Source organism: Dinoroseobacter sp. S375 (assembly GCF_049800775.1).
Lineage (GTDB): Bacteria > Pseudomonadota > Alphaproteobacteria > Rhodobacterales > Rhodobacteraceae > Dinoroseobacter.
The window spans coordinates 1-56384 of the sequence record NZ_JBNAFR010000002.1 but is presented as its reverse complement, the minus strand read 5'-3'; the positions used below and the strand labels follow the sequence as shown (position 1 = coordinate 56384).

The 56384-nt window shown below is 65.6% G+C and carries 52 protein-coding genes and 1 other RNA gene (1 of these 53 running past the window's edge); 20 read left to right on the top strand and 33 right to left on the bottom strand.

What is annotated here, in order from left to right; translation table 11 throughout:
* On the top strand, positions 1 to 114 hold the end of the coding sequence (locus ACP150_RS05140) for an FAD:protein FMN transferase (protein WP_424965478.1). Its footprint begins 798 nt before the window's first position; the window shows 114 of its 912 coding nt (coding positions 799–912); its start codon lies beyond the left edge, outside the window; it ends in the stop codon at positions 112 to 114.
* Between the two features lie 21 nt (positions 115 to 135).
* Here the strand turns inward: ACP150_RS05140 and ACP150_RS05135 are convergent, their stop codons facing one another.
* Together ACP150_RS05135 and ACP150_RS05130 are read right to left on the bottom strand one after the other, a co-directional pair.
* Positions 136 to 363 (bottom strand): DUF1150 family protein, encoded by a 228-nt coding sequence (locus ACP150_RS05135; RefSeq protein WP_424965477.1) that lies wholly within the window; start codon positions 361 to 363, stop codon positions 136 to 138.
* Complete coding sequence (locus ACP150_RS05130) at positions 360 to 803, bottom strand: Hsp20 family protein (protein WP_424965476.1); 444 nt, start codon at positions 801 to 803, stop codon at positions 360 to 362. The genes ACP150_RS05135 and ACP150_RS05130 overlap by 4 nt, the downstream gene beginning before the upstream one ends.
* Positions 804 to 982: 179 nt before the next feature.
* Here ACP150_RS05130 and ACP150_RS05125 point away from each other — a divergent pair, with 179 nt between their 5' ends.
* The 3 genes from ACP150_RS05125 (at position 983) to ACP150_RS05115 (ending at position 2834) form a co-directional block, all read left to right on the top strand.
* The gene (locus ACP150_RS05125) at positions 983 to 1201 is read left to right on the top strand and encodes a YdcH family protein (protein WP_424965475.1); all 219 of its coding nucleotides are present in this window, start codon (positions 983 to 985) and stop codon (positions 1199 to 1201) included.
* A gap of 81 nt (positions 1202 to 1282) precedes the next feature.
* A complete protein-coding gene (gene purE, locus ACP150_RS05120) occupies positions 1283 to 1768 on the top strand; it encodes a 5-(carboxyamino)imidazole ribonucleotide mutase (protein ID WP_424965474.1) in 486 nt (161 codons plus the stop codon).
* Positions 1761 to 2834 carry a 5-(carboxyamino)imidazole ribonucleotide synthase gene (locus ACP150_RS05115; RefSeq protein WP_424965473.1) on the top strand — a complete coding sequence of 358 codons (1074 nt, stop codon included), beginning with the start codon at positions 1761 to 1763 and terminating at the stop codon, positions 2832 to 2834. Before purE ends, ACP150_RS05115 begins: the two co-directional genes overlap by 8 nt.
* A 270-nt stretch (positions 2835 to 3104) precedes the next feature.
* On the opposite strand, the gene ACP150_RS05110 is transcribed toward ACP150_RS05115, so the two are convergent.
* Entirely contained in the window at positions 3105 to 3476 is a 372-nt protein-coding gene (locus tag ACP150_RS05110) for an HIT domain-containing protein (RefSeq protein ID WP_424965472.1), read from the bottom strand.
* Between the two features lie 8 nt (positions 3477 to 3484).
* Positions 3485 to 5062 carry a DUF5928 domain-containing protein gene (locus tag ACP150_RS05105; protein WP_424965471.1) on the bottom strand — a complete coding sequence of 526 codons (1578 nt, stop codon included), beginning with the start codon at positions 5060 to 5062 and terminating at the stop codon, positions 3485 to 3487.
* 115 nt (positions 5063 to 5177) lie between these two features.
* On the opposite strand from ACP150_RS05105, the gene ACP150_RS05100 reads away from it, so the two are divergent.
* The gene (locus ACP150_RS05100) at positions 5178 to 5993 is read left to right on the top strand and encodes a sulfotransferase family protein (protein WP_424965470.1); all 816 of its coding nucleotides are present in this window, start codon (positions 5178 to 5180) and stop codon (positions 5991 to 5993) included.
* Positions 5994 to 6071: 78 nt separating this feature from the next.
* Here ACP150_RS05100 and ggt read toward each other — a convergent pair whose 3' ends face one another.
* Together ggt and hemF are read right to left on the bottom strand one after the other, a co-directional pair.
* Positions 6072 to 7862, bottom strand: coding sequence for a gamma-glutamyltransferase (gene ggt, locus ACP150_RS05095; RefSeq protein WP_424965469.1), 1791 nt, complete (start codon positions 7860 to 7862; stop codon positions 6072 to 6074).
* Between the two features lie 178 nt (positions 7863 to 8040).
* Positions 8041 to 8934 (bottom strand): oxygen-dependent coproporphyrinogen oxidase, encoded by an 894-nt coding sequence (gene hemF / locus ACP150_RS05090; RefSeq protein ID WP_424965468.1) that lies wholly within the window; start codon positions 8932 to 8934, stop codon positions 8041 to 8043.
* 59 nt (positions 8935 to 8993) lie between these two features.
* Here hemF and ACP150_RS05085 point away from each other — a divergent pair, with 59 nt between their 5' ends.
* Positions 8994 to 9374 (top strand): hypothetical protein, encoded by a 381-nt coding sequence (locus ACP150_RS05085; RefSeq protein ID WP_424965467.1) that lies wholly within the window; start codon positions 8994 to 8996, stop codon positions 9372 to 9374.
* Here ACP150_RS05085 and ACP150_RS05080 read toward each other — a convergent pair.
* The 3 genes from ACP150_RS05080 to clpS are packed head-to-tail and all read right to left on the bottom strand — an operon-like array spanning position 9355 to position 11534.
* Positions 9355 to 10164: an SDR family NAD(P)-dependent oxidoreductase gene (locus ACP150_RS05080; protein ID WP_424965466.1), complete on the bottom strand. Its 810-nt coding sequence runs from the start codon at positions 10162 to 10164 to the stop codon at positions 9355 to 9357. The genes ACP150_RS05085 and ACP150_RS05080 overlap by 20 nt on opposite strands.
* Before the next feature lie 29 nt (positions 10165 to 10193).
* Positions 10194 to 11195 carry a methyltransferase gene (locus tag ACP150_RS05075; RefSeq protein WP_424965465.1) on the bottom strand — a complete coding sequence of 334 codons (1002 nt, stop codon included), beginning with the start codon at positions 11193 to 11195 and terminating at the stop codon, positions 10194 to 10196.
* A gap of 18 nt (positions 11196 to 11213) precedes the next feature.
* Entirely contained in the window at positions 11214 to 11534 is a 321-nt protein-coding gene (gene clpS, locus ACP150_RS05070; protein ID WP_424966018.1) for an ATP-dependent Clp protease adapter ClpS, read from the bottom strand.
* A gap of 158 nt (positions 11535 to 11692) precedes the next feature.
* Here clpS and ACP150_RS05065 point away from each other — a divergent pair, with 158 nt between their 5' ends.
* Complete coding sequence (locus ACP150_RS05065) at positions 11693 to 12394, top strand: HAD family hydrolase (RefSeq protein WP_424965464.1); 702 nt, start codon at positions 11693 to 11695, stop codon at positions 12392 to 12394.
* 179 nt (positions 12395 to 12573) lie between these two features.
* Complete coding sequence (locus ACP150_RS05060; protein WP_424965463.1) at positions 12574 to 14082, top strand: D-alanyl-D-alanine carboxypeptidase family protein; 1509 nt, start codon at positions 12574 to 12576, stop codon at positions 14080 to 14082.
* On the opposite strand, the gene ccoS is transcribed toward ACP150_RS05060, so the two are convergent.
* The 9 genes from ccoS to fnrL all read right to left on the bottom strand — a co-directional run bounded on the left by ccoS (position 14079) and on the right by fnrL (position 23246).
* Positions 14079 to 14237: a cbb3-type cytochrome oxidase assembly protein CcoS gene (gene ccoS, locus ACP150_RS05055; RefSeq protein ID WP_424965462.1), complete on the bottom strand. Its 159-nt coding sequence runs from the start codon at positions 14235 to 14237 to the stop codon at positions 14079 to 14081. The two genes, ACP150_RS05060 and ccoS, sit on opposite strands and share 4 nt — an antisense overlap.
* 3 nt (positions 14238 to 14240) lie before the next feature.
* The gene (locus tag ACP150_RS05050; RefSeq protein ID WP_424965461.1) at positions 14241 to 16433 is read right to left on the bottom strand and encodes a heavy metal translocating P-type ATPase; all 2193 of its coding nucleotides are present in this window, start codon (positions 16431 to 16433) and stop codon (positions 14241 to 14243) included.
* A 1-nt stretch (position 16434) separates the two neighbouring features.
* Positions 16435 to 16902 carry a FixH family protein gene (locus ACP150_RS05045; RefSeq protein ID WP_424965460.1) on the bottom strand — a complete coding sequence of 156 codons (468 nt, stop codon included), beginning with the start codon at positions 16900 to 16902 and terminating at the stop codon, positions 16435 to 16437.
* The gene (ccoG, locus tag ACP150_RS05040) at positions 16899 to 18341 is read right to left on the bottom strand and encodes a cytochrome c oxidase accessory protein CcoG (protein WP_424965459.1); all 1443 of its coding nucleotides are present in this window, start codon (positions 18339 to 18341) and stop codon (positions 16899 to 16901) included. The genes ACP150_RS05045 and ccoG overlap by 4 nt, the downstream gene beginning before the upstream one ends.
* Before the next feature lie 337 nt (positions 18342 to 18678).
* Positions 18679 to 19539 carry a cytochrome-c oxidase, cbb3-type subunit III gene (gene ccoP, locus ACP150_RS05035; protein WP_424965458.1) on the bottom strand — a complete coding sequence of 287 codons (861 nt, stop codon included), beginning with the start codon at positions 19537 to 19539 and terminating at the stop codon, positions 18679 to 18681.
* On the bottom strand, positions 19536 to 19769 hold the full coding sequence (locus tag ACP150_RS05030) for a cbb3-type cytochrome oxidase subunit 3 (RefSeq protein ID WP_424965457.1): 234 nt from the start codon (positions 19767 to 19769) through the stop codon (positions 19536 to 19538). The genes ccoP and ACP150_RS05030 overlap by 4 nt, the downstream gene beginning before the upstream one ends.
* Before the next feature lie 11 nt (positions 19770 to 19780).
* Complete coding sequence (gene ccoO / locus ACP150_RS05025) at positions 19781 to 20506, bottom strand: cytochrome-c oxidase, cbb3-type subunit II (RefSeq protein WP_424965456.1); 726 nt, start codon at positions 20504 to 20506, stop codon at positions 19781 to 19783.
* 14 nt (positions 20507 to 20520) lie between these two features.
* A complete protein-coding gene (gene ccoN / locus ACP150_RS05020; protein ID WP_424965455.1) occupies positions 20521 to 22122 on the bottom strand; it encodes a cytochrome-c oxidase, cbb3-type subunit I in 1602 nt (533 codons plus the stop codon).
* A gap of 374 nt (positions 22123 to 22496) precedes the next feature.
* Positions 22497 to 23246: a transcriptional regulator FnrL gene (gene fnrL / locus ACP150_RS05015; protein ID WP_424965454.1), complete on the bottom strand. Its 750-nt coding sequence runs from the start codon at positions 23244 to 23246 to the stop codon at positions 22497 to 22499.
* Between the two features lie 51 nt (positions 23247 to 23297).
* On the opposite strand from fnrL, the gene hemN reads away from it, so the two are divergent.
* Positions 23298 to 24659 (top strand): oxygen-independent coproporphyrinogen III oxidase, encoded by a 1362-nt coding sequence (gene hemN / locus ACP150_RS05010; RefSeq protein WP_424965453.1) that lies wholly within the window; start codon positions 23298 to 23300, stop codon positions 24657 to 24659.
* A 58-nt stretch (positions 24660 to 24717) separates the two neighbouring features.
* Here the strand turns inward: hemN and ACP150_RS05005 are convergent, their stop codons facing one another.
* From ACP150_RS05005 to ACP150_RS04985, 5 genes are all read right to left on the bottom strand, one after another.
* Positions 24718 to 26319: an ABC transporter ATP-binding protein gene (locus tag ACP150_RS05005; protein ID WP_424965452.1), complete on the bottom strand. Its 1602-nt coding sequence runs from the start codon at positions 26317 to 26319 to the stop codon at positions 24718 to 24720.
* Positions 26316 to 27500: an ABC transporter permease gene (locus tag ACP150_RS05000; protein WP_424965451.1), complete on the bottom strand. Its 1185-nt coding sequence runs from the start codon at positions 27498 to 27500 to the stop codon at positions 26316 to 26318. Before ACP150_RS05000 ends, ACP150_RS05005 begins: the two co-directional genes overlap by 4 nt.
* Position 27501: 1 nt before the next feature.
* Positions 27502 to 28599 carry a microcin C ABC transporter permease YejB gene (locus tag ACP150_RS04995; protein WP_424965450.1) on the bottom strand — a complete coding sequence of 366 codons (1098 nt, stop codon included), beginning with the start codon at positions 28597 to 28599 and terminating at the stop codon, positions 27502 to 27504.
* Between the two features lie 4 nt (positions 28600 to 28603).
* The gene (locus ACP150_RS04990; protein ID WP_424965449.1) at positions 28604 to 30505 is read right to left on the bottom strand and encodes an extracellular solute-binding protein; all 1902 of its coding nucleotides are present in this window, start codon (positions 30503 to 30505) and stop codon (positions 28604 to 28606) included.
* A 206-nt stretch (positions 30506 to 30711) separates the two neighbouring features.
* Complete coding sequence (locus ACP150_RS04985) at positions 30712 to 31230, bottom strand: c-type cytochrome (protein ID WP_424965448.1); 519 nt, start codon at positions 31228 to 31230, stop codon at positions 30712 to 30714.
* A 123-nt stretch (positions 31231 to 31353) separates the two neighbouring features.
* Here ACP150_RS04985 and ACP150_RS04980 point away from each other — a divergent pair, with 123 nt between their 5' ends.
* On the top strand, positions 31354 to 32187 hold the full coding sequence (locus ACP150_RS04980; protein ID WP_424965447.1) for a prephenate dehydratase: 834 nt from the start codon (positions 31354 to 31356) through the stop codon (positions 32185 to 32187).
* Positions 32188 to 32217: 30 nt separating this feature from the next.
* Here ACP150_RS04980 and ACP150_RS04975 read toward each other — a convergent pair whose 3' ends face one another.
* Both ACP150_RS04975 and nudC read right to left on the bottom strand, forming a co-directional pair.
* Entirely contained in the window at positions 32218 to 32685 is a 468-nt protein-coding gene (locus tag ACP150_RS04975) for an SRPBCC family protein (protein ID WP_424965446.1), read from the bottom strand.
* Positions 32686 to 32708: 23 nt separating this feature from the next.
* Positions 32709 to 33668, bottom strand: a complete 960-nt coding sequence (gene nudC / locus ACP150_RS04970; protein WP_424965445.1) for an NAD(+) diphosphatase — start codon at positions 33666 to 33668, stop codon at positions 32709 to 32711.
* 114 nt (positions 33669 to 33782) lie between these two features.
* Between nudC and ffs the strand changes: the two genes are divergently transcribed.
* The 4 genes from ffs to recR all read left to right on the top strand — a co-directional run bounded on the left by ffs (position 33783) and on the right by recR (position 36787).
* An RNA gene (gene ffs / locus ACP150_RS04965) (signal recognition particle sRNA small type) lies at positions 33783 to 33879 on the top strand.
* A gap of 164 nt (positions 33880 to 34043) precedes the next feature.
* Entirely contained in the window at positions 34044 to 35819 is a 1776-nt protein-coding gene (locus tag ACP150_RS04960; protein WP_424965444.1) for a DNA polymerase III subunit gamma/tau, read from the top strand.
* 20 nt (positions 35820 to 35839) lie between these two features.
* Positions 35840 to 36184 (top strand): YbaB/EbfC family nucleoid-associated protein, encoded by a 345-nt coding sequence (locus ACP150_RS04955; protein ID WP_424965443.1) that lies wholly within the window; start codon positions 35840 to 35842, stop codon positions 36182 to 36184.
* Between the two features lie 3 nt (positions 36185 to 36187).
* Positions 36188 to 36787, top strand: a complete 600-nt coding sequence (gene recR / locus ACP150_RS04950) for a recombination mediator RecR (protein WP_424965442.1) — start codon at positions 36188 to 36190, stop codon at positions 36785 to 36787.
* 6 nt (positions 36788 to 36793) lie between these two features.
* Here recR and uvrC read toward each other — a convergent pair whose 3' ends face one another.
* The 7 genes from uvrC to ACP150_RS04915 form a co-directional block, all read right to left on the bottom strand.
* Positions 36794 to 38677, bottom strand: coding sequence for an excinuclease ABC subunit UvrC (gene uvrC / locus ACP150_RS04945; RefSeq protein ID WP_424965441.1), 1884 nt, complete (start codon positions 38675 to 38677; stop codon positions 36794 to 36796).
* 293 nt (positions 38678 to 38970) lie between these two features.
* Entirely contained in the window at positions 38971 to 39750 is a 780-nt protein-coding gene (locus tag ACP150_RS04940) for an SDR family oxidoreductase (protein WP_424965440.1), read from the bottom strand.
* 10 nt (positions 39751 to 39760) lie between these two features.
* Positions 39761 to 40702 (bottom strand): calcium/sodium antiporter, encoded by a 942-nt coding sequence (locus ACP150_RS04935; protein WP_424965439.1) that lies wholly within the window; start codon positions 40700 to 40702, stop codon positions 39761 to 39763.
* Between the two features lie 6 nt (positions 40703 to 40708).
* Entirely contained in the window at positions 40709 to 40879 is a 171-nt protein-coding gene (locus tag ACP150_RS04930; protein WP_424965438.1) for a hypothetical protein, read from the bottom strand.
* Positions 40880 to 40882: 3 nt separating this feature from the next.
* Positions 40883 to 41680, bottom strand: a complete 798-nt coding sequence (locus tag ACP150_RS04925) for a S49 family peptidase (RefSeq protein ID WP_424965437.1) — start codon at positions 41678 to 41680, stop codon at positions 40883 to 40885.
* Between the two features lie 101 nt (positions 41681 to 41781).
* A complete protein-coding gene (locus tag ACP150_RS04920; protein WP_424965436.1) occupies positions 41782 to 42543 on the bottom strand; it encodes an ABC transporter permease in 762 nt (253 codons plus the stop codon).
* Entirely contained in the window at positions 42540 to 43478 is a 939-nt protein-coding gene (locus ACP150_RS04915) for an ABC transporter ATP-binding protein (RefSeq protein WP_424966017.1), read from the bottom strand. The genes ACP150_RS04920 and ACP150_RS04915 overlap by 4 nt, the downstream gene beginning before the upstream one ends.
* A 720-nt stretch (positions 43479 to 44198) precedes the next feature.
* On the opposite strand from ACP150_RS04915, the gene ACP150_RS04910 reads away from it, so the two are divergent.
* The 5 genes from ACP150_RS04910 to ACP150_RS04890 all read left to right on the top strand — a co-directional run bounded on the left by ACP150_RS04910 (position 44199) and on the right by ACP150_RS04890 (position 51880).
* Positions 44199 to 46424: a cyclic nucleotide-binding domain-containing protein gene (locus ACP150_RS04910; RefSeq protein ID WP_424965435.1), complete on the top strand. Its 2226-nt coding sequence runs from the start codon at positions 44199 to 44201 to the stop codon at positions 46422 to 46424.
* 2 nt (positions 46425 to 46426) lie between these two features.
* On the top strand, positions 46427 to 46804 hold the full coding sequence (locus ACP150_RS04905; protein ID WP_424965434.1) for a DUF3307 domain-containing protein: 378 nt from the start codon (positions 46427 to 46429) through the stop codon (positions 46802 to 46804).
* A 205-nt stretch (positions 46805 to 47009) separates the two neighbouring features.
* On the top strand, positions 47010 to 48440 hold the full coding sequence (locus tag ACP150_RS04900) for a TolC family protein (RefSeq protein WP_424965433.1): 1431 nt from the start codon (positions 47010 to 47012) through the stop codon (positions 48438 to 48440).
* Positions 48437 to 50557: a type I secretion system permease/ATPase gene (locus ACP150_RS04895; protein WP_424965432.1), complete on the top strand. Its 2121-nt coding sequence runs from the start codon at positions 48437 to 48439 to the stop codon at positions 50555 to 50557. The genes ACP150_RS04900 and ACP150_RS04895 overlap by 4 nt, the downstream gene beginning before the upstream one ends.
* Positions 50558 to 50560: 3 nt before the next feature.
* Positions 50561 to 51880, top strand: coding sequence for an HlyD family type I secretion periplasmic adaptor subunit (locus tag ACP150_RS04890; RefSeq protein WP_424965431.1), 1320 nt, complete (start codon positions 50561 to 50563; stop codon positions 51878 to 51880).
* Positions 51881 to 51883: 3 nt separating this feature from the next.
* On the opposite strand, the gene ACP150_RS04885 is transcribed toward ACP150_RS04890, so the two are convergent.
* Positions 51884 to 54094, bottom strand: coding sequence for a CHASE2 domain-containing protein (locus ACP150_RS04885; RefSeq protein WP_424965430.1), 2211 nt, complete (start codon positions 54092 to 54094; stop codon positions 51884 to 51886).
* A gap of 262 nt (positions 54095 to 54356) precedes the next feature.
* Between ACP150_RS04885 and ACP150_RS04880 the strand changes: the two genes are divergently transcribed.
* The coding region (locus tag ACP150_RS04880) for a tandem-95 repeat protein (RefSeq protein WP_424965429.1) at positions 54357 to 56384 on the top strand (2028 nt) is incomplete at its 3' end.

Below are 56384 nucleotides of genomic sequence, written 5' to 3'. Positions count from 1 at the left end.
TCGACCGCGCTGTGTCTGGCCGATCGTAAGGCCGCCTCGCGCATCAAGGCGCGTGTCTCGGGGGTGGAGCGGATCACCCTCGTGGATTTCGAGGGTGATCTCGTGACGCTCTAGGCGCGGAGGCGTCAGCCCCGGTCAGTGGACATGGACCGGCGACATCTCGTTCTGGCGGGCCAGCACGAAGGCCGTATCCCGGTCGGTCACCAGCGCGAGGCGCTCGCCCGTATCGGAATGGACGGCAAACAGCTCGGAGGCATCCTCGAGCTGGGCCTGCACATCCGCCGGAAGCTCGGCCATATCCACGGGGCGGACATAGACGATGGGCTGGCCATTCTGGGTCACGTCGTCGAAATCATGGGTCATTCGCTGCGGTCCTTCTTGTGGCTGGTTTTGGCGGGCGTGATCTGGATCGTCTGGACCACGGAATCGGGCACGTCGCGCTTGAGATCCACATGGAGCAGGCCGTTTTCCATGGTCGCGCCATTCACATCCACCCCATCGGCGAGCACGAAGCTGCGCTGGAACTGCCGCGTGGCGATCCCGCGATGGAGAAAGATCCGGCCTTCGCCGTCATCGCGCTGGCGCCCGCGGATCACGAGCTGGCGGTCCTCGACCGTGATGGAAAGGTCCTCTTCCTCGAACCCGGCCAGCGCAAGGGTGATGCGATAGCGGTTCTCGGAGGATTGTTCGATATTATAGGGCGGGTAGCCGTCATTGCCGGATTTGGCCGTCCGTTCCACGAGCCGCTCGAGCTGATCAAAGCCGAGCAGGAACGGGTGGGCACCCAGGGTCATCTTCGTCATCGTGCTGTCCTTCGAAAAGCGACGTTCCGCGCGCGGCCCCTTCTGGCGACCGGCACTTGATAGAAATATGGGTGGCGCGGGGCCGTGCGACAAGTGTTCGGGGCCTGCCTGCGGCCAAAGGCCTTTCACGATTGGGGGAATCCCTTTACACCGGGGCCAAGTGAGTTGGAGTGACGGGTATGCATGGCACCGGCGAAATGAGCCGTGAAGAGGTGCTCAAGGTCGAGCTGGAAGTGTTGCGCTGCGAGCACCGCGACCTCGACGAGGCGATCCAGGCCCTGGCCGAGCGCCCGGCGCCCGATCAGCTGACCCTCAAGCGTCTCAAGAAGAAGAAACTGGCCCTGAAGGACCAGATCACCCGGATCGAAGACCAGCTCACCCCGGATATCATTGCATAAGGCCCCAAGCGGCCCCGGCGGCGCGTTGCCAAGCCCCGGCGCTTGGCTATAGTGCCGCTTCCCCAAGAGATGGAGAGGGATATGAGCGTGAGCGTTGGGATCATCATGGGCAGCCAGTCCGACTGGGCGACCATGCGCGCGGCGGCCACGCTGCTGGACGAGCTGGGCGTGGCCTATGAAACGCGGATCGTGAGCGCCCATCGCACGCCGGACCGGCTCTGGGACTACGGCAAGACCGCCGCCGGGCGCGGGTTGAAGGCGATCATTGCCGGTGCGGGCGGCGCGGCCCATCTGCCGGGCATGATGGCCTCCAAGACCCGGGTGCCGGTGATCGGCGTGCCGGTGCAGACACGGGCATTGTCCGGCGTCGACAGCCTTTATTCCATCGTCCAAATGCCCAAGGGTTTTCCCGTGGGCACCATGGCCATCGGCGAGGCGGGCGCGGCCAATGCCGCCCTGATGGCTGCGGCGATCCTCGCCAATGAGGATGCCGAGCTTGCCGCGCGGCTGGATGCATGGCGCGACGCCCTGTCGGCCTCGATCCCGGAGGTGCCGGTCGATGAGTGATCCCCTTCCCCCCGGTGCGGTGATCGGCATTCTCGGCGGTGGGCAGCTCGGGCGCATGCTCTCGATGGCTGCGGCCCGGCTGGGCTTTCGCTGTCACATCTTCGAGCCCGGCGCCAATCCCCCCGCCGGTCAGGTGGCCGAAAAGGTCGTGACCGCGCCCTATGAGGATCTCGACGCCCTGCGCGCCTTCGCCGAGGGCGTGGATGTGATCACTTATGAGTTCGAGAACATCCCCACCGAGGCGCTTGATGCGCTGGAGGCCCTGCGCCCGATCCATCCCGGCCGCATGGCCCTGGCCAAAAGCCAGGACCGGCTGGTCGAGAAGGCGTTCCTGCAGGGGCTGGGCCTGACCACTGCGCCTTTTGCGCCCGTGGACGATGCCGAGAGCCTGCGCGCCGCACTGGCCGAGATCGGTGCGCCCGCGATCCTCAAGACCCGGCGGCTGGGCTATGACGGCAAGGGCCAGGCCCGGATCCAGAGCCCCGAGGAGGCCGAGGCCGCGCTAGAGGCCATGGCCGGCGCGCCCGCGATCCTCGAAGGTTTCGTGAATTTCTCCCATGAGGTGTCGGTGATCGCTGCCCGGGGGCAGGACGGGGCCGTGGCCTGCTATGACCCGGGCGAGAACGTCCATCGCGACGGGATCCTCGCCACGACCACCGTGCCCGCGCGCCTGCGCCAGAGCCAGCGGATGGATGCGGTGATCCTTGCGGGTCAGATCCTGAACGCGCTGGACTATGTGGGCGTGATGGGCGTCGAGCTGTTCGTGACGCCGGGCGGGCTGGTGGTCAACGAGATCGCACCGCGGGTCCACAACTCCGGCCACTGGACCCAGACCGGCTGTGTCGTGGATCAGTTCGAACAGCATATCCGCGCTGTGGCCGGCTGGCCTCTCGGGGACGGGCAGCGGCACGCGGATGTGGTGATGGAGAACCTGATCGGCGACGACATGGACAAGGTGCCCGCGCTGGCCGCCGAGCGCGATACCGCGCTCCATCTCTATGGCAAGGCCGAGACCCGCGCAGGCCGCAAGATGGGTCATGCGAACCGGTTGATCCGGCCCGAATAGCCACTGAAAGGGCGTGTTTCGGCAGGCTGCGCCCCATCGCAGGGCGCGCCTGTGATGGGATGGCCCGCGCATCCCCGGTCGGACCGGCCGCTCCGGCATCACGCGTCTCAAGCCGCGCAGAGCGCACGGTTGTTGCACGGCGTTCCTCGGGCGAATCCGCGTCACGCGGTTCAGTTCAGGCGGCGCAACCCTTCGCATCGGTCCCAAGCGGGCGGACTGAACCGCCGCCCGGGACGCTGTTTCGGCGGACCGAGCATTCGCGTTGCACGTTTACTTCGGCGGATTGAGCATCCGTCCGAGGGGTCGACCGGCCAGAATATGAATGTGCAAATGGGGGACTTCCTGCACGCCGATCTCCTTGGCGTTGGAGATCAGACGGAACCCCTCGTCGCCCACGCCCAGCATCTCGCAGACCTTCGCGATGGTCCGCGTATAGTCGAGGATCTCGGCATCAGAGGCCTCGGCCGCGAAATGGTCATAGGTGACGTAAGGCCCCTTGGGGATCACCAGCACATGGACCGGCGCCTGCGGATAGATGTCGTGGAAGGCCAGCGTGTGCTCGGTCTCCAGCACGGTCTTGTTGGGCAGATCCCCGCGCAGGATTTTCGCAAAGATGTTCTCGGGGTCGTAGGTATGGGCCATGCCACTCCTCAATCGCTAAATAGGTGGTCGGACCGGGCGAGCGCCTCGGCCTGAGCCTCTGGAATGCCGAAGAACCCGGCGAGGGCCACGGCATTGCCATCGGCGGAATTCTGTTCGCTGATATAATAGACATCGCCGAAGCCCGCATCCCGTATCTGCTCGCGTTCCAGCGCGATCTCGGCGCGGATCGTCGGGACGGCCTGGTCCAGCACGCTCTGGGGCGAGTGATCTGCGGCAAGCCCGATGCGCTTGGCGTGGCCCACGAGATATCCGTCCGAGAAGTCGCAATCGATCACCAGAAGCCGCGTGGTGGCCCGGTCGGCAAAGAAATCCCGCATCAGATCCAGCGCGCTGGGATCGATACAGAGCGCCAGCCGGTCCGTCTCGAAACAGCTGTAGAGCAGGCGCACCACCGAGCGGCGGTGCCGGTTGCGCTTGTCGAGCGTCTTGTCGAGACCGCCCAGATCCGGGAGCGCGCAGTCTTCTTCGTGAAAGGCGAAGGCCACCCCCTGCAGGTCCAGATCCTGCTGCGCCCGGGTCAGAAGCCGCTTGGCCACATGCCATTTCTTGCAGGCAATCAACAGCAGCTCGCGTTCGGGGCCCAGACTGCTCGCCGCCTCCCAGAAGCGCGGGGCGTAGCGGTGGCCGATCCGCCCTTGCCCCGTGAGGAACCCGTGCAGGCGCTGCCCCTCGTTGGAGATCGCGAATGCGCGACCGGTCTCGGACCAGAGCGCGCCGAGCCGGTCCTTGAGCTCCTGCGCCTCGGCGGAGATCTTGCGCGCAAAAAGCGCCTCCTGCCCCAGAAGCAGGTCGTGGTGGTCGTTATAAAACGTCACCGGCATGCCGTAATCCGAGAACATCAGGAAGGTCGGCGTGCGGCTCTCGATCTGCGGGTCCGGCACCAGGTGCCGGGTCAGGGTCTGGAAGAAGGTCTCATCCGGGATCCAGGTGGTCGCGAAGAACCGGAGCACCTCGGGCCGCGCCGCGCAGAAGGCGAGGATCGCCTCGATCGTGCTGCGGCGCAGGCACCACCATTGGGAGCCGATCTGCATGGTCAGATCCGCTGGCACCGGACGGCGCAGACGCAGGGCCCGCTGCAACGCGAGAGCGCCATAGAAGAGCCTGGGCTGGGTGCGCTCGTTGAACCAGTGGCGATAGCGCAGCCGGTCCTCTTTCATGCCCGTGCGGATCCAACCAGAATTGAAGAAATCGACCGCCTCGATGTAATCGCAATCGCGCCGGTCGAGGAAATCATGGGCGTATTCCGCCGATTTGATCGGCATGCAATCGCCCGAGACCATGTAGAAATGGCTCGCATCGGGCCAGGCGGCCTCGGCCACGCGCACCGCCTCGAGCGTGGCGGCGACCAGCGACCATTCCCCCCAGCCGCATTTCAGACGACGTTCGGCAAACCGCACCTGCGGATTGTCCTGCAGGGCGGTCCGGATCGCGGCGAAATCCTCGGCCCTTGCCCGCGCATCGAAATGCACGGCAACATAGTCCCCCTCGGAGGTCAGACGCCGTGCCTGGGCAATGATCGCGTCAGGGTCCTTGTGGCACAGAAGGATAAAGGCAATTCTTGCCAAGCCGTGCAGCCTCGTGTCAGCTTCGGGTCCGCACCCATAGACCGCGAAGAGTCTTTACAAATCAATGATACATTCATGATTTTGACGCATCCTCGCGCAAACGGACGGAGGAAAGATGGGATTTCCCGGGACCTGGATGACCGAAAGCGGCTCCATGATCTATCGCGTGGTGCCGAAATGCGCTTGCTCGACCATCGGGCAGATCATGTTCTATTCGGACAATGGCGCCTTCTTTGACGGCGACATCCATGACAGCAAGGACCGGCTGCACAAATGGGGCCAGGAGGCGAGCCGCCCGGCGATCGAGGCCGGGATCCGCGACCATGGCGGGCTGGTCTTCACCTGCGTGCGCAACCCCTATACCCGCATCCTGTCGGCGTTTTTCGACAAGATCGCCGGGATCCAGCGCAATGGGAACCGCTATCGGGGCAAGCTCGTCCCGATGCTGACTCAGCGCTACGGCGTGGATGTGGAAGGCGATTTCGACCAGATCGCGAGCTTCCGCCGCTTCCTGCTCTTTGCCCGGGACACGATCCGCTACCGCCGCCCCATGGATCCCGATATCCACTGGTCGGCCATGTCGGGCCATGTCTCGACGCTGGTCGCCAATGGCGGGCACTATGACCGGGTGTTTTTCACCGAGCGGTTTCAGGACGGGATGCAGGACGTGCTGGCGCAGGTCTCGACGCCCCATCCGGTGGATCTGGACACGATCCCGCGGTTCAACGAATCCGAGGGGCACGGCCCCAAGCGGCTCCACCCGGTGGAGGCGTATTTCGACGATTTGTCGATGCACCTGATGTACGAGATGTACAAACAGGATTTCGAGCTCTTCCATTACGAGTTCGAGAACCCGGCCAACAAGATGCCCCTGCACGAGGTCGATCTGGACGAGGTGCATGCCAAGCTCGGACCGCGCGCGGTGGCCTGAGCGCCTCCGGGCATGACACGGACACGAAAAAGGCCGCCCCGGATCCGGCGCGGCCTTCGCTGTTTCTGGCTCGGTGCCTCAGTCGCCCAGGGCGATGCCCTCGCGGCGCGGATCGGCCGCGCCAAGCAGCCCGTCTCCGATGGTGATCACATGCAGGCCCGAGGTCAGGCCACGCGCGTTCATCTTGAAACCCATCCCCTCAAGCGCGGGCAACAGATCCTCGGCGCTGGTCCCGGCCTCCACATCATAGGTGCCGAACCGGTTGACCAGATGCGGCAGGGCGACGGCCTGCTGCGGATCGAGCCCCCAGTCGAGCTGCGCGATGATCGTCTTGGCCACGTAACCGATGATCCGGCTGCCCCCGGGGGAGCCGATCACCATGCTCGGCGCGCCATCTTTCATCACGATGGTCGGCGACATCGACGAGCGTGGGCGCTTGCCCGGCTCCAGCCGGTTCGCGATAGGCACGCCCTCGCGATGGGTGCGGAAAGAGAAATCCGTCAGCTCATTGTTGAGCAGGAAGCCCCGCACCATGAGCCGCGAGCCGAAGCCGTTCTCGATGGTGGTCGTCATCGACAGCGCGTTGCCATACTGATCGACGATCGAGATGTGGGAGGTCGAGGGCAGCTCGATGCTCTCATCATCCGCCCAGAGCAGCGCATGATCGAATTCCGGGCTGCCGGGGCTGACGCTCTCGAGCGCGGCATCCGTGTCCAGCAGGGCCGCGCGCTCGGCCAGATAGGCGGGTGCCACCAGCCCTTGGGTCGGGACGGGGACATAATCGCTATCGGCCATGTAGCGGCCACGATCCGAGAAGGCGAGGCGCGAGGCATCGCCGATCAGCCGCCAGGCTTCGGGGTTCTCGGCCCCGAGCGCCGACAGGTCATAGCTGTCGAGCATCCCGAGGATCTGCCCCACGGTCAGCGCCCCGCTGGAGGGCGGGCCCATCCCGCAGACCTCATGGGCGCGGTAGGTGGCGCAAACGGCAGGGCGCTCCTTGACCGTGTAGAGGTCGAGATCGGTCATCGAGAGCACACCGGGATTGCCCGGCGCGGTGCGAACCGTGGCCACGATATCCTCGGCAATCTCGCCGCCATAGAAGGCACCGACCCCCAGGGCCGCGATCTTCCGCAGCGTGTCCGCATAGGCCGGGTTGACCAGCCGGTCCCCTTCGGCAAGCGGGGTGCCGCCGGGCAGGAAGTAATCCCGCGTGGCCGCAAAGCGCGAGAGCCGCTCGGCATCCCCGGCAACGAGCGTGGCGAGGCGCGGCGAGACCGGAAAGCCCCCATCGGCCAGCGCAATCGCCTCGGCAAAGAGCCCCGCCCAATCCTGCGTGCCCCACTGGGCATGGGCCTCGGCCATGAGCGCGGGCGTTCCCGGCGTACCGACCGAGAGGCCGCCCACCACAGCATCAAAGAATTTCAGGGGCTCGCCCGCCTCGTCCTGAAAGAGCGTCGGCGTGGCCGAAAGCGGGGCGGTTTCGCGCCCGTCCAGGGTGGTCAGCTCGCCACTCTCTGCATCATACCAGACCAGGAAAGCGCCGCCGCCCAGCCCTGAGGATTGCGGTTCGACCAGCCCCAGCACCGCCTGCACGGCGACCATGGCATCGGCGGCCGTGCCGCCCTCGCCGAGTACCCGCGCCCCGGCCTCGACCGCATGGGGGTTGGCCGCGGCAACCATCCAGGTCTGGGCGGCCACCGGCGCACCTTCGGTCTTGGTGGCAAGCGCCGCGCGGGCGGCGTCGGACAGGCCCGAGAACGGGCCCGCCGCGCTGGCCGCTTCGGGCGCGACACTGTCGGCGGCCTCCTGCGCGAAAGCGCCCCCACCGGTCAGGGCGATCAGGGTCGCAAGCGTGATGTATCTGGTCATGATGTCCTCCCACTACCTGCCGCATGGTAGCGACTTTCCACGGACTGGAAACAGGGGACTGCGCCGGAGCAGCGCTTGAGCGGCAAGAAGCTGTTAACCAAAAATTTGCCTCTGGCCCTTAGGCCAAAGACATGGAGATCGCGTCGCTATGGTTGTGAACGAATGCCCGGGCCCCGGCTCAGGGCCATTTCGCCTCGGGCGGCAGGCTCATGAGGACCGCAGTCGCGTCATGGCCGGTCTCGAGCCCGAATTTCGTCCCGCGATCATAGACCAGGTTATACTCGGCATAGAGACCGCGATGGACAAGCTGCGCCTCTTTGTCGGCATCGGTCCAGGGCAGGTTCCGATTGCGTTCCGTCACCGGCAGGAAGGCCGGCAGGAAGGCGCGCCCGACATCCTGGGTGAAGGCGAAATCGGCCTCCCAGTCGCCGGTATTCCGATCATCGTAGAAGATCCCGCCGACACCCCGCGCGCGCCCGCGATGGGGGACGAAGAAATACTCATCCGCCCATTCCTTGTACCTGGGATAGAGCGCGGCATCATGCTTGTCGCAATAGGTCTTCAGCACGTTGTGAAACTCTGCCGTGTCCGCCTCTTTCTCGATACAGGGGTTGAGGTCCGAGCCGCCACCGAACCACCAGGTTTGCGGGGTCCAGAACATGCGGGTGTTCATGTGCACTGCCGGGCTGTGGGGGTTGCGCATATGGGCCACGAGGCTGATGCCCGAGGCCCAGAAACGCGGATCGGTATCCATGCCGGGCACGCCCTTGCGCGCGGCCATGGCGGCCTGGGCGCGCGGGGCGAGCTCGCCATACACCGTGGAGATATTGACCCCGACCTTCTCGAACACACGCCCACCGCGCATCACGCTCATCAGACCGCCGCCGGCATCGGACCCGTCCTCGGAGGCGCGGCTGGTCTCGCGCACATCGAAGCGCCCGGCGGGCAGATCCGCGAAAGGTCCGTCGGTCTGCGTGTCCTCAAGCCCTTCGAATGCGGCGACAATCTCGTCGCGCAGAGTGCGGAACCAGGACGAGGCACGGGCCTTGCGCTCGGTGAAGTCTTCGGTCATTTGGGTCTCCTTCGTCTGACCTTCTGGCTAGCAGTTTTGCCCGCGACTGTCAGGACCCAATGACAGTTCGTGTGTCTCTTTTCCTGCTCGCAGCCCTGTCGGCCTGCGCCATTCCGGACGAGGATGTGTGCTTTACCGTCGCGACGCGCGAGCTGGTCACGGTCTATTCGCTTATCGCGGAAGCAGAGGATTCGGCGCTGCGGGGGTATCGGCTCGAGGAGGACACATGGGTCGATATCGATGTGAGCGATTGCTACGCGACCCTGTCCCCGCGCACCATCTGTACCAACCAGTTCGAGACGCGGCGGGATCGCCCCGTGGCGGTGGACGAAGATCAGCAGCGCAAGATCGCCGCGGATCTGCGCAAGCGCCTCCCCGGCCTCAAGGAGCGGGCACGGCGCGACTACAATACCTGCATGATCAGTGCGCGGGCTCAGTGACCGGGTCGAGCAGGGTGCGCCCCCCATCGATGGTGATGATCTGACCGGTCACGAAGCCTGACCCGGCCGAGGCGAGATACTGCACCGCGTCGGCCACTTCCGAGGATTTCGCGATCCGCGACATGGGCGTGCAGTCGAGGATCTCGCCCCGCAGGGCCTTGTTGTCCTTGAGCACGTCCTTGAGGCTGGCGCTCATAACGCTGCCGAAGGCCACCGCATTCACCCGGATCCGATGCTCGGCCAGAGCCACGGCCATGGATCGGGTCATCTGGTCCAGCGCGGCCGAGGCGACCGAATAGCCCAGAAGCTGCGCATGGGTCTGGCGTGCGGCGATGGAGGACAGGTTGACGATGGCCCCTGCCGGAACCTCGTCATCGCCATCGGCCTCGACCTGCTTGATCATCCGCTTCGCCACGAGCTGACTGAGCCGCAATGCGGTCATCAGGTTCTGCTCCAGCATGGGGGCGACATTGTCTTCATCCGGGTCGAGCGGGTCCGACACCATCATCTGACGGCTGGCATTCACAAGGATATCCACCCGGTCGAAGGCGTCGATCGTGGCCGAGAGCAGGTTCGCCTGGGTCAGCCGCTCGCGCAGATCGCCCGCGTAGTACCGCGCCGCGCCATCCTGCTCGCTGGCCTTGCCGACCTCGTCCTCGAGCCGCGCCTCGTCACGATCGGCGAACATCACATTCGCCCCGTGGTCCACGAATTGGCGCGCAATGGCGAGGCCAACCCCGTTGGCCGCCCCGGTGACGATGGCGGTTTTTCCGGAAATAGAGAAGGACATACGTCGTCTCCGATATCATGAAAGGGGGATCAGCTGCGGCGCGCGGCGCCCGATTGGCGCGGTTTGCGCGCATGCACGATTTTGTAGCCTTGCGCCTCGGTTACGGTCTCTGCCTCGGCAAAGCACTCTGCGAGCGTGTGCTCATAGGGCAAATGACGGTTTGCCACAAGGGCGAGCACCCCGCCGGGCTTGAGCAGCCGTGCCGCCGTACGCAGGAACATCTGGCCCAGAGCCGGGTCCGCCTTGCGCGACGTGTGGAAGGGCGGGTTGCACAGGATCGCGTCATAGCGCTTGCCCGGGGCGAAGACCGCGGCGTCCTCCCACAGAAAGCGCGCGCGCGGATCGTCGATATTGCGGCGGGCCGCCTCGAGCGCGTCATACTCGGCCTCCACCAGATCGACGCCCGTCACCTCCGGGCGCTGCAGGGCCGTCTTGGCGAGATACCCCCACCCGGCCCCGAGATCGAGCAGGTCGCCCCGGATGCCAGCGGGCAGGTGATCGGTCAGCAGCGCCGAGCCCGCATCCACCGCCCCGGCAGAAAATCCCGACAAGGCGGTCTCCCAGCCCTCGGGCGCAGTGGGGGATGGCAAGAGCCCGTCCAGCGCGGAAACCGGGTCCGGCACATGCCCCCAGAGGATCTTGCCATGGGCCTTCGCGTCGCTGTCCAGATCCGGCAGCAGCGGTTTGGCCGCCTTGATCAGACTGTCGATCCCGTCGGTTTTCTGACCATCGATCACGATCAGCCCGCCCGGGCCGGTGCGCGTGATCGCCTCGGCCAGCAGGGCCTTGGCGTGGTCCTTGGCCCGTGGGACCCAGAGATAGGCCGCCGCAAAGGCGCCCTCTGCATTGGGCTGCACCTCATACCCCGCGCGGTCCCATGCGGTGAATTCCGGGCGGAACCCATGAACCACCTGCGTGCGATCTGGCGGCAAGCCATCGGTTCCGACAGGCGGGCGCAGGGCAAGGATTCGGCCCTCGGGCCAGTCGAAATAGGCGCGATCCAGCGCGAGCGAGAGACGTTGAACGGGCATAGGCAACGCGGAGCCGCGTTATTCCTTTTCCATGGTGCATTGCAGCGGGTGCTGGTGCCGCCGCGCAAAATCCATGACCTGGGCGACCTTGGTTTCGGCGATCTCGTAGGAAAAGACGCCGACCACGGCGAGGCCTTTCTTGTGCACGGTCAGCATCAGCTCGACCGCCTGACCATGGGTCATGCCGAAAAACCGCTCGAGCACATGCACCACGAACTCCATCGGCGTGTAGTCGTCATTCAAGATCATGACCTTGTAGAGCGGAGGTTTCTCCGTCTTGGTCCGTGTCTTGGTGATGACGCTCGTGTCATCCTTCGGCGTGCCGGGATCATCGGACATGGCTATCGGGGTGTATCCTGTCATTCGCAACCGCTCTGGTCATGCGCGTTCCCGTGGCAATATAAGCCCTGTGACCGGTCTGAAAAGAGCAAGGCGCCGGGAATGGCGGACAAAAGGGTCGCGCCGGGGACGCTCCGGTCCGGTTGAAGGCAGGCAAAATGACGAAATTAACCACGATTGCGTTCGATGCGGATGACACGCTTTGGCAGAACGAACAGTTCTTTCGTCTCACACAGGATCGATTCGCAGACCTTCTGGCGGAGTATGTAGAGCGCGATCACCTTCATGATCGCCTCTTGGAGGCAGAGCGCCGCAATCTGGGCCATTACGGATTCGGGATCAGAGGGTTTGTTCTGTCGATGATCGAGACCGCGCTGGATGTCACGGACCGGCGGGTGCCGGGGGCTGTGATTTCCGAATTGCTGGAGGCCGGGCAGGAGATGCTGCGCCATCCGATCCACCTGATGCCCGAGGCGGCCGAAACCATCGCCGCCCTGTCGGGCCAGTACCGGCTGGTGGTGATCACCAAGGGGGATCTGCTGGATCAGGAGCGCAAACTGGCGCAATCGGGGCTCGGCGAGCTCTTTGATGCGGTCGAGATCGTCTCGGACAAGACCCCCGACACCTATACCCGCGCCTTTGCCGCCGACCCCCATGGACCCGCCGGAGCGATGATGGTCGGCAACTCGCTGAAGTCCGATGTGATCCCGGCGATTGCGGCGGGGGCCTACGGGGTGCATGTCCCCCATGACCTGACATGGGAGCTGGAGCACGCCGCCCCGCCGGTTGAGTCTCACCGCTTCCACGAGGTACCCGATCTGGGCGCGCTGCTGCCCCTGATCGACCGGCTGATCGCCTAGGCGCTATGGGGCGCGGCTCGGACAGACCCAAGATATGGGATTCCGACCGCTAAAATCTTCCAGAAAATTAACCTAAAAATCGTTCCTCGCACGGGCCTTACGTGCTATCCTTCAAGCATACAAAAACGCGGTGCATCCAACGAGGCGCACCCAGAGGCAGCAATTAGGATCGAGCAGACATGGCACGCCATAGCCTAGAAGGATTCCGTTTAATCGCGGTCGTTCTCCTGTGCCTAGCAGCACATTTGGGCGCCAAACCCGCATCCGCCGCGCCCTATGCGGCGATGGTGATGGACGCCCGCACCGGGGAGGTTCTGCATTCGCGCAACGCGGATACGCGCCTGCACCCGGCCTCCCTGACAAAGATGATGACGCTCTATATCGCGTTCGAGGCCGTGCGCCTCGGCGAGATCGGGCTGGACACCAAGGTCCGCGTCTCGAAAAAGGCCGCCGCCGAAGTGCCCTCGAAAATCGGCCTGCGCGCGGGCCAGAAGATCGCGTTGCGCTACCTGATCCGGGCCTCGGCGGTGAAATCCGCCAATGATGCGGCCACGGCGATCGGCGAGGCGATTTCGGGATCCGAGGCGGCCTTTGCCCGGCGCATGAACCGCACGGCCAAAGCGCTCGGCATGAGCCGGACGACCTTCAAGAATGCCCATGGCCTGACCGAGGACGGGCATCTGTCCACCGCGCGGGACATGACCATTCTGGGGCGGCACCTCTTTTATGACTACCCCGAATACTACAACCTGTTCTCGCGCCGCTCGACCAACACGACCATGGGCACGGTGAACAACACCAACCGGCGGCTGCTGAACGCCTATCGCGGCGCCGACGGGATCAAGACCGGCTACACGCGGGCGGCGGGGTTCAACCTCGTGGCCAGCGCCGAGCGCGGACAGGAGCGGATCATCGCGACCGTGTTTGGCGGGCGCTCCACGGCGACGCGGAATGCGCGGGTGGCCGAGCTGCTCGATATGGGCTTCCAGCGCGCGCCGACCCATGCCTCCGTGCGCAAGCCCGCCCTGCCCCGCTATGACACGGCGGTGGCCTCGGTCAAACGTAGCAGCACCCAGCTCGCCAAGAGCCCGCGCCCAGCGGCCCGCCCGCTGCGCGGGGCAACGCCGGATCAGAGCGGCGAAGCCTTGATCGCCATGCTCACGCCGTCGGTGAAAGAGGCGGTCGCGGGCACCACGGCCAGCTTGGCTGCGGTGGAAAGCGATACCGCCGAAGCCGCCGCAGAGGCCGCGCCCGAGCCGGTGACCACGGCCATTGCCTCTCTCGTGCCGCAGCAGCTGGGCTTTGCCAGCGTGCCCAAGGCGCAAGGGGCCGCGGCCGCTGCGATGCCCGCCTTGGCCAAGCCCCTGCCCATCCCCGAGCCGCGCCGCTTTGCGGATGTGGGCCCGGAAACGGAGCCGGAGGTGGTGACCCGCGTCTCGACCTCGGGCGGGCGGCAATGGGGGATCCATATCGGCTCTTACACGACCCGCTATCAGGCCGAGCGCGTCCTTCTGAAGATCGCGCTGAAAGAGACCGGCACGCTGGATCAGGCACTGCGCAAGGTGTCCCAGCGGGGCGGCAAGTTCGACGCGAATTTCGTTGGCCTGACCGAAGAGACGGCTGCCATGGCCTGCCGCCGCCTGTCGGCGCAGAACGTGCCCTGCGACCCGGTCAGCCCGACCTCCTAGGATTTCGGCTTGTCGTCGAACTCGTCGGACAGAATGCGATTGGCGTCCCCCTCGGGGTCGTCAAACTGCCGCGCCTTGACCATCCAGAAGAACCCGGCGAGGCCCAGCCCCCCAAGGGTCAGTGAGATCGGGATGAGGTAGCTCAGGATCTCCATGGCTCAGCGGACCCGAAGCGCGTTGAGGCTGACCGAGATCGACGAGAGCGACATGGCCAGCGCCGCGGCCAGCGGCGTCGCAAGACCCGCGATGGCGAGCGGGACCGCGATCACGTTATAGACTGTCGAAATCGAGAAGTTCTGCCGAATGAGCCGCGTGGACTTGCGCGCAGTCTCGAAGGCATCGCCCAGCGGGGCGAGATCCTTGCCCAGCAGCACCACATCCGAGGCCACGCGCGCCGCATCCAGCGCACTGGCCGGCGAGATCGAGACATGGGCCGCCGTCAGCGCCGCCGTGTCATTGAGCCCGTCGCCCACCATGAGCACCCGGTGCCCGGCCTCCGACAGGGCCGCGATATCGGCCGCCTTGTCTTCGGGGCGGCAGCTGGCCTGCCAGTCGTCGATGCCAAGCTCCGCCGCGATCCGCGCCACGGGGGCGGCGGCATCCCCGGACAGGAGCTTGATCGCCAGACCGCGCGCCCGCAAAGCCTCCACCGCCTCAGCGGCTCCGGGGCGCAAGGCATCGGCGAATTCGAAGGCCACCGGATCCGCCTGACCGACACGCAGCCATGTGGCGGTCACGTCCCGCGCCTGTGCGCCGACCCAGTCGGCGCGCCCGAGGCGGACATGCTGGCCCTGCCACCGGGCCTCGATCCCGTGGCCGGGCACCTCGCGCAGTTCCTCCAACCCGGGCGCGTCCGCGCTTGGCGCGTGAGCGGCGAGCGCCTGGGCCAGGGGATGGGCCGAGCCCCGCGCGAGGCTTGCCGCCAGCGCCATGGTCTCTGCAGGGATCGCATCGGCATTTTGCAGCACCGGCTGGCCCAGGGTCAGGGTTCCGGTCTTGTCGAACACCACCGTATCGACCTCGGCCAACCGCTCGAGCGCCGTACCGCTCTTGATCAAAAGCCCGCGCCGGAAAAGCCGCCCGGACGCAGCGGTCACAACCGCAGGCACCGCAAGACCCAGCGCGCAGGGACAGGTGATGATCAGAACCGCACTGGCGATGTTCAGCGACAGACGCAGATCCGAGGAATAGAGCAGCCAGCCCAACCCGGTCAGCGCCGCGAGGATATGCACGCCCGGCGCATAGAGCGCTGCGGCCTTGTCGGCGAGCGAGGTGTAGCGCGAGCGCGCGTTCTCGGCCACCGCGACCAGTTCGGCCATCCGGTGGAGCGAGCTGTCTTCGCCCGCCGCCGTCACCCGCAGGGTCAGCACACCGGTCAGGTTCATTTCCCCCGCCGAGACCACCGTGTCAGGACGGGCCTGCACCGGCAGGGTCTCTCCGGTCAAAAGCGAGCGGTCGAGCTCGGAGACACCCTCGGCAATCACGCCATCCGTGGGGATGCGCGCCCCGGGCGTCACCCGGATCAGGTCCCCGACGGCAAGCTCGGCAATCGCCGTCTGCACCTCGGTGCCGCCCACAAGCTTCGTGGCGCGGGGCACTTCGAGGGCGGCAAGCTCTTGCGCGGCAGAGCGCGCCGAGGCACGGGTGCGAAAGTCGAGATACCGCCCCGCCAACAGGAAGAAGGTCAGCGACACGGCGGCATCGAAATAGGCGTGATCGCCGGAATGGGCGGTCTCATAAAGGGACATCCCCACCGCCAGCAGGATCGCCAGCGAAATCGGCACGTCCATGTTCAGCCGCCCGCCGCGCAGCGCCGCCCAGGCGCTGGCAAAGAAGGGCTGGCCGCAGAACCCCACCGCCGGGATCGCAATCGCCGCCGAGATCCAGTGGAACATGTCCCGCGTCGCGGCCTCGGCCCCGGACCACACCGCCACGGAGAGCAGCATGATGTTCATCATGGCAAACCCCGCCACGGCGAGCCGCATCAGAAGCTCGCGCGCCGGGCGGTCGGCCTCTGCATTGCCGAGCTGGCCAGGATCAAGCTCATAGGCCTCGAACCCCGCCTGGGTCAGACGCGCGGTCAGAGCCTCGGCAGAGGTCACCCCCTCCTCGATCTCGACCTGGGCACGTTTCAGGGTCAGGTTGACCCGCGCCGCGCGCACGCCCGGGGTCTCATGGAGCAAGCGCTCCACCCCGGTGATGCAAGCGGCGCAATGGATCTTGGGCAGGCTGAGCACAACCCCGCCCCGCACGTCCCGGCTGCCGAGGCTTTCGGCCAGCGGGGCGGCAGCGCAGGCCGGGCAGGCAGAGGCGCCCCCGGGGCTCAGGCTATCTGCGCTCAGATCCGACATCTCAACCTTTGACGTAGAAGATCATGCGTTGCTTGAACTCGGTGCCATCCTCGGCCCGGGCCACCAGCCGGATGTTCCAGTTCCCGCCATCGAGCGAGACCGGCGCGACATAGTCCCGTCCGGTCCAGCGGAAGGCGGGCGTCTGATCGTCCCGCACATGGGTCGAGCGCCCGAGGGTGACATCCACCAGTTCGGCCCGGATCGGCGCGCCCTCGGCATCGGTGAAGACCAGATGCAGCGCCCCATCTTCAAGCCGCACGTCGGTGGTCCAGCCCAGCGCCTCCTGCGCGGCGCGGTCGTCGTCGAATTTTTGGCTGGCGACATAGCTGTTGCTGACCTCGAGCCCGGGGAAGGTGCCGACCGCGTTCACGGCCATGGTCACGTTGACGGCGATGATGATCCCGAACGCCCCGACCATGATCATCAGCATATGGCGACCGGTGAATTCCTTTTCCTGCGTCTTGCTCATTTGCTTCCCTTTCCGTTGAACACGGTGTCCTTGTAGGCGCGCTCGCCCGATGTGAAATCCTCGACCCAGAGCCGGAACTCGGTCCGGTCGCTTTCGGCAGCCTGCGAGCCGTTGGGCCCGACCACATAGACCCGCTGAAGCTGCGTGCTGTCGGCGGGCACGGTGACCCAGAGGCCGTCGCTCCCTTCCAGATCGATCTGCAGGCTCTGGCCCGCCGCATCCTCGGCCTCGATCGCAAGATCGAAGCGGCGGTCCTCGCCATGCTTGTTGAGCAGGCGCACCTCATAGGTGTTGCGGATGTCGCCATTCGAGAGGGTCACGAAGGTCGGGTTACGGATCGGCGCCACGGTCAATTCGATATCCGACCGCAGGAACAGCGCCACCGTCAGGCCAACCCCGACCCCGGCCCAGAGCACGGTATAGAGGATCGTGCGCGGGCGCAGGATATGCGCCCAAGGGTGCTTGCCCTTGCCGCCCGCGCGTTCGGTCGGCTCGTCTGACAGCGCCATGTAGTCGACCAACCCGCGCGGCTTGCCGATCTTGGCCATGATGTCGTCGCAGGCATCGATGCAGAGCCCGCAGGTGATGCACTCCATCTGCTGACCGTTGCGGATGTCGATCCCCATAGGGCAGACATTCACGCAGGCCATGCAGTCGATGCAGTCGCCCTTTTCGGCGGCGTCCTCGGATTTGCGGTGCTTGCCACGGGGCTCGCCACGCCAGTCGCGATACCCGATGGTGATCGTATCCTCGTCCATCATCGCCGCCTGCACACGCGGCCAGGGGCAGGCATAGATGCAGATCTGCTCGCGCATGAACCCGCCAAAAACGAAGGTCGTGGCCGTCAGGATCGCGATGGTCGTATAGGCCACGGGATGGGCGCTGAAGGTCAGCAGATCCACCAGCAGCGTGGGCGCATCGGTGAAATAGAACACCCAGGCCCCGCCGGTCGCCACGGCGATCAGCAACCAGGTGACCCATTTGGTCACCCGCAGCCGAACCTTGCGCGCATCCCATTTCTGGCGATGCAGGCGCAGGCGGTTGTTGCGGTCGCCCTCGATCCAGCGCTCGACCAGAATGAACAGGTCCGTCCATACGGTCTGCGGGCAGGCATAGCCGCACCAGACCCGGCCCATGGCCGAAGTAAAGAGGAACAGGCCAAGCCCGGCCATGATCAACAGGCCAGCCACGAAATAGAACTCATGGGGCCAGATCTCGATGATGAAGAAGTAGAAACGGCGGTTGGCAAGATCCACCAGAACCGCCTGATCCGGCAGGTTCGGCCCGCGATCCCAGCGGATCCACGGGGTAATGTAATAGATCCCAAGGGTGAACAGCATGATCCACCACTTCAGGGAGCGGAACGTCCCTTTGACACGGCGCGGAAAGATCGGTTCCCGCGCGGCATAGAGAGATTTGGGTTCCTCGACGGATGACACAGAGCGACTCCTGACACGTAAAGCTTAGTGTAGCATTTGGATTTTTTACCGGGGCTCTACATTGACCTGAGTCAAATCCAGCCAGCCGATTGCGTCCATCGGGCACTGTGACGCGCAGACCCGAGGTCACCCTCCGGAGCCGCGGAACGCCCGAAAAAACAGGGTTAAGGCCGGGGAAACACACCGCCTCGCAGCGCTTGGTGGCTTTGGCGGCGGGCCCGCCCCCTCCCCTTGCGACAAAACAACACCGCCCCCCAGATTTGCGCGAACAGGCTGGGAGGCGGTGCCGGGGCCGAGCCGCCGCGCGGCGGCTCAGGTATGGTATTGCAGGTCGGGGTTACTCGCCCCCGCCCAGCTGGTGCACATAGGTCGCCACAGCGGCCACATCGGCCTCGGACAACCGGTCGATCCAGCTCGGCATCACGCCGAAGCGGGAATAGCGCACGGTGTGTTCGATGGTCTCCGCATCGCCCCCATAGAGCCAGATGGCATCCGTGAGGTTCGGCGCACCGCCATAGATATCGCCGGTGCCATCATCCATGTGACAGGCCGCGCAATTGTCGAGGAACACGGTCTCGCCCGCGGCAACCAGGGTTTCGTCCGTGGCCGTGCCGGAGAAGTTCATGACATATTGCACCACCGAGGCGATCTCGTCGTCCGACAGGATCTCGTCGAAGGCGGTCATCTCGGAATAGCGCGCATCCAGGTCATTCTCGTTGCGAATGCCATGGGCAATCGTCAGCTGAATATCCTCGATCGTGCCACCCCAGAGCCAGTCATTGTCCAGCAGGTTCGGGTAGCCAACCGCCCCCGCCGCACCGGAGCCGTGACACTGGGAACACCAGGACCGGAACACCGCCGCACCACCGGACACCGCATAACGATAGAGCTCGTCATTCTCCGCCAGCGTCGTCAGATCGGCCGAGGCCAGCATCGCGTCGAGCTCGGCATTGGCCGTGTCGAAGGCGGCGATCTCCTGGGCGACTTCTGCGCGGGTGGAGAAGCCCAGCAGACCCGGGGTCGCCCCCTTGATCAGCGGCCAGGCCGGATAGGCGATGGTATAGAGCACGCCCCACACGATGGTCGCGTAGAAGGTCCACAGCCACCAGCGCGGCATCGGGTTATCGTATTCCTCGATCCCATCCCAGGAATGGCCGGTTGTCGGCACGTCCTGCTTGTCTTCGGGTTTTTTACTCATAGCCGCGCCTCCTGGTACTGGGCGATCCGTTCGCTGACCTCAGGCAGGCCAGCGGATCGGGCCGCGGCGGGTTTGTCTTCGTAACGAAACGGGATGTTTGCCACGTCCTTGTGGGTGTTCTTGCTCCCCGGACGCAGGGCCCAGAGGACCACCACGATGAAGAAGCTGAACAGGAACAGCAGCATCCAGCTATCTGCGAACTGCCGCAGGATCGAATAGGTATCTTCCATATCACTGTCTCCTAGCGGCTGGCATCGGCTTCGAAGGTCGAGAAGTCGACCAGCGTTCCGAGCATTTGCAGATACGCCACCAGCGCATCCATTTCGGTCAGCTCGGGCTGGCCGTCGAAGTTGCGGGTCTGCGCCTTGGGATAGCGGGCGACGAGGTCGTCCCAGTCTCCGTCCGGATCAGCCTGCACGGTGAAGTCGGCCCGGGCGGATGCAAGCATCTCGTCCGTATAGGGCACGCCCACCATCTTATGGGCCTTCAGCAGATCGCCGATGTACTTGCCGTCCAGTTCGCGATCCATGAGGAAGGCGTATTTCGGCATCACCGATTCCGGCACCACCGACTGCGGATCCATCAAGTGATCCACATGCCAGTCATCCGAGTAGCGACCGCCCACACGGGCGAGGTCCGGCCCCGTCCGCTTGGAACCCCACTGGAACGGGTGGTCATACATGGACTCAGCCGCGAGGCTGTAATGTCCATAGCGTTCCACCTCGTCGCGCATCGGCCGGATCATCTGGGAGTGGCAGACATAGCAACCCTCCCGGATGTAGATCTCCCGTCCCTGCAGCTCCAGCGGGGAGTAGGGGCGCATGCCGTCCACTTCCTCGATGGTGTTCTCCAGGTAGAAGAGCGGTGCGATCTCGACGATGCCGCCGATGGTGACCACGAGGAAGCTGAAGACCAGCAACAGCGTGGCGTTCTTTTCGAGGACCTTGTGCTTTTCAAGAATAGCCATTTGTCAGTCCCTCCTTATTCAGCGGGGGCTGCGAGCGGGGCGGAAGCTTTCTTCGCTTCGCCACGGGACACAGTCCACCAAAGGTTGAGGCACATGATGATCGCGCCAGCCAGGTACAGAACCCCGCCCAGACCACGGACCACATACATCGGGAACTTCGCGGAAACGGTGTCTGCAAAGGAGTTCACGAGGAAGCCCTGCGCATCCACTTCGCGCCACATCAGGCCCTCCATGATGCCGGTGACCCACATGGCCGAGGCGTAGAGAACGATGCCGATCGTGGCGAGCCAGAAGTGCCAGGAGACCATGGACAGGCTGTAGAGCTTCTCACGGTTCCACAGGCGCGGCACCAGGAAGTACAGAGCCCCGAAGGTGATCATGCCGTTCCAGCCAAGCGCGCCGGAATGCACGTGACCGATGGTCCAGTCAGTGTAGTGGCTCAGCGAGTTCACGGCACGGATCGACATCATCGGACCCTCAAAGGTCGACATGCCGTAAAAGCCGATCGAGATCACCATCATGCGGATCACCGGGTCGGTGCGTAGCTTGTCCCAGGCGCCCGAGAGCGTCATCAGACCGTTGATCATGCCACCCCAGCTCGGCATCCACAGGATGATCGAGAACACCATGCCGAGGGTCGAGGCCCAGTCCGGCAGCGCGGTGTAATGCAGGTGGTGCGGACCCGCCCAGATATACAGGAAGATCAGGGCCCAGAAGTGAATGATCGAAAGCTTGTAGCTGAAGACCGGGCGTTCGGCCTGTTTCGGCACGAAGTAATACATCATGCCCAGGAAGCCCGCCGTCAGGAAGAAGCCCACCGCGTTATGGCCGTACCACCATTGCGTCATGGCGTCCTGCACCCCGGCAAAGAGCTGCACCGAACGCGAGCCGAAGATCGAGACCGGCAGGGACAGGTTGTTCACCACATGCAGCATCGCAACGGTGACGATGAAGCTCAGGAGGAACCAGTTCGCCACGTAGATATGCTTTTCCTTGCGGGTCATGACCGTGCCGAGGAAGACCGCCAGATAGGCCACCCAGACCACGGTCAGCCACAGATCCACATACCATTCAGGCTCGGCATATTCCTTGGACTGGGTCGCGCCCAGAAGGTAGCCGGTGGCTGCCAGCACGATAAAAAGGTTGTAGCCCCAGAATACGAACCACGCGAGATTGCCGCCCCAGAGGCGCGACGCGGAGGTGCGCTGTACGATGTAAAAGGAGGTGCAGATCAGGGCGTTGCCGCCAAACGCAAAAATCACTGCACTGGTGTGCAGCGGTCTCAGGCGCCCGAAATTCGCGTATCCTTCGGCCCAGGCGAAATTGAGCGAGGGGAAGGCCAGCTGAAACGCGATGAACGTCCCGGCCAGGAATCCCACAACGCCCCAGAAGGCCGTGGCCACGACGCCGTAGCGCACAACGTCGTCCATGTATTCACTTGTATCGATTGTCTTCGGCTCGTCGACGCGACGCACCTGCCAGAGAAACATTCCCCCGGCGATCACCATGATCAAGACAGCGTGGACCTGATAGGCCAGATCGCGGGCGTAGTTGGCAGCGATAGCTGCCGCCAGAGCGACCAGACCAAGCAGTACGATTTTAACGTAATCCCACATTGATCGTCCCTTCGTTAATCCGTTCGTGTGACCGACTCGCGGGACACTTCGGTGTTAATTATGGGATTTACATGCGGGTTATGCCGGAGCGGATCCTTGATCCATGTCAAAGATCCCGAACGGACGCCAAAAGAAGTCGCATCCGCCGCAATAAGTCGCATATCTGACAGTCTTGGTGTCTGATTTTATTGACATTTTCGAGGTGATTTTCCGCCACTTCCGGGGGTGTTAGCGCCCCCATGCGACATCGTTTCCGCAACCGGTTGTCCGCTATGCACAGAGGGCAAATTGACGGGGATCAAGCGCACTACACGCTTGAAAAGGTCAGATTTCAGCGTTTTGAACAGGCCGAACCGGGGTCGAAACGCGCCGTGTCAGACCAGCGGGCCGCCATCGGAATCATCGCCTGTTTCGTCCAGAAGGCGGTTGAAATCCGGGATCGTGACTTCGCGCTTGCCGCGCAAGGCGATCACCCCGTCCCGCTTCAGGGCAGAGACCTGGCGGCTCACCGTCTCAAGGGTCAGACCCAGATAATCGGCCATGGCCTCGCGAGTCATGGGCAGCTCGAAGGTAAAGGACGAGGCATGATCATGCTGGGCAATCGCCGCGTTCCGGCGGGCGATGATGGCGATCAGGCTGGCGATCTTCTCGCGCGCGGTTTTGCGCCCGAGCAGCAGCATCCACTCCCGCGCCGCATCCAGCTCGTCCAGGGTCATCTCCAGCAGGCGCTGCGCGACATGGGGGGTCGAGTTCATCATCTGCTCGAACGGGCCGCGGCGGAAGCAGCAGAGCGTGACCTTGGTGCTCGCCGTCACATCATAGGGCGCATAGCGACGACCGGGCCGTCCCATGAAATCCGACGGCAACAACAGCCCCACCATCTGGCGGCGGCCATCCTCCATCGTCTGGCTCAGCGATGCGATTCCATCGACGACGGAGGCCACGAAATTCAGCTCATCCCCGGACCACACAATGGTCTGTCCCGCCTCGAAATCACGATAGTATTTCATGCTCTCGAGCAGCTCGAGCTCGTCGGTTTCACACCGCGCGCAGACCGCCCGATGCCGGATCGGGCAATCGGAACAATCCTTATTCAGTTGAATGGTTTGGCTGGTCGCCGTCATAGATTGATCTGGGTCAAGGACGCGGGAAGGTCGGTAGCTCATCCTAGGGGAATGGACACCAAAACGCAACTTTCGCGCTTGGGCCTTTTTGACGCTCGCGTTCCGCGGTACACCAGCTACCCCACGGCGACGCATTTTTCGAAAACGGTCTCGGCAGCGCACTTCACCGATTGGGTCTCCGGCATTGCGCCGGGCACCGAGATCTCGCTCTATGCGCATGTTCCGTTTTGTCGGCGCCTGTGCTGGTTCTGCGCCTGCAGGACCCAGGGCACGCAGAATGACGAGCCCGTGCGCGCCTATGTCGAGACGCTCAAGGCCGAAATCGCGATGCTCCGGCAGGCCCTGCCCGAGGGGGTACGCCTGTCCCGGATCCACTGGGGTGGCGGCACGCCGACCCTGCTGAAACCGGACATGATGCGCGATTTGGCCGCGGCCATGTTCGACGTGGCACCGCGCACCGAGACCGCCGAATTCTCGGTCGAGATCGATCCGAACGAGATTGATGAGGCCCGGCTCGACGCGCTGGCCGCTGCGGGGATGAATCGCGCCTCCATCGGGGTGCAGGATTTCGACCCCGAAATCCAGAAGGCGATCGGCCGGGAGCAAAGCTTCGAGGTGACCGAGGCGACGGTGCTGGGCCTGCGGGCGCGCGGCATCCTGAGCCTGAACACCGATATCCTCTACGGCCTGCCCTTCCAGACCGGCGCCAAGATCACCGACTCGGTGCAAAAGCTGCTGTCGTTGCAGCCCGACCGTGTGGCGCTCTATGGCTATGCCCATGTGCCCTGGATGGCGCGGCGGCAGAACCTGATCCCGAATGAGGCCCTGCCGACCCCCGAAGCCCGGCTGGAGCTCTTTGATACCGCGCGGCGGCTGTTCCGCTGGGACAATTACGCCGAGATCGGCATCGACCATTTCGCCCATGCCTCGGACGGGCTGGCGCGGGCGGCGCAGGACGGCAAACTGCGCCGGAACTTCCAGGGCTACACGGATGATACGGCCTCGGTTCTGATCGGGCTCGGCGCCTCGGCGATCTCGCGGTTCCCGCAAGGCTATGCGCAGAACGCCAGCGGCACGGCCCAGTACCAGAAAGCCATCCGCGCCGGGCAATTCGCCACGGCCCGGGGCCACGGCTTTGCCGGGGACGATCTGCTCCGGGCGCGGATGATCGAGATGGTCATGTGCGATTTCCGGATCGACGGGAAAGCGCTATTGCAGGAGTTCGCCGTGACCGAGGCCCGGTTGTGGGAGATGTTCCAGAACGCCGTCGATCAGTTCGAGGGCATGGTCCTCGCGGATCGCGAGCGGCTCACCCTGACCGTTCCGCAACGGGCGCAGCCCCTGACACGGATGATCGCGCGCGCCTTCGACGGCTACGAGGCCCCCGCGGGCAGCCACTCGATCGCGACCTGATACGAGGGACGGGCGCTCCTCCCTGCCCGAGCCCTCGCGACCGGCCTGACCCTCTGGGTCAGGCCGCCCCGCGATCCATGAAGGCCGCTGCCAGCAATTCCTTGGTGTAATCCGAGCTCGGTTGCTCGAAAATCTGGGTGCCTTCGCCCATCTCGACCACATCGCCTTGCTTCATCACGATCACCTTGTGGCTCAGTGCCCGCACGACCTTCAGGTCGTGGCTGATGAAGATGTAAGCCAGCCCGTATTTCCGTTGCAGCTCGCGCAGAAGCTCGACGATCTGCACCTGCACGGTCATGTCCAGCGCCGAGGTCGGCTCGTCCAGCACCACCAGCTTGGGCCGCAGGATCATCGCCCGGGCAATCGCGATCCGCTGCCGCTGCCCGCCCGAGAACTCATGCGGATACCGGTCCATCATCGTCGGATCGAGCCCGACCTCTACGAGGATCTCCGCCACCAGCTCCCGCGGGTCGCGGCCATCGGGATTGCCGTGAACGCCGAGCCCTTCGGCAATGATCTGGGCAATGGTCAGGCGCGGGCTGAGACTGCCATAGGGGTCCTGAAACACCACCTGCATGTCCTTGCGCAGCCGGCGCAGCTCCCGCGATTTCCAGCCCTGGATGTTCTCGCCCGCATAGACGATCTGCCCCTCGGACGAGATCAGCCGCAGGATCGCCAGGGCAAGGGTCGTCTTGCCCGACCCGCTCTCGCCGACAATGCCGAGGGTCTCGCCCGCGCGCACGTCAAGCGTGGCGTCGTTCACGGCCTTCACATGGCCCACGGTGCGGCGCAGGATGCCGCGCTGGATCGGAAACCAGACCTTGAGGTTCTGGGTCTCGGCCACGACCGGCGCGGCCTCGGGCACCGGGTCGGGCTGCCCCGAGGGCTCAGCCGCCAGCAGTTTGCGGGTATAGGGGTGCTGCGGATTGGCAAAGATCTCGGCCGTGGGGCCGGTCTCGACAATCTCGCCGCCCTGCATCACGCAGACCCGGTCCGCGATCCGCCGCACAATGGTCAGGTCATGGGTGATAAACAGCAGGCTCATCCCCTCGGAGGCCTTGAGTTCCGCCAGAAGATCGAGGATCTGCGCCTGGATCGTCACGTCGAGCGCCGTGGTCGGCTCATCCGCGATCAGCAGATGCGGCCCGTTGGCCAGCGCCATGGCGATCATCACGCGCTGCCGCTGCCCCCCCGAGAGCTGGTGCGGATAGGCCCCCAGACGGCTCTCGGCATCACGGATCCCGACCTTTTCGAGCAGGTCGATCACCCGGGCCCGGGCCGCATCCCCGGTCAGCCCTTGATGCAGGGTCAGGCTCTCGGTGATCTGCTTTTCCAGCGGGTGAAGCGGGTTGAGCGAGGTCATGGGCTCCTGAAAGATGAAGCTCACCGAGTTGCCGCGTACCTTGCGCAGCTCGGCCTCGGGCGTGCCGACCATCTCGCGGCCGCCATACTGGATCGAGCCCGACACCTCGGCGGCCTCGGGCAGAAGCGAGACGGTGCTCAGCGCGGTGACGGATTTGCCCGAACCGCTTTCGCCCACCAGCGCCACGGTCTCGCCATTGGCCACGTCGAAGCTGACGCCCTTGACCGCCTCGGAAAGCTGCCCGTCCTGCCGGAAGGCCACGCGCAGGTCGCGCACCTGAAGGACTGCATCGCTCATGAGAAGGTCTTTCTGGGGTCAAAGGCGTCGCGGATGCCCTCGAAGACGAACACCATCAGCGACAGCATGATCGCGAAGGTGAAGAAGGCCGTGAAGCCGAGCCACGGGGCCTGCAGGTTCTGCTTGGCCTGCAGGGTCAGCTCGCCCAGGGACGGCGCCGAGGATGGCAGGCCGAAGCCGAGGAAGTCGAGCGTGGCCAGCGAGCCTACGGTGCCCGTGACGATGAAGGGTAGCATGGTGACCGTGGCCACCATCGCGTTGGGCAGCACATGGCGGAACATGATCTTGGCGTTGGACACCCCCAGCGCCCGGGCCGCGCGGACATATTCGAAATTGCGCGCGCGCAGGAACTCGGCGCGCACCACGCCCACCAGCGCCGTCCAGCCAAAGAGCACCATGAGGAACACCAGAAGCCAGAAATTCATCTGGAAGATCGCCGCCACGATGATGATGATATAGAGGCTCGGCGTCGCCCCCCAAAGCTCGATGATCCGCTGAAAGATCAGGTCCGTGAGGCCACCGAAATAGCCCTGAATCGCGCCGGCGGAGATCCCGATCACCGAGGTCAGGAAAGTCACCACCAGCGCAAACGCCACCGACAGCCGGAACCCGTAGATCACCCGGGCCAGCACATCGCGGGCCGTGTCATCGGTGCCCAGCCAGTGGTTCGCATCCGGCGCCGAGGGGGCTGTCCCCTGAATGTCATTGATCGTGTCATAGCTGTAGGGGATCAGCGGCCAGAGCAGCCAGCCCTTGTCGATCTCGACCCCGCCGACCTCGCCATCCTGCGCATCTTCGATGATGCCGTCCGGGTCGTCGAAGCAATCCTCCAGCCCGCCGGAGATGATCAGGCATTGCACCTCCGCATCGCGGTAGACCGCCTCAGTGCGGAAATCGCCGCCAAAGGCGGTCTCGGGGTAGAACTGGGTCACCGGGAAGTGCAGCTCGCCCTGATAGCTGACGATGATCGGCTTGTCGTTCGCGATCAGCTCGGCAAAGAGCGACAGGATGAAAAGCGCACCGAACAGGATCAGGGACCAATAGGCCCGGCGGTTCGCCTTGAAGTTCCGCCAGCGGCGCTGGCCGAGGGGCGACAGGCCGAAACGGGATTTCTTTTCCGGCGCGACCACGGGACCTGTGGGCGACGCGTCATCGGGACGGGTGTCTTCTGCGAGGGCCATTCTATGTCTCCCGCGAGGCGAAATCGATCCGCGGATCGATCCACACATACATCAGGTCCGAGACCAGCCCCATCAGGAGCCCGATCAGGCCGAACACGAAGAGCGTGCCGAAGATCACCGGATAATCCCGCGCCACGGCCGCCTCGAAGCCCATGCGGCCCAACCCGTCGAGACTGAAGATCGTCTCGATGATCAACGAGCCGCCGAAAAAGACCGACACGAACACCGCCGGAAAGCCCGCGATGACGATCAGCATGGCGTTGCGGAACACATGCCCGTAGAGCACCTGGCTTTCGCCCAGCCCCTTGGCCTTGGCGGTGATCACGTATTGCTTCTTGATCTCATCGAGGAAGCTGTTCTTGGTCAGCAGCGTCAGCGTGGCAAAGGCCGAGATGGTCGAGGCCAGCACCGGCAGCGTGATGTGCCACAGGTAGTCACCCACCTTGCCGAGCGCGCTCAGCTCGTCGAAATTGTCCGAGGTCAGGCCGCGCAGCGGGAACCACTGGAAATACGAGCCCCCGGCGAACAGGACCAGCAGCAGGATCGCGAAGAGGAACCCCGGGATGGCATAGGCCACGATGATCAGGCCAGAGGTCCATGTATCAAAGCTCGACCCGTCCCGGACCGCCTTGCGGATGCCCAAGGGGATCGAGACCAGATAGGCGATCAGCGTGGACCAGAGCCCGAGCGTGATCGAGACCGGCATTTTTTCGATGACCAGATCCACAACGCTGATCGAGCGGAAATAGCTCTCGCCGAAATCGAAGCGCATGTAGTCCCACATCATGTTCAGAAAGCGGATATGGGGCGGCTTGTCGAACCCGAACTGCGCCTCAAGCTCGGCGATGAATTCAGGGGGCAGTCCGCGCGAGCCGAGATAACGGTCATCGCCCGTGGCACTTGCCCCCGCGCCCACATCCCCACCGGCATCTCCGCCGCCGGCGATGTTCTGGAACACGTCGCCGCCGCCATCGAGCTGGGCCAGCACCTGTTCCACCGGGCCGCCGGGCACGAACTGGGTCAGCGCGAAATTGATCAGCATGATGCCGAACAGGGTCGGAATGATCAGCGCCAGACGGCGCAGGATATAGGCTCCCATGGGGTTACAGCGCGCCCTTGGCCCGCAGGGCCTCGGCCTTCTCGGCGTTGAACCACCAGAAATCCAGATTGCCCAGCGCGAAGGGCGGCAGGGTCTCGGGATGCTCATACATGTCGTAATAGGCGACCGTATGGGTGTTCTTGTTCCACTGCGGCACCCAGAACTTCTCGGCCCGCAGCACCCGGTCGAGCGCGTGGACGGCGGTGGTCAGCTCCTCCTGGCTTTGGGCGTCGAGCACCACGTTGATCATCCGGTCGATCGCTTCGGACTGGATGCCCATCTTGTTGAAGGTCGAGGTGTCCGCGGTCTCGGAGCCGTAGAACTGCCGCAGGTTGCTGCCCGGGATGTAGTCGGTGGACATGAACGCAGTCACGATGTCGAAATCATAAGAGGGCGGGCGCTCGCGCAGGGTCATCTGCGCATTGTCGATCCGCGTATGGCGGGCATCGACGCCGAGCCGCTTGAGGTTTTCCACATAGGGGTTGATCACCCGGTCGAAGGTCTGGCTGTCATTGAGGAACTCGATGGACAGCACCTCACCATCCTTGCGGCGCAGCCCGTCATCGCCCACCTCCCATCCGGCCTCGTCGAGCAGGCGCGAGGCAGCGCGCAGGTTGCCCCGGTCGAGCTGCCGCGCGCCTGAACGCGGGAAGCTGAACGGCTCGGAGGTCAGGATGCTCGCATCCAGAAGCCCGTCATCGACCAGCGGCTGCAACAGGGCGATCTCGCCCTCGCTGGGCAGGCCTGTCGCCTCCAGCTCGGAATTGTCCCAGAAGCTGTCGACGTAGTCGTAGATGCCATAGAACAGCGTCTCGTTCGACCATTCGAAGTTGAACATCATGCCCAAGGCCTCGCGGACGCGGGGATCCTGGAATTGCGGGCGGCGCAGGTTGAACACCCAGGCCTGGCCCGTGGCCTTGGCACCATTTGGCAGCTCGGCCTTGATCACCGAGCCCTCCTGAATGGCGGGAAAGTCATAGCCCGTGGCCCAGATCTTGGACGAGGCCTCGTTTCGGAAGGTATAGGTGCCGCCCTTGAAGCCCTCGAACGCGGCGTTGTAGTCGGCGTAATACTCGATCCGGATGGCGTCGAAATTGTTCCGCCCGATATTGAGCGGCAGATCCGCGCCCCAGTAATCCGTGTCGCGGGTGTAGACCACGGTCTGGCCCACATCCATCCGCCCCAGCACGTAAGGCCCCGAGCCCAGCAGAGGCTCCAGCGAGGTCTCTTCGAAATCGCGGTCGTTCTCGGTGTAGAACGCCTCGGAGAAGACCGGCAGCGCGCCCACATCCGAGATCAGGTCGCGGGTCGGGATGTCCTGCTTGAAGACAAAGCGCACCGTGCGGTCATCCAGCGCCTCGGCGCTCTCGACCTTCTGGGCAAGCTGCGCGCGGAAAGAGGGCAGGCCCTTGGTCAGCAGCAGATCATAGGAGAAAACCACGTCGCTGGCATTCAGGGGGGAGCCATCGGAGAAGGTGATGCCCTCGCGCAGGGTGAAGGTCACCTCCGAGCGGTCCTCGGGATAGCTGATCGTCTCGCAGAGCAGGCAATAGACCGCGCCGATCTCGTCGGCGGTGCCTGCCATCAGGCTTTCGAAAAACACCGAGGACAGACCCGCCGCACGCCCCTTGAGCGTGTAGGGGTTCATGGAATCGAAGGACCCGAAGGCCCAGACCGAGATCTCGCCCCCTTTGGGCGCGTCCGGGTTCACGTAATCCAGATGCGGGAAATCGGCGGCGTATTTCAAATCGCCAAAGGTGGAAATGCCATGGGCGGTGATCATCTCGGCCTGCGCCGGCAGCGCGGCCAGCGCCATCGCGGTGCCCAGCGCAAGCGGAGCGGTCCAGCGCGAGAGGCTGTCAGTTGGGGATGTCACCTCGCCGGTGGGCGCCTTGGCATGTCGCATGAATGTCCTCCTGAACGTGTCAATGGCGGCACTGGCGTGCCCGTCCTTAAAGCTAAAGAGCCGCGCGCGGGTCTTTCAAGCCTTCTCACCTGCATTTCACGAGGAAGTATGCCGCCGCGAGCAAAAAACAAAAAACGGAGTCCCGGCGGCCACAAAAAAAGAGGCCGCCTTGCGGCGGCCTCCGGCATTGTGAACCTGTGGCTGCGTTACTGGAACGTGGCCAGATAGGCGATCAGGTTGGCGCGATCCTCGGCCTTGCCCATGCCGCGATAGGCCATCTTGGTGCCCGGGGCGTATTCCTTCGGGTTCTCGATGAACGAGCTGAGGTTTTCCGGGGACCAGTCGCCGGTCGTGGCCAGCAGGCCGTCGGAATAGGAATAACCGTCAGCGGCGTGCTTGGGCCGGCCAACGATGCCGTGCAGGTAGGGGCCAACGCCATTCGCGCCCGGCTCCAGCTTGTGGCAGGCCTGGCACTGGCGCCACAGGCGCTCGCCCGCGCCGGCATCGGCAGCGGCATACACCTCGGCAAAGGGGATTTCGACGACTTCTTCGACGACGGCGTCGCTCTCACCTGTATCGATGGAATAAGCCTGGGCGTGGTCATCCCCGTGGCCGCCACCATAGGTGCCGTAGAGGATTCCGCCCGCCCAACTGCCCAACAGGAACACGAGGAGCGCGCCGCAGAAGCCACCCACAACCTTTGTCATCGTCATAGTATCGAACATGTTGCTACCACCAGCTGCAAGATTTGCACGGTAACTATGGCTTCCCCTCCCCGAGGGCAAGGTATAGATACCGCGACCAAACGCCCGACTGAACCTTGGCCGGGCGTCTGACAGAGGCCCGCCATGACAGTCAAAATCGCATTTCAGGGGGAACCCGGCGCCTATTCGCACCAGGCCTGCCACGATGCCCGCCCCGACGCCGAAGCCGTTCCCTGCCGGACCTTCGAGGATGTCTTTGCCGCCGTGCATGACGGGACCTGCGAGCTGGGCATGCTCCCGGTGGAGAATTCGACCTATGGCCGGGTCGCCGATATCCACCGTCTGTTGCCTGAAAGCGGGCTCCATATCATCGAAGAAGCCTTCGTGCGTGTGCATATCAACCTGCTGGCCGTGCCCGGCACGACGCTGGACCAGGTCCGCTCGGCCCAGAGCCATACGGTGCTGCTTGGCCAGTGCCGCGCCTTCCTGCAAGAGCACGGGATCCACGCGGTGACCGGTGCGGACACGGCCGGATCCGCGATGCAGGTCGCCCAGACCGGCGATCCGGCCCAGGCCGCGCTAGCCTCGGAACTTGCGGGCGAGATCTACGGGCTGGACGTGCTGGCGCGCCATATCGAGGACCATGACAACAACACCACCCGGTTCCTGATCATGGCCCCCGAGATGAACCTGTCCCGGCGGGGCCCGGGCAAGATGATCACCTCTTTCGTCTTCGAGGTGCGCAACATCCCCGCCGCGCTTTACAAGGCGATGGGCGGGTTCGCGACCAACGGCATCAACATGACCAAGCTCGAGAGCTACATGGTCGGCGGCTCCTTCACCGCGACCCAGTTCTATGCGGATATCGAGGGCCATCCGGAGGACAAGAATGTCCAGCTCGCCCTCGAAGAACTGGGCTATTTCACCTCGCGGCTGGAAATTCTGGGCGTCTACCCGGCGGATCTGCGGCGCGACTGAGCGCGGCGGGCCCGCAGGGGCCGCCCCACCCTAGCCCCCGGCGTGGAGCCGGTCTTCGAGCTGACGCAGCGCCTTGCGCACCCGCTGGCGGTAACCCTTGTTCAGACTGTCCCGGGCCAGTTTCATGGATTGCAACAGGACCTTGGCGGTGATCGACTTGGCCCGCGTCTTGGTCGCCACGGTGATCTCGGTGGCATTCGGGTCCAGCGCCTCGGCCAAAACATCGACCTCGAATTGCAGCCCCTGCACCGCCCCTTCGAACCGCATCTTCTGCGGCGCATGGAGCGTCACGAGCGTCATCTCGGCGATCCGGTCGCGTCCCCGGGCCCGAAACGGGATCTGCCAGCGCATGCCGGGCCCCGGGCGCGGCAGCTTGTCGAGCCGCTTGACCTCGATCCCGTTTTCCAGCGCCATCCGCTCGTAATGGGCCATGTCGCTGAGCCCTGCGAACACATCCTCGACCGGGCCGGTCACCACCTCTGAGGCTTTGAACTGCATCGCGTCCTCTGTCTCCGTTCTCGTCAGTCGCCCGCCCGATCCGACAGCCAGGCCGTCAGCAGGCTATGGGCAATCGCGCCCTTGCGCGGCTCGCGCATCTTGGGATGCGCGCCCATGAAGACCTGCAAGAGTTCTTCGCGGCTCATCCAGATCGCATCCTCGATCTCGACGGGATCAATCGTGATCTCCTCGCTGATCGCCTCGCCCGCGCATCCCATCATGAGCGACGCCGGATAGGGCCAGGGCTGCGATGCGAGATAGCGCACTGCGCCGACACGGACACCCGCCTCTTCGAACACTTCGCGGCGCACGGCGGCCTCCATGGTCTCGCCGGGCTCGATGAACCCCGCCAGCAGGGAATACATCCCCTCGGGCCAGCCGGGCGAACGGCCCAGAAGCACCTTGTTGCCATGGGTGATGAGCATGATCACCACCGGGTCCGTGCGCGGGAAGTGATGCCGCCCGCAGGACGGGCACTGGCGCTGCCAACCGCCCATAGTCACCTCGGAGGCCGTCCCGCACATGGAACAAAAGCTGTGGGTCCGGTGCCATTCCATCACCTGCCGGGCAGAGGCCGCGAACTCCGCCTCGCGCCGGGTGAGCCGGGTCATGATCCCGCGCAGCTCGGCAAAAACCTCGCCCTCGGGCAGGTCCGGATGCTGCTGCTCGCTGCGATCGAGAAAGCTGTCGAGCTCGCCCGTGGGCTCCGGCGGCTCCCAGCCCGAGAGATCCCGGGCAAAGCGCGGCCCCGCCTCGTCGAGCCCGAGGAAAATCGGGGCCTCGGTCGCCGTTGCAAAGACCGGATGCACCAACGGCAGCGCAACGAGCCCGTCGGGGCCGATCAGGGGCTTGCCGCGCCAGAAGGCGAAAGACCGCGCCGCCGGGTCCGCCGCCAGCCGGGCCAGCGCCTCGGCATCGCCCCGCAGATGGGCCGCGCGGTCAAGGCCGGAGGTTCCAAAGGTGATCTGATCTTCAAAGGGCATGCGGGGGGCCTTCCAATGGGGTTCCCGATCCTTGCCATGTCTGCCCGCGACACACAATTGCCCGCGCGGAACACCCTCTTGCGGCAGGGGCTTGGGATCCGTATATACCCGCTCGAGAGGTTGGCGCGGGCGAGCGCCTCGCCAACCCGGTCAGATCCGGAAGGAAGCAGCCGTAACGAGCCCCGCTTGGGTCGTTGTCCAGCCTCTCACCTCTCCCCCTTTCGCCGATGTTCAGCGCGCGCGCCCACCGCGCCGGCCTGCAAACGCCCCGAATGCGGCCCCCCGGGCGACCGCGACGTCCGGAATGGGCCACGGCGCTGGACCTCGGCCCTGCGCCCGCCTACCTTGCGGCGTGGGCGAGTCAGACGGGGCGATATGAGCGAGACCGACGAGAACGGCTATCAGGTGCTGGCGCGGAAATACCGTCCGGCAACCTTTGCAGACCTGATCGGACAGGACGCCATGGTCCGGACCCTGCGCAATGCGTTTCAGGCGGACCGGATCGCCCAGGCCTTCATGATGACCGGCATTCGCGGCACCGGGAAGACCACCACGGCGCGGATCATCGCCAAGGGCATGAACTGCACCGGCCCCGATGGCGCGGGCGGGCCGACCACGGATCCCTGCGGGCAATGCGACAATTGCCGGGGCATCATGGCGGGCCAGCATGTGGACGTGATCGAGATGGATGGCGCGAGCCAGACCAAGATCGACGACATCCGCGCCAATGTCCTCGATTCGGTGCATTACGCCCCGGCCTCGGCGCGCTACAAGATCTTCATCATCGACGAGGTGCACATGCTCTCGACCAGTGCGTTCAACGCGCTGCTCAAGACGCTCGAAGAGCCCCCCGCCCATGTGAAATTCATTTTCGCCACCACCGAGATCCGCAAGGTCCCCGTCACCGTGCTCAGCCGGTGCCAGCGGTTCGACCTGCGCCGGATCGAGCCGGAGGTGATGATCGCCCATCTGCGCCGGATCTCGGATCTGGAAAAGGCCGAGATCGCCGAGGATGCGCTCGCCCTGATCACCCGGGCCGCCGAAGGCTCGGTGCGCGACGCCATGAGCCTGCTGGATCAGGCGATCAGCCATGGCGCGGGCGAGACCACGGCCGAGCAGGTCCGAGCGATGCTGGGGCTGGCGGATCGCGGACGGGTGATGGACCTCTTTGATCTGGTGATGCGCGGCGATGCGGCGGGCGCCTTGACCGAACTCTCGGCCCAATATTCCGACGGGGCCGACCCGATGGCGGTGCTGCGGGATCTGGCCGAGGTCACCCACTGGGTCTCGGTCATCAAGATCACGCCCGAAGCCGCCGAGGACCCCACGGTCAGCCCCGATGAACGCGCCCGGGGACAGGCCGCCGCCGAGGCCCTGCCCATGCGGGCCATGACGCGGATGTGGCAGATGCTGCTCAAGGCGCTGGAGGAGGTTGCGATCAGCCCCAACGCCATGATGGCCGCCGAAATGGCGATCATCCGGCTGACCCATGTGGCCGACCTGCCCTCCCCCGAGGATCTGGTGCGCAAGCTGCAGAACACGCCGGTGCCCCCGGGGCCCGCAGGCGGCGGTGCGCCCGCCCCGCAGGGCGGTGGCGGCACCACGGCCCGCGCCCGCACGCAACAGGGCGGCGCGGCCCCCGCCGGGGGTGGGGTCAGCGCGCAGGGGGCCGCCGGTCCCGCACTGGCCATGGCCGCCCCCGCCGAGGACGCCCTTGCCCGGTATGGCCGATTTCAGGATGTGGTCGAACTGATCCGCACCCGCCGGGACGTCAAACTGCTGGTCGAGATCGAAGGCGGCCTGCGCCTTGCCTCCTACAGCCCCGGACGGATCGAGTTTGCCCCGACCGAGAGCGCGCCGCGCGATCTCGCCCCGCGGCTCGCGCAACGGCTCCAGACATGGACCGGGGTCCGCTGGGCGGTGAGCGTTGTCTCCGAGGCCGACGCGCCGACCATTGCCGAGACCCGCGACGCGGAAAAGCTCGAACAGGAAAAGGCCGCCCTCGCGCATCCGATGGTGGCCGCCGTATTCGCGGCCTTCCCCAAGGCCAAGATCACTGAAATTCGCTCCCATTCCGATCTGGCCCAGGAAGCCGCCATCGAGGCGCTGCCGGAGGTCGAGGATGAATGGGACCCCTTCGAAGACGACTGATACCGGAAAGGAACCTCACAATGCTCAAAGGGTTGGGACAGCTTGGCGACATGGCCAAGGTCATGAAGCAGGCGCAGGACATGCAGGCCAAGATGGCAGAGATGCAGGAAAACCTCGCGACGATGATCGTCACCGGCGAGAGCGGCGCGGGGCTGGTCAAGGCCACCGCCACCGCCAAGGGCGAGCTGACCGGGCTGGATATCGATCCATCGATCTTCAATCCCGAGGAAAAGGAAGTCGCCGAGGACCTAATCCTCGCCGCGATCAAGGACGCCCAGGCCAAGGCGCTCGACAAGGGCCGCGAAGAGATGGCCAAGGTCACCGAGGGGCTGAACCTGCCCGAAGGCATGAAACTGCCCTTCTGAGCCATGAGCACCGCGCCCAAGGATATCGAAACCCTGATCGACCTGATGGCGCGGCTGCCCGGATTGGGGCCGCGGTCGGCACGGCGCGCGGTGCTGTTTCTTCTGGGCAAGAACAAGCGGCTTCTGGGCTCTCTGGGCGCCGCGATGCAGGAGGTCGCCGCCTCCGCCCGGGATTGTCTGAATTGCGGCAATATCGGCACGCAGGATATCTGCGAGATCTGCAGCTCGGAAAAGCGCGCGACGGGCGAGATTTGCGTTGTGGAGGATGTCGCCGACCTCTGGGCGATGGAACGCGCGGGCGTGTTCAAGGGGCGCTACCACGTGCTGGGCGGCACGCTCTCGGCGCTGGACGCAATCGGCCCGGAGGAGCTGCGCATCCCGCAGCTCAAGGACCGGGTGACGAGCGAGGGCGCGACGGAGGTGATCCTTGCCCTGGCCGCCACCGTGGATGGTCAGACCACCGCCCATTACATCGCCGATGTGCTGGAGGGGACCGGGGCGAGCGTCACCAGCCTCGCCCAGGGCGTGCCCATCGGGGGCGAGCTCGACTATCTCGATGACGGGACGATCACGGCCGCGCTGAAGGCCCGCAAAGCGTTCTAACCCGACCTACCCGCGCGCGTGAAAGAAGTCGTAGATCGTCTGCGCCATCGCCTCGGAAATCCCGTCCACCGCCTTGAGATCCGACAGGTTCGCCCGGCTCACGGCCTTGGCCGAGCCGAAATGCGCCAGCAGCGCGCGCTTGCGCGTGGCCCCGACCCCGGCGATCTCGTCCAGCGGCGTGCGCCCCACGGATTTCGACCGTTTCGCCCGGTGCGTGCCGATGGCAAAGCGGTGCGCTTCGTCCCGCAGGCGCTGGACGAAATAGAGCACGGGATCATTGTGGCGCAGCGCCGTGGGCCGGGCGCCGGGGCGGTGGAACTCCTCCTTGCCCGCATCCCGGTCGAGCCCCTTGGCCACACCGATGAATGGCACATCCTCAACCCCGAGATCGCCGAGGATCTCGGCCACGGCCGAGACCTGCCCCGCGCCGCCATCGATCAGCAGGAGGTCCGGCCAGGCTTCGCTCTGACGGTCCGGGTCCTCCTTGAGCAGGCGCTTGAAACGGCGCGACAGCACCTCCTTCATCATCCCGAAATCGTCCCCCGGGGTCAGGTCATCGCCTCGGATGTTGAACTTGCGATATTGCGACTTCAGCAACCCGTCCGCCCCGGCCACGATCATCGCGCCCACCGCATCGGTGCCCTGGATGTGCGAGTTGTCATAGACCTCGATCCGCTTGGGCGGCGCGTCCAGCTCGAACGCCTCGGCCAGACCGCGCAACAGCTTGGTCTGGGTGGCGCTCTCGGCCATCTTGCGGGCGAGGCTCTCGCGGGCATTGCGCGCCGCACTCTCGATCAACTCGGCCTTCTCGCCGCGCTGGGGCACGAGGATCTCGACCTTGCGACCGAGTTTCTCAGTCAGGGCGGCGGCCATCAGGTCGGTATTCTCGATCGGGTGGCTCAGGAGGATCTGCCGGGGCGGGTCCTTCTGGTCGTAGAACTGGCCGAGAAACGCCTCGAGGATTTCCGGCTCTTCCGCGCCGGAGCCGGTGCGCGGATAGAAATCCCGGTTGCCCCAGTTCTGGTTCGCCCGAATGAAAAAGACCTGCACGCAGGCCTGCCCGCTCTCAAGATGGAGCGCGATGACATCCGCCTCGGACACCGTGCGCGGGTTGATGCCCTGGGCCGATTGCACCTGGGTCATGGCGCGGATGCGGTCGCGCAGGGCCGCGGCGCGCTCGAACTCCATCTCCTCGGAGGCTTGGGTCATTTGCGCCGCGAGCTTTTCCTGCACATCCGTCGACTTGCCCGACAGGAAGCGCTCGGCATCCTTGACCGACGCCGCGTAGTCAGCCTCGGAAATCTCGCCGGTGCAGGGCGCGGAGCAGCGCTTGATCTGATAAAGAAGGCAGGGCCGCGTCCGGCTGGCAAACATCGAATCCGAGCAGTTCCGCAGCAGGAACACCTTCTGCAACTGGTTGAGCGTCCGGTTCACCGCGCCTGCGCTGGCGAAGGGGCCGTAATAAGCGCCCTTGTCGGCCTTGCGCCCGCGATGTTTCCGGATCTGCGGAAAGGCATGATCCTTGGCCACGAGGATGTTCGGAAAGCTCTTGTCGTCGCGCAACAGCACGTTGTAGCGCGGCTTGAGCTGCTTGATGAGGTTCTGTTCCAGCAGGAGCGCTTCGGTCTCCGTCCGGGTGGTCAGGAACATCATCGATGCGGTTTCGGAAATCATCCGCGCGATCCGCGCCGAATGTCCCGTCATCCGCGCATAATTCGACACGCGCGCCTTGAGGTTCCGGGCCTTGCCGACATAGAGGACCCGGCTCTCCGCATCGAGCATCCGGTACACGCCGGGCGAGCTGTCGAGCGTGCGCAGGTAGCCCTGGATGCAGGCATGTCCAGTCAGGGACTCCGGATTTTCTGCATCTTTTTGATCAGGTTCGGCCATACCACTCACCCGTGAAATTGCTTGACCAAGGTTGTCCACGGATTGTGTGGATAACTCTGGGGGCAAGTTTCCTTCAACCGGATTTTTCCTTTTGTTTTTTAGGGGTTCTTCACTTTGATTAAAAAATGATCAACGCCCTAAGCATTTGTTTTCACGTATTTATTTCTGTTGACACTCCGAGTGTCAAACTCTGTGACAGAATCATGACGTGTTTCCTGAGCTGCGAAAGCACCGTGGACAAGTCAAGGCCATGCGGCGGAAAAAACTGACATTGGGCGCTGTCCGGCCCAACGTCATTCGACCCCGATCACGTCCGGCGTGGCCCAGGCGAGATGCTGGCCACCATCCACGCAGAGCAGCTGCCCGGTGACTGCCGGCGCGTCGAGGAAATAGCCCAGCGCCGCCGTGATCCCCGCCGGGTCCGCGCCCCGTTCCAGCAGGGTTGCGGCGCGCTGCTTGGCGAAATGCGCCTCGGATTGCCGCCCGCCGCGCAGGGTCGGCCCGGGGCCGATCGCATTGACCCGGATCTGCGGGGCGAGCGCCTGTGCCGCCGTCTGGGTGAAGGCCCAGAGCCCCATCTTGGCCAGGGTATAGGTCATGAATTCCGGGGTCAGTTTGCGCACCCGCTGATCGATCAGGTTGATCACGAGGCTGCTGGCCAGAGGCTCCCCGTTTGCATCCGTCTGGGTCTCGGGGGCCTGCGCCGCAAAGGCCTGGGTCAGCACGAAGGGCGCGCGCAGGTTGCTCTGGAAATGGCGGTCCCAGTTTTCACGCGTTGCGGTCTGCACCGTGTCGTATTCGAAGATCGACGCATTGTTCACCAGCACGCTCAGCGGGCCGAGTTCCGCCGCCGCCGCGGGTACCAGCCCGCTCATATCCGTCTCCGAGAGAAGGTCCGCCTGCAGCGTCACGGCCTTGCGACCCAGCGCCCGGATCTGGTCGGCCACCGCCTCGGCCTCGGACGCGGAACTGGCGTAATGGATGGCCAGATCGTAGCCCCGCTCCGCCAGATAGAGCGCCATTGCCGCCCCGAGGCGCTTGCCCGCCCCGGTGACCAATGCCGATTTCGTCATGTCCCGCCCCTCACGTTAGGAGCATCACCACATAGGCTGCATAGAGACCTGTCAAGACGACACCGGCGACCCGGGTGAGGTTCTTGCGAAGGTAGACAAACGGGATCAAGAGGAGCGATGCGCCAAGCATCACCCAGAGGTCAAACCGCAGGAATTCAGCGGTCACCGGGATCTCGCCCACCAGCGCCGTGATGCCGATGATCGCCAGCAGGTTGAACATGTTCGACCCGATCACATTGCCCAGCGCCACATCCGCCTGACGCCGGATCGACGCCATGACCGTGGTCGCCAGCTCCGGCAGCGAGGTCCCGAAGGCCACGAGGGTGAGACCGATCACCTCCTCGGAGATGCCAAAGGCCCGGGCGATGTTGATCGAGGCATCCACCAGCAGATCCGCGCCCAGCGGCAGGCCCACAAGGCCCAGCACCAGAAACAGGATGATCCGGGGCCAGGGCATGTCGGGATCCGCGCCCTCGACCTCCTCCTCGTCATCTTCCTGCGCGTTGCGATGGGCCCGTGCCTCGCGAAAGGCATCGCCCAGCATGAAGGCCAGCGCCGCCAGCAGCACCAGCCCATGGATCCATGTGATCGGGCCCAGAAAGCAGACGGCGATGAACAGAAACGTCGCCGCGATCATCTGGATGTAACTGCGCTTGGTATCGCAATCGGCCGTGTGCAGCCCGGCCAGCAGCGCCGGAATCCCCAGCACCAGAAGGACATTCGCCGTGTTCGAGCCCACCACGTTGCCCAGCGCAAGCCCCGGCGCACCATCCTCGACCGCCGCGATCGAGATCAGCAGCTCGGGCGCAGAGGTGCCGAAGGCCACGATGGTCAGCGACACGATCAGAGCCGGGATCCCGACCCTCAGGCTGAGATTGACGGCCCCCTTGACCAGACTGTCCCCGGCCAGAACCAGGATAACCAGCCCGAGGGCGGCAAAAAGGAAATCCATACGCGCTTATCCCTTGCCGCAACCACAGGGGTCATTGGACAGCAGATAGCGACCACAGGACCTGCATTTCGTCGGTTTCTTCAACGCCACCTTGCCGACATAGGGCAGACGCAATTTCCCGAACATCGCCAGAATGGCCATGCCGACGAGAAATCCGGTGACGATCTTGAATATCATTCCTCAGAGACCGTAACGGGCCCAGAGGCCGCGCTCTTCGAGGCCCGCAAGGGCGTCTTCGACCAGCGAGAGCCCGAACCGGCTGACCAGAGGCCGCCTTGCCCCGTAAACGCGGAAACGGGTCTTGTCGCCGAGCTTGTCCTTCATCACCGGCACCAGATGGCCGATCCCGTCAGCGAGCCCCACATCGATGCCCTGCTGACCGATCCAGACCTCGCCGGTAAAGAGATCCCGGTCCTCGGGCAGCTTGGCGCCGCGCCGGGCGGTGATATGGCCCTTGAAGGTCTCGTGAAGCTGGGCCTGCAGCGCCTTGAGCCGCGCGATATCCTCTTCGCGCTCGGGCCGGAACGGGTCGAGCATGGATTTGTCCTTGCCCGCCGTATAGACGCGCCGCTCGATCCCCTGACGTTCCATCAACTCGTGAAAGCCGAAGGAGGCCGAGATCACCCCGATGGAGCCGACGATCGAAGTGGCATCCACCCAGATCTCATCCGCCGCCGCGGCGATCCAGTACCCGCCCGAGGCCGCGACATCCTCGACGAAGGCATAGACCGGCACCTCTTTTTCTTCCGAGAGCCGCCGGATCCGCGCCCCGATCAGCGAGGATTGCGCGGGCGAGCCGCCGGGTGAATTGATCACCAGCGCCACCGCCGCGGGCTTGCCCTTGGAGAAGGCGCGCTCCAACAGGGGCGCGACACCGGGGTCATTGAGGGTCCCGCGACCGGTCGCGGCAATCGCGCCCTGCAGGCGGACGACCGAGACGGTGGGGTGTTTTTTGACGAAGGGCAGCCATCTTTTCATGGAGGGCGATGTAAGCCGCTCCTCCCCCAGCGACAAGGCACCGCGCATGCGGGACCGGGAATACTGTTGCTGCATTGCCGCCCGTCGCGGCCTCCGCCAGCTCAGGCGCGGATGCGATAGCCCGAGCGGAAGATCCACCAGATCGCGCCGAAACAGGCCGCCGTGAAGGCGAGGATGGCCAGAATGCTCCAGACCACGGGCACGTCCGCAGTGCCGAAAAACGCCCAGCGGAAGCCCGAGATCAGGTAGACCACCGGATTGAACAGGGTCACGGTCTGCCAGATCGGCGGAAGCATCGAAATCGAGTAAAAGCTGCCCCCCAGGAAGACCAGCGGCGTGATCACCAGAAGCGGGACAAGCTGCAACTGCTCGAAATTCTTGGCCAGAATGCCGATGATGAAGCCGAGCAGACTGAAGGAAATGCAGGTCAACACCAGAAAGCAGAGCATCCAGACCGGATGCGCAATCTGCAGCGGCACGAACAGAAACGCGGTGGCCAGAATGATCAATCCGATCAGCAGGGATTTCACCGCCGCCGCCCCGACATAGCCGATCACGATCTCGAGGGTTGAAATCGGCGCGCTCAGGATCTCGTAGATCGTGCCGATAAATTTCGGGAAGTAGATCCCGAAGCTCGCATTGGACACCGATTGCGTCAGCACCGAGAGCATGATGAGCCCCGGCACGATGAACGCGCCATAGGAAGTGCCCTCGATCTCTTCCATGCGCGCGCCGATGGCCGCGCCGAACACGACGAAATAGAGCGAGGTCGACACGATCGGCGAAATCAGGCTTTGCGTGATCGTCCGGAAAAACCGGTTCATCTCGTAGATGAAGATGGTCTGGATGGCGGCAAAATTCATGGCGCGGCCTCCTCGGGCGCGTGGACAAGGGAGACGAAGACCTCTTCGAGCGAGCTTTGACGGGTCGACAGGTCCCGCATGGTGATGCCTGCCGCGTCGAGATCGTTCAGCACCCGGCGGATGCCTGTGCGCTCGGCCTGCGTGTCATAGGCATAGATGATCTGGCAGCCCTCGGCGGCGAGGGTCAGGTCATGGGCGGCGAGGCTGTCCGGCAGCGCGCTCAAGGGTTCGGCGATGTCGATCACCGCCTCCTTGCGGCCCATCCGCGCCATCAGGCCGGCAGTGTCCTCGACCAGCAGGATCTCTCCCTTGTTGATCACGCCGATCCGGTCGGCGATGGCCTCGGCCTCTTCGATGTAATGCGTGGTCAGGATGATCGTGACCCCTGCCGCCTTGAGGTCTTCGACCACGCGCCACATATCCCGGCGCAACTCCACATCCACGCCCGCCGTGGGCTCGTCGAGAAACAGCACCCGGGGCTCGTGGGACAGGGCCTTGGCGATCAGCACCCGGCGCTTCATGCCGCCGGACAGGGTGATGATCTTGTTGTCCTTCTTGTCCCAAAGACTGAGGTCGCGGAGGATCTTTTCCAGATAGGCCGGGTCACGCGGCTTCCCGAAGAGCCCCCGTGAGAAGGTCACCGTGGCCAGCACTGTCTCGAACGGTTCCAGCGTCAGTTCCTGGGGCACGAGCCCCACAAGCGCTCGGCTTTTGCGAAAGGCGGTGACCACATCATGCCCGCCCACGGTCACGGTGCCCGATGTCGGCGTGCTGAGCCCGCAGATGGTCGAGATCAGCGTGGTCTTTCCCGCGCCATTCGGGCCCAGCAGGGCCAGGATCTCGCCCTCGCGGATCGACAGGGACACGCCCTTGAGCGCGGTGAAACCGCCCTCATAGGATTTCACCAGATCGGTGACGGTAACGATATCTGCGATGGGTGCAGTCATGGGAGGGCTCCTTGATCGGATCGGCACCCTACGCGCCGCCGAGCGCCCTGAAAACGCCGTGAGCGCGCGAGCCGCCCTGCGCATTCGCACAGAAACGGCGCCGGGGCCTGAAACTGTGCAACGCCGCCGCGCGGTGGTGTGTTCCTCTGGCCGGGGCTAGCCGGAGCCTTTGGGTCGCCCCGTGCACCGCCCCTGCCCTTGTTGCCGCGCCTCGCAGGGCGGAGCCGCACCGGCACAGGGCGATCAGGGCGGCTTTCGACAAACGGATGCGGATCGGCGTGCCGGTTAGGCTCAACGGCCCTATCCAGGCCCGCGATCCTCTGCGCGCGCGAACGGCGCGGTCGGGCTTCACCTGTCCGGGGCAGAGATCCGCGCCGGATCCGGCGACACCATGCGGGCGCGGTCATCGCCGCGCTGAGGGACCTCCCCACCACATCGGGCGCTACGAAATTGGACCTCATGGTCAGATCTGTTGACGGAGGTTACAGCCCATGCCAGCCTCAGGCCCGGAGCGCAGCCTCGCTGCGCCCCGGAGGGGGCGATGGGCCCTGTATCCGATGCCTGTCTTGCCCCGGGGGTCTTGCGACCAGTCATGCACCAGTCTTTCCCGCCTTCGCGCCCTTCCGGGTCCTGTCGCGCCGGGCCGATTGCGCGCGGCGTGCAAGGCTGCCCGCGCGCAGGCGGCGGGATCGCGGACATGGTGCACGCTTGACCGAGCTGCCCGGGGACCAGACGCTGGGCACCGCCACGGACCCGCGTGCCGCGCCCAAGGGCGATGGTCTGGCTGCCCTGATCGCGGGACTGCTCGTCGCGTTCAACCTGCTCTGTCAGGCCGTGGCCCTGTCGGGGTTGCTCTTCACCGGGGCGCTGGCCCTCGGCGTGGGGCTGAGCACATCGCTTCTGATCATCAGCTGCATCATCGCGACCCTTGCCATGGCCTGCGTGCGGGGGATGCCGGGGATGGCCGTGGGCGCGCTGCAGAACGTGCCGGTGGCCGCATTGCTGCCTGCGGCAATCGTGCTGGCCACCGGCGGGATCGACGGGCTGACCCCGACGGAGGCCGTGGCGACGATGCTCGCCCTGCTCGGGGCGTCGGCCTTTGTGCTCGGCAGCGCCATGCTGGCCCTTTCGGCGCTGGATCTGGGCCGGGTGGTGCGGCTGATGCCGCACCCGGTCTCGGCCGGGTTTCTCGCCAGCGCGGGGATGATCCTCGTCCTCGCCGGGCTCTACCGCGTGTCCGGCGCCGCGGAGCCGAGCCTGCACGGGTTGCTTGAGGCCGGGGCCTCCCATGGTCTCGCCATCGCGCTGACCCTGGGTCTGGCCGGGGCGATGGGCCTGCTGGCCCGGTGGCGCGTGGATCTGGGTCCGATGCTCGGCATCCTGCTCGGCATTGGCGGTTTCTACGCGGTGCTGGCCTGGCAGGGGCTGAGCCCCGAGGACGCCCGGGCGCTGGACTTCCTGCCACCACTGGTGAGCCGCAGCGACGCCATCGGCTGGTCACCCGCCCTGTTCACGGCCGTCCACTGGGACACGCTCTGGGCCCAAACGCCCCTGATCCTCGCCGCTGCCATGATCGGCGTGCTGGGGGCGATGCTGAACTTCACCGGGATCGAGCTGGCCCTGCGGAGCGAGATCGACACGCGCGGCGCGCTCTCGGCCACGGGCCTGTCCAATGTGGCGCTGGGGCTGATTGGTGGCAGCATCAGCTATGTCTCGTCGGTCAACACAGTCTCGGCCAGCCTGCTCGGCGCGCGTGGGCCGATGACACGGATCGTGCTGGTGGTCGGGCTGGGCGTCGGGCTGGTCTATGCCGGCGAGATCGTGGCCTTCACGCCAACCTTCGTGGCCACGGCCCTGCTGATCTATATGGGGGGCACGATCCTGTCGCGCTGGCTGCTGAGCCAGTGGCGCGACCAGCCCAGAGCGGACTGGGCCATTGCCTTGAGCATCGTGGTGGTCACGGTCCTCTTCGGGATCCTGCCGGCCATCGCGCTCGGCATCGTGACCGCGTCGCTGATCTTTGCGATCAGCTATGCGCGGCTGCCGGTGGTCACGCAGCTGCGCGACCTCACCGGACAGCGCAGCGCCGTGGATCGCGGCCCGGCCCAGACCGACCAATTGGACGCACAGGCGGACAAGGTGCTGACCCTGACATTGCAGGGGTTCTTGTTCTTCGGCTCGGTCGAACAGGTGCTGGACCACATCCGCGCCGCGCTTGGGCGTCCGAACCGCCCGGACACGATCATCCTCGATTTTCGCAAGGTCTCGGCCCTGGACAGCGCGGCCCTCGCGGCGATGCGCAAGCTCGAATATCTCGGCGAGCAGCATGGCACCGAGATCGTCATCGCCGGAGCGCGACCGCAACTGGCGGCGGCCCTGCTGCGAATCGAGGCGATGCTGACCGACCGCTCAGCTGTGGTCTTCGCCCCCTCGGTCGATGGGGCACTGGAGGCGGCCGAAGACAGGCTTCTGGCCGATCACGCGGCGGGTCCCTGGGCGGATACCGCCCGCAGCGCGATTGCCGACGCCCTGCAGGATGACGCGCTGGCCGCGCGGCTTCTGACCCGGATGCAGCGTCTGGACGTGGCCGAGGGAAGGACCCTGATCACCTATGGCGCCGAGGACGAGGATATCTACGTAATCGAAGCGGGGCGGCTCGCGGTCTTCGCCCATCTGAGCGATGGACGCCGGATGCGCGTGCGCTCCCTCCGGGCGGGCGCGATTGTCGGCGAGATCGCGAGCTATGCCCGTTTGCCACGTACCGCAGATGTGGTGGCGGAAACGCCGGCGGTTGTGTATCGTATAGATCCGGGCACTCTCGATGCGGTTCTGAGCGAGGACCCCGCTCTGGCGGCCGCCTGGCACAAGATGATTGCGATTACCCTGTCCGAAAAAATCCACCGGACAACACTGATGTTACGGGAAAGTGTGTGACCATGAGCGGTGAGGCCATGCTTGTGACGCTGCTATTGCTGCAGCTCAAGCATCTGATGGCGGATTTTTTCTGGCAGACCCGTTGGATGGTCGAGAACAAGGGGCAGTACGGGCATCCGGGCGGCTGGGCCCATGCGGCTGTGCATGGTGGCGCGAGCGCGGTGATCCTTGGACTGCTGGCCCCGATCTCCCTCGGGCTGGTGCTGGCGATCTGCCTCGTGGAATGCGTCGTGCATTACCATATCGACTGGATCAAGGAGCAGGCCGTGAAACGCTCGGGCGCGGGGCCGACCGAGAAACGGTTCTGGAATATCACCGGCACGGATCAGGCCCTGCATCAGGCAACCTATCTGGCCATGGTCGCGATGATCTATCTGTGACCGGGCGCAGATCCCGCCCCGTCAGGCGTCACTGCCCGGCAACGCCGCACAGATCCACGCCCTGCGGGGACCATTGCGCCGTTGACTTGCCCCCGGCCTCACGGGTTAATTCGGCTTAACCATGAGCAAGGGCAGGGATTTGCGTTCTCCGTCAGGCGCATCACGGGCAGTGTTTAACCACCGGCAGCACCCGGAGGAGGACTTGGTGACAGCCAAAGGCCAGCTTCAAGCGGCTCGAACGCGCAGGGATCTGCGCGGCCTGAAGCGTCGGGCGTATGCGGTCTGCCTTGCTCTGGCCTGCTTCGGCCCGGCGCAGGGTGCGGGCGCTGCCTCGCTCGACGAGGCCGTGCGCGCGGCCCTGACCACCAATCCCGCCCTGCAGGCCACCAGCGCCGAGATGCGCGCCGCAGCCTACGACCTGATCGCACTGGAGCGGACCTACCTGCCCACGGTGTCGGCCTTTGGCGAGGCCGGGGCGGAATGGGTGGACAATCCGGGCTCGCTGACCGACGAGGACAACCGCGAGTGGAAGGGCACGGCGCAGCTCGGGCTCGGGGCCGAGCTCACCCTGTTTGACGGGTTCCAGCGCGCCAACCGGATCTATGACAGTGCCGCCCGGGTCGATGGCAGCATCTTCGAACTGCTGGATGCCTCCGAAACCATGGCGCTCAACGCGACCGAGGCCTATTTCGACGTGGTCCGCCACCGGATGCTGGTGGATGCGGCGCAGCGCAATCTCGACCGCCATATCGAAATCGCCGATCAAGTCCGCGCCCTCGTGCAGGGCGGGCGACTGCCCTCCAGTGACGCGCTGACCGCGGATGACCGGCTGCAGGCGGCCTCGCTTGCCATCGTGCAACTGCGCCAATCCCTGCGCGACGCCAATGCCCGCTACGAGCGGGTGATCGGCGCCACTCCGGGCAGCGGGATGCAGATCCCCCGCCTGAACAACCTGCCCGCGACCCAGGATGCGTTGATCCAGGCCGCGCTGCGCAACAGCTTTCGTCTCCGTCAGGCCCAGAGCGCCATCGACCAGAGCGTCTATGAACAGGAGATCGCCAAGGGCGCGCGCCTGCCCCAGGTGACGCTCAATGCCGGGGTGACCCAGGGCGAGAACCGCGATGGCCAGCGCGGATCGGAGACCGACGCCTTTCTCGGACTGCGCATGAACTGGACGCTCTATTCCGGGGGGCGCTCGGCCGAGGACAAGGCCCTGATCGCCCGCAACTCGCAGGCCTTCTACACCCGGCAGGACACCATGCGCGAGGTCGAGGAGCTCGCACGCCGCGCCTGGTCCAGCCTGCAATCGAACACCGAGAGCGCGATCCTCGCCGACCGCCAGCTGCGCGCCAACCGCGAGATCGTCCGCCAGTTCCGCGAGGAGTTCACCGCCTCGTCACGGTCCCTCCTGGATGTGCTGGAGGCCGAGCGCGCGCTCTATAATGTCGAGTTCCGCAAGATCAGCACCGATGCCAGTTTCGCCTTCAGCCAGTTCCGTGTGCTCGCCGCCCAGAGCAGGCTGGCGGCACATTTCGGGATCGCGGAGTCCGAGATCGCCCTTGAGCCGACCTTTCAGGCGCGGGCCCTGGTGGAACCGCGAGCGATCTTTGCCACCGAGATCCCCGCGCTGGAGTGAGCGGTCCGGTGCCTGACAGCTGGATCCTGCGTTGGCTTGCCGCCCATCACGGGCGGCCCTATTCCGAGACCGCCCTTGCGGCCGCCCTGCCCGCCGGAGCCACCCTGACCGAGCCCGAGATGCTGGGACGCGCGCTGTCCCAGCTGGGCCTGCGCAGCCGGTTGCTCGACGACGCGCCGGGCAGCCTCGATCCGGTGGTTTTGCCCTGTCTCGTCTTTGCCAAGTCCGGCGATGTGGCCGTGCTGGTGCGCCACGGGGACGGGCTGGGCCTTGTGCGCAAGGACCTCGCGGCGGAACCGGTGACCCAGGCCGAGCTGCGCCGGCATTTCCAGCCGCGCGCCCTACTGGTCACGCCCGCCACGCCGCAAACCGATACCCGCCTCTCCCCCGACACCGTGGCCGAGGCGCAAGCCCCAAAGCACTGGTTCTGGGGGCCCGTGCGCGCGAATTGGCGCGGATGGGGGCAGGTGATCATCGCGGCGTTCTGCCTGAACCTTCTGAGCCTCGCCCTGCCGATCTTCGTCATGAACGTCTATGACCGGGTGATCCCGAACCTGGCCTTCGTCACGCTCTGGACCCTTGCGATCGGCGTCAGCATCGCACTCCTGCTGGATATGATCCTGCGAGCCCTGCGCGCCGGGATGGTCGAGACCATCGGGCGGCGCGTGGATTTGCAGGTCGGGGCCGAGCTCTTTCGTCACGCCATGGCGCTGCGCATGACCCAGCGCCCGGGCGGGGCCGCCGCGCTGGTCAACACGATCCGCGATTTCGAGCATGTGCGCGAATTCTTTGCCTCCGCCAGCGTGATCTCGGTGATCGATCTGGCCTTTGTCGGGCTCTTCATCGCGGTTCTGTTCTGGCTGGTGGGGCCGCTGGCGCTCGTGCCGCTCTGCGCTGTGCCGGTGGTGCTGCTCATCGCGGCGCTGGCGCAGATCCCCATGGGGCGTCGCGCCGCCGAGGCGCAGAAACTCGCGACCAAGCGCCATGGGGTTCTGGTCGAAACCCTGACCGGGGCCGAAACCATCAAGTCGCTCGGCGCCGAGCCCGTCATGCAGCGCGAATGGGAGGCCGCCGTCGCCGCCTCCGCCCGGGTCAGCGGCGCGACCCGCGTCTGGTCCAACGTGGCCACCTCCGGCAGCTTCGCGGTGCAACAGGCCGTCAGCGTGATCACCGTGATCTGGGGGGTCTTCCTGATCTTTGACGGGGCCATCACCATCGGCGCACTGATCGCGGCCAATATCCTCGCGGGCCGCGTTCTCGCCCCCCTGAGCACCATCGCCCAGACGATCTTTCGCGCGCAATACGCGGCGAAATCCATGGCCGCGTTGAACGACTTCATGGCCCTGCCCGAAGAGCGTCCCGGCCCGGTGCGCGGCGGCCCGCAACTGGTCCAGGGGCGGATCGAGATGGCGGGGGTCAGCTACAGCTATCCCGGCGCTGCGCAGCCCGCGCTGAGCGAGATCGACCTGACGGTCACGCCGGGCGAGATCGTTGCGGTGCTGGGCCGGGTCGGTTCGGGCAAGACCACGCTTGCGAGCCTGCTTTGCGGGCTGATCACCCCGGCGCAGGGGCAGATCCTGATCGACGGGCATGGCATCGGGCAATACGATCCGGCGGATCTGCGGGCGGGGGTCGGCTACCTGCCCCAGGACCCCGAGGTCTTTACTGGCAGCCTGCGCGAGAACCTTCTGATCGGGCGTCCCGAGGCCACGGGGGCCGAGATCTCCCGCGCGCTGACCCTTGTCGGGCTCACCCGCTTTGTCGCCGAGACCCCGGAGGGCCTGGAGATGGACCTGGGCGAGCGGGGCAATCGCCTCTCGGGCGGGCAGAAACAGGCGCTTGCGCTGGCGCGGCTTCTGCTGCGGGATCCGCCGGTCCTGTGCCTCGACGAGCCGACCAACGCCATGGACCAGCAGATGGAGGCGATCGTGATCTCGGGGCTGCAGGGCCTTGCCGCCGAGGGCAAGACCATCCTGCTGACAACCCACAAGGACACGCTGGCGCGGATCGCGCCGCGCTATGTGGTGCTCGACCGGGGGCGCAAGATGCTGGACGGCCCACGCGCGCAGGTCATCGCCGAGCTGCAGGCTGCCGCCCGCAAGAAAGCGGCGGAATAGGCCATGTTCGGACAGCGCATCGAAGAAGAGTTCAGCAATGATCCCGGCGCGCTGCAGGGCGTGCGCCCGGCGCGGGGATCGCGCGCGCTGCTCTGGGTGATCGTGCTGGGGATCGCCGGGTTCTTTGGCTGGGCCCAGATGTTCGAGATCGAAGAGGTCGTGCGCGGCCCCGGGCGGGTGGTTCCCGCCCAGCAGGTGCAGGTGGTCCAGAGCCTTGAGGGTGGGATCGTGCGCGCGATCTCGGTGCGCGAGGGTATGGTGGTCGATGCGGGCGCGCCGCTGGTGCAGATCGACGATACCGGGTTCGCGGCCCGGCAGGGCGAGCTTGTGGAACAGGAAACCGCGCTGCAGGCCGAGGCGGTGCGGCTGCGCGCCGAGGCCAGCGGCGCGGAGGCCGTCTTCCCCGAAGCCCTGCGCGCCCGGGCCCCCGAAGCCGTGGCCGCCGAGGAGCAGGTCCTGCGCACCCGCCGCCTGCAACTTGAGACCGAGCTCGCCGTGCTCGCCGATCAGCGCGCGCAGCGGGCCGGAGAGCTGGAGACACTGCGCGCCGAAGAGGCCAAGATCCGCGCCGTGCTCGCCCCGCTCACGGCGGAAATCGCCCTGACCGAAGATCTGGCCGCGCGCGGGGTCGTGCCCGAGATCGAGGTGCTGCGCCTGCAATCGCGCAAGGCGGATCTGGAGGGGGATCTGGCCATTGGTGCCGCCCGCGCCCCTGTTCTGGAGGCAGCCCTGCGCGAAGCCGAGAACCTGATCGGGGCAGCCCGCTCGGCCTTCGTGCTCACGGCGCAGGAGCGTCTGACGAATGTGCAACGCGATCTGGCTGTGGTCGAAGAGAGCCTCCGCGCGGCCACCGACCGCGTGACCCGGACCCAGCTGCGCGCCCCGGTACGCGGCACCGTCAACCGGGTCACCACCACCACGATCGGCGAGGTCGTCCAGCCCGGCGCGCCCGTGGTCGAGATCGTGCCGCTCGATGACAGCCTGCTCATCGAGGTGGAGATCGGACCGCGCGATGTGGCCTTCGTGACCCCGGGCGTTTCCGCCTCGGTCAAGCTTACGGCCTATGACTACCTGATCTATGGCGCCCTGGAAGGCGAGGTCACGCAGATCGGCGCGGACACCATCCTGAACGCCGATGGCGTGCCTGTCTTTCGCGCCGAGATCCGCACCGGGGACAGCTTTCTCGGCGATCCCGACCGGCCCCTGCCGATCCTGCCCGGCATGCAGGCCAGCGTGGATATCCGCACCGGCAGCCGCACGGTGCTCGACTATCTGGCCAAGCCGCTTCTGCGCGCGCAATCCGAGGCCTTCCGCGAGCGTTAGGGCTCACTTCGTGGTGGCATCCACAATGCCGTCCCAATCCTCCGCCGGGGGTGTGGCGCGCAGCTGTGCGAGCCGGGCGGCATAGATCGCGCAATACCCCTCCAGCCCGAAGCGCGGCGCCAGAGGGGACAGCCGGATGAGCGCCGCCTCGGCCCCGTCCCAGTTACGGGCACGAAACGCGTCGAGCATGCGCCCGTTTTCCTGCGCGAGGCTGAGGAAATCCGGCGCGCTGCGCGCGGCCTCGTCGCCCAGGAGGGCGTGGATATGGACCGGCTCGGTCTTGCCCACCACGCGGATCAGATCAATCTCCAGCGTTGCGAACGCCCCCTCGACCGCGCGCGCGGTCTCGGCCCCGATCACTATTCCCACGCCATAGATCTTGGACTGCCCCTCAAGCCGGGAGGCAAGGTTCACCGGATCCCCAAGGGCGGTGTAGTCGAACCGCGTATCACTGCCCATATTGCCCACAACACAAAGCCCGGTATTGATCCCGACCCCCACATTGAGCGGCGCAGGCGGCGTGCCCGGCCCAGCCGCGCGGCGGGCGTTCAGGGCCGCGATCCCGTCTCGCATCCGCAGGGCCGCGCGACAGGCAGCCTGCGCGTGATCCGCATGGTCCAGCGGCGCGTTCCAGAAGGCCATAACCGCATCGCCCATGAACTTGTCGATGGTGCCCCGCTCGGCCAAGATCGCCTCGGATTGCGTGGTCAGCAGCTGGTTCATCAGGGTCGTCAGACCCTCGGGGTCCTCCTTGTACCCCTCGGAGATTGCCGTGAAGCCCCGAACATCCGTGAAGAGCAGCGTCAGCTCCCGCGCCACGCCGCCAAGGGCCAGATCCTCGGGGCGCTCGGTCAGGCGCTGCACCAGATCGGGCGAGACATACTGGCCGAACGCGCCCCGGATGCGCCGCCGGGCCCGCTCCTCGCGCAGGTAATTCGCGCCCGCCATGACGATGAACAGCAGCAGAAGCGCCAACGCCGGAAAGCTTGGGTCCAGCAGCAGGCGCGCCTGCAGAAAGGCGGCATAGCTTGTCCCGACCCAACCCAGCAGGATTGCCCCTGCCGCAACCGCGACCCAGCGCGCCGCGAGCCTTGGCACCAGCAGCACGACCAGAAGCCCCAGCACAAGCACCACGGTCAGCTCCACCGCGATGGTATAGTTCGGACGGCTCAGGAGCGTGCCGGACAGGATGTTTTCCAGCACCTGCGCATGGATCTCCACCCCGGCCATGGATACACCCAGCGGCGTGGGCCGGTAATCCTCGAGCCCGATGGCCGAGGTTCCGATCAGGACCAGATGGCCCGCGAGACGCCCGGCGGGCACGCGCGCCTCGACCAGATCCACCGCCGAGACGAACCGCCCCGGCAGGCTCGGCCCGAACCACGGCCAGACCGTGCCATCGCGGTAGGTCGGGATGACCTGCCCCGCCACCACCAGCCCGTCCACACCGGCCGCGTTGCTGCGCACCGCAAAGGGCTGCCCCCCGGTCGCGACACGCAAGAGCTCGGGCGCGAGACCGAGGCGCAGAACGCCGTCCACCTCCATCACCAATGGGAGCCGCCGATAGATCCCGTCCGGATCGGGCCGCACGGTGAAGATCCCGCGCCCGGCGGCGGCGGCCTCAAGCTCCGGCAGGTTCTGCACCAGATCCGGGTAACGCTGCAGGAAAGGTGTGGGATCCGGCCCGATGAAGGCATGGGGCACCGGGCGGGCGGGTGCCGCCTCGGCCGATTGCGGGCGCGAGGCATGGCGCACGCTGGTCTGGCCCAGCACCACCGGCGTGCGGGACAGGGCATCGGCCAGTTGCGCATCGTGATCGGGCAGATCCGCAAGCAGGGCCCGAAAACCCGGATCCAGATCCCTCTGCGCCTCGGCCAGATTGGGCGGCGAGAGCCGGTCCGCCTCGGCAAAGATCACGTCAAAGGCCAGCGCCGCCGCGCCTGCCTGCTGCACCCGTGTGACGATCTCGGCAAAGACCGTGCGGGGCCAGGGCCATTGCCCGATTTCCGTCAGGCTGCGGTCGTCGATATCGATGATCGCCACGGGCTGGGGCACCTGCGGGCGCGGGTTCACCCGCTGAAACGTGTCAAAGGCCGTATGGCGCAGATCGGCCACCCAGACCGGGTCGAGAACCCGCAGCCCCAGCAGCAGTACGATCAGCGCAACGCCCAGCACCCGACCCTCTGTCGCCTGCTGTCTGAGCCATCCCGCCATGCCTAGGGTCCTGACATTTCTCGAAAACCGGGGCCGCGCCCGGGGTCTTGGTATCAAGACCGCCCCTCCGCGCCGGGTCAAGGCCCCACGCGGCCCCGCCCGCCGGGAAGGGCGGGTGAAAAGTGTGATGCAGATCGCAGAGAATCGGCGCAATCTCGGCTAGCCTCACCGTCTTGACGGCGCGGTCCGGTTTCGGCTGGGGCAATCCGTCTGGATTGGTTAACGTGGCCCTGCCACCCGCAAGAGAGATCCGAGGTTTTCCATGGCCCTGACGCTGCAGACCTTTGAGACCCTGGATGCCGCGCGCATCGAACCCCTCTCGGCGTCCGAGGGGGCCGGGATCCCCGTGCCGAGCGCGCGGCTCTTCGAGGCGGAGTTTGACCGGGCCGGACCGGATCTGCGGATCGAGATCGAGGGCGAGCCGACCCGGGTGGTCACGGACTATTTCCGCGAGGCGACGCCCGGGGATCTGGTCGCGCCCAACGGGGCCGTGCTGCGCGGCGGATTGGTCGAGCGGCTTGCGGGCCCCGAAGCGCCCGGGCAATGGGCCCAGGAAGGTCCCCTGCCCCAGCCGCAACCGATCGGCGTGGTCGAGACCCTGAGCGGCGAGGCCGCGGTCCAGCGCACCAATGGCACGCGGGTCGAACTGGACCTGCAGACACCGATCTTCCTCGGCGATGTACTTGAGACCGGCGAGGACACGATCCTGTCCGTCACCTTCGTGGATGGCACGATCTTCACCCTCGCCGCCGATGCGCGCATGGTGATCGATGCCCTGATCTACAACGAGGGGCAAACCGACAATTCGGCCACCTTCAGCCTGATCCAGGGCGGGTTTGTCTTCATCGCCGGGCAGATCGCGCCCACGGGCGGGATGGAGGTCGAGACCCCCGCCGCCACCATGGGCATCCGCGGCACGACCGTTCTGGCGGATATCCAGTCCGATAATGGCGTGATCACGGTCGAGCTGGCCCTGACCCGGGACCTCGATGGCACACTCGGGCGGATCGAGGTGTTCGATCTGGACGGCAACCCGCTGGCCGAAATCACCGGAACGGACACCAAATGGGTGCTCTCACCGGACCGGGGGCTGGCGCTCGAAGTGCCCCGCAGCACCAATGATGTCGCCTCGGATTCCGTCCTGATTGCCGAGGCCTCCGATGCCCTGCGCGCCGCGCTTGGCCGCGTGGCCGCGGGCGACGAGATCGTGCCCGGCGCAACTCCGCCGCCCCCGGGCGACGCCCTGCCCCCGGTCGTGGCGCTGGCCTCGGCGACGGACCCCCTGAGCGGCGATGACGGCCCCGCGCCTGTTGTGCTGGCAAGTCTGGCGCCCCCCGCGCCCACCGCACCGGCCGCAACGCCCCCAAGCTCCGATGGTCTGCTCATCTCGCTGGAGGATACGGGCACAGACCCGGACGACACCGTCTTCTTCTTCAACGGGATTGAGGATGATCCCGATGGGATCGACGGTGCCCTGCCCCCGCCCATGGGGGATGCAGTCTATGTGCTGATGACCTCGCCAACGAACGGGACCGTGACCCTGCTTGCGGATGGATCTTTCGTCTATCGCGGCGAGCAGGATTTCAACGGCCAGGACGGTTTCACCTACCGGGTTGAGGTCGACGGCGTCGCCGTGCGGTTCGGCGAGGCTGTGATCAACGTGGCCCCGGTGAACGATGCCCCGGTGCTGGACGATGTGGCGATCTCCACCCCCGAGGAAAGCGCGATCACCGGGCAGATCCTTGGCACGGATGTGGATGGCGACAGGCTGATCTACCGGCTCGAGGATCCGGCGACCAATGGCGATGTCACATTGCTGTCGGACGGGACCTATCGATACACCCCCGATGCAGACTTCAACGGCACGGACAGTTTTACGGTCGAAGTCGATGATGGTGCGGGCGGTACGGATCTGGCCACAATCTCGGTGACGGTCACGCCTGTGAATGACGCGCCAGTGGTGACCTCGGGGCCGGGCGATGCCGCCGGGGCGCTGACCGAGGACGGGCCGGCGGATGTCACCGGCGGGCAGCTCGCCGCGAGCGATCCCGATACCGGCGCCGTGCTCAGCTGGTCGGGGGGTGCCGCCACCGCGCTCGGCGCCTTTGCGATCACCCCGGACGGGGCCTGGAGCTATACGCTCGACCCGGACGCCGCCCAGTCCCTCGCCGCGGGCCAGGAGGTCACCGAGACCACGGAGGTCACCGTCTCCGACGGGCTCGGGGGCACCGCGACCCAGACCCTGAGCGTCACCATCACCGGCACGAATGATGCGCCAGTGGTGACCTCG

What these genes read in the sequence shown, in the direction of transcription:
- ACP150_RS05135 (WP_424965477.1), bottom strand. Translation starts at nt 363, where the DNA reads ATGACCCATGATTTCGACGACGTGACCCAGAATGGCCAGCCCATCGTC.
- ACP150_RS05130 (WP_424965476.1), bottom strand. Translation starts at nt 803, where the DNA reads ATGACGAAGATGACCCTGGGTGCCCACCCGTTCCTGCTCGGCTTTGAT.
- ACP150_RS05125 (WP_424965475.1), top strand. Translation starts at nt 983, where the DNA reads ATGCATGGCACCGGCGAAATGAGCCGTGAAGAGGTGCTCAAGGTCGAG.
- purE (WP_424965474.1), top strand. Translation starts at nt 1,283, where the DNA reads ATGAGCGTGAGCGTTGGGATCATCATGGGCAGCCAGTCCGACTGGGCG.
- ACP150_RS05115 (WP_424965473.1), top strand. Translation starts at nt 1,761, where the DNA reads ATGAGTGATCCCCTTCCCCCCGGTGCGGTGATCGGCATTCTCGGCGGT.
- ACP150_RS05110 (WP_424965472.1), bottom strand. Translation starts at nt 3,476, where the DNA reads ATGGCCCATACCTACGACCCCGAGAACATCTTTGCGAAAATCCTGCGC.
- ACP150_RS05100 (WP_424965470.1), top strand. Translation starts at nt 5,178, where the DNA reads ATGGGATTTCCCGGGACCTGGATGACCGAAAGCGGCTCCATGATCTAT.
- ggt (WP_424965469.1), bottom strand. Translation starts at nt 7,862, where the DNA reads ATGACCAGATACATCACGCTTGCGACCCTGATCGCCCTGACCGGTGGG.
- hemF (WP_424965468.1), bottom strand. Translation starts at nt 8,934, where the DNA reads ATGACCGAAGACTTCACCGAGCGCAAGGCCCGTGCCTCGTCCTGGTTC.
- ACP150_RS05085 (WP_424965467.1), top strand. Translation starts at nt 8,994, where the DNA reads ATGACAGTTCGTGTGTCTCTTTTCCTGCTCGCAGCCCTGTCGGCCTGC.
- ACP150_RS05080 (WP_424965466.1), bottom strand. Translation starts at nt 10,164, where the DNA reads ATGTCCTTCTCTATTTCCGGAAAAACCGCCATCGTCACCGGGGCGGCC.
- ACP150_RS05075 (WP_424965465.1), bottom strand. Translation starts at nt 11,195, where the DNA reads ATGCCCGTTCAACGTCTCTCGCTCGCGCTGGATCGCGCCTATTTCGAC.
- clpS (WP_424966018.1), bottom strand. Translation starts at nt 11,534, where the DNA reads ATGTCCGATGATCCCGGCACGCCGAAGGATGACACGAGCGTCATCACC.
- ACP150_RS05065 (WP_424965464.1), top strand. Translation starts at nt 11,693, where the DNA reads ATGACGAAATTAACCACGATTGCGTTCGATGCGGATGACACGCTTTGG.
- ACP150_RS05060 (WP_424965463.1), top strand. Translation starts at nt 12,574, where the DNA reads ATGGCACGCCATAGCCTAGAAGGATTCCGTTTAATCGCGGTCGTTCTC.
- ccoS (WP_424965462.1), bottom strand. Translation starts at nt 14,237, where the DNA reads ATGGAGATCCTGAGCTACCTCATCCCGATCTCACTGACCCTTGGGGGG.
- ACP150_RS05050 (WP_424965461.1), bottom strand. Translation starts at nt 16,433, where the DNA reads ATGTCGGATCTGAGCGCAGATAGCCTGAGCCCCGGGGGCGCCTCTGCC.
- ACP150_RS05045 (WP_424965460.1), bottom strand. Translation starts at nt 16,902, where the DNA reads ATGAGCAAGACGCAGGAAAAGGAATTCACCGGTCGCCATATGCTGATG.
- ccoP (WP_424965458.1), bottom strand. Translation starts at nt 19,539, where the DNA reads ATGAGTAAAAAACCCGAAGACAAGCAGGACGTGCCGACAACCGGCCAT.
- ACP150_RS05030 (WP_424965457.1), bottom strand. Translation starts at nt 19,769, where the DNA reads ATGGAAGATACCTATTCGATCCTGCGGCAGTTCGCAGATAGCTGGATG.
- ccoO (WP_424965456.1), bottom strand. Translation starts at nt 20,506, where the DNA reads ATGGCTATTCTTGAAAAGCACAAGGTCCTCGAAAAGAACGCCACGCTG.
- ccoN (WP_424965455.1), bottom strand. Translation starts at nt 22,122, where the DNA reads ATGTGGGATTACGTTAAAATCGTACTGCTTGGTCTGGTCGCTCTGGCG.
- fnrL (WP_424965454.1), bottom strand. Translation starts at nt 23,246, where the DNA reads ATGACGGCGACCAGCCAAACCATTCAACTGAATAAGGATTGTTCCGAT.
- hemN (WP_424965453.1), top strand. Translation starts at nt 23,298, where the DNA reads ATGGACACCAAAACGCAACTTTCGCGCTTGGGCCTTTTTGACGCTCGC.
- ACP150_RS05005 (WP_424965452.1), bottom strand. Translation starts at nt 26,319, where the DNA reads ATGAGCGATGCAGTCCTTCAGGTGCGCGACCTGCGCGTGGCCTTCCGG.
- ACP150_RS05000 (WP_424965451.1), bottom strand. Translation starts at nt 27,500, where the DNA reads ATGGCCCTCGCAGAAGACACCCGTCCCGATGACGCGTCGCCCACAGGT.
- ACP150_RS04995 (WP_424965450.1), bottom strand. Translation starts at nt 28,599, where the DNA reads ATGGGAGCCTATATCCTGCGCCGTCTGGCGCTGATCATTCCGACCCTG.
- ACP150_RS04990 (WP_424965449.1), bottom strand. Translation starts at nt 30,505, where the DNA reads ATGCGACATGCCAAGGCGCCCACCGGCGAGGTGACATCCCCAACTGAC.
- ACP150_RS04985 (WP_424965448.1), bottom strand. Translation starts at nt 31,230, where the DNA reads ATGTTCGATACTATGACGATGACAAAGGTTGTGGGTGGCTTCTGCGGC.
- ACP150_RS04980 (WP_424965447.1), top strand. Translation starts at nt 31,354, where the DNA reads ATGACAGTCAAAATCGCATTTCAGGGGGAACCCGGCGCCTATTCGCAC.
- ACP150_RS04975 (WP_424965446.1), bottom strand. Translation starts at nt 32,685, where the DNA reads ATGCAGTTCAAAGCCTCAGAGGTGGTGACCGGCCCGGTCGAGGATGTG.
- nudC (WP_424965445.1), bottom strand. Translation starts at nt 33,668, where the DNA reads ATGCCCTTTGAAGATCAGATCACCTTTGGAACCTCCGGCCTTGACCGC.
- ACP150_RS04960 (WP_424965444.1), top strand. Translation starts at nt 34,044, where the DNA reads ATGAGCGAGACCGACGAGAACGGCTATCAGGTGCTGGCGCGGAAATAC.
- ACP150_RS04955 (WP_424965443.1), top strand. Translation starts at nt 35,840, where the DNA reads ATGCTCAAAGGGTTGGGACAGCTTGGCGACATGGCCAAGGTCATGAAG.
- recR (WP_424965442.1), top strand. Translation starts at nt 36,188, where the DNA reads ATGAGCACCGCGCCCAAGGATATCGAAACCCTGATCGACCTGATGGCG.
- uvrC (WP_424965441.1), bottom strand. Translation starts at nt 38,677, where the DNA reads ATGGCCGAACCTGATCAAAAAGATGCAGAAAATCCGGAGTCCCTGACT.
- ACP150_RS04940 (WP_424965440.1), bottom strand. Translation starts at nt 39,750, where the DNA reads ATGACGAAATCGGCATTGGTCACCGGGGCGGGCAAGCGCCTCGGGGCG.
- ACP150_RS04935 (WP_424965439.1), bottom strand. Translation starts at nt 40,702, where the DNA reads ATGGATTTCCTTTTTGCCGCCCTCGGGCTGGTTATCCTGGTTCTGGCC.
- ACP150_RS04930 (WP_424965438.1), bottom strand. Translation starts at nt 40,879, where the DNA reads ATGATATTCAAGATCGTCACCGGATTTCTCGTCGGCATGGCCATTCTG.
- ACP150_RS04925 (WP_424965437.1), bottom strand. Translation starts at nt 41,680, where the DNA reads ATGAAAAGATGGCTGCCCTTCGTCAAAAAACACCCCACCGTCTCGGTC.
- ACP150_RS04920 (WP_424965436.1), bottom strand. Translation starts at nt 42,543, where the DNA reads ATGAATTTTGCCGCCATCCAGACCATCTTCATCTACGAGATGAACCGG.
- ACP150_RS04905 (WP_424965434.1), top strand. Translation starts at nt 46,427, where the DNA reads ATGAGCGGTGAGGCCATGCTTGTGACGCTGCTATTGCTGCAGCTCAAG.
- ACP150_RS04890 (WP_424965431.1), top strand. Translation starts at nt 50,561, where the DNA reads ATGTTCGGACAGCGCATCGAAGAAGAGTTCAGCAATGATCCCGGCGCG.
- ACP150_RS04885 (WP_424965430.1), bottom strand. Translation starts at nt 54,094, where the DNA reads ATGGCGGGATGGCTCAGACAGCAGGCGACAGAGGGTCGGGTGCTGGGC.